Annotated in this window: 40 protein-coding genes and 1 pseudogene (1 of these 41 cut by a window edge); 29 read left to right on the top strand and 12 right to left on the bottom strand. The window is 71.4% G+C overall.

Going from position 1 to position 41,818, the window contains the following annotated elements; genetic code table 11:
- Positions 1-473: 473 nt before the first annotated feature.
- Together ACIRP7_RS31150 and ACIRP7_RS31145 are read right to left on the bottom strand one after the other, a co-directional pair.
- A complete protein-coding gene (locus tag ACIRP7_RS31150) occupies positions 474-737 on the bottom strand; it encodes a GlsB/YeaQ/YmgE family stress response membrane protein (RefSeq protein ID WP_403665958.1) in 264 nt (87 codons plus the stop codon).
- 589 nt (positions 738-1,326) lie between these two features.
- A complete protein-coding gene (locus tag ACIRP7_RS31145; RefSeq protein WP_403665956.1) occupies positions 1,327-1,593 on the bottom strand; it encodes a GlsB/YeaQ/YmgE family stress response membrane protein in 267 nt (88 codons plus the stop codon).
- Between the two features lie 267 nt (positions 1,594-1,860).
- On the opposite strand from ACIRP7_RS31145, the gene ACIRP7_RS31140 reads away from it, so the two are divergent.
- The 5 genes from ACIRP7_RS31140 (at position 1,861) to ACIRP7_RS31120 (ending at position 7,026) form a co-directional block, all read left to right on the top strand.
- The gene (locus ACIRP7_RS31140) at positions 1,861-2,217 is read left to right on the top strand and encodes an ArsR/SmtB family transcription factor (RefSeq protein ID WP_403665954.1); all 357 of its coding nucleotides are present in this window, start codon (positions 1,861-1,863) and stop codon (positions 2,215-2,217) included.
- A gap of 40 nt (positions 2,218-2,257) precedes the next feature.
- Positions 2,258-2,974 (top strand): transglycosylase SLT domain-containing protein, encoded by a 717-nt coding sequence (locus tag ACIRP7_RS31135; RefSeq protein ID WP_403665952.1) that lies wholly within the window; start codon positions 2,258-2,260, stop codon positions 2,972-2,974.
- Positions 2,975-3,185: 211 nt separating this feature from the next.
- Positions 3,186-4,892 (top strand): LCP family protein, encoded by a 1,707-nt coding sequence (locus ACIRP7_RS31130; protein WP_403665950.1) that lies wholly within the window; start codon positions 3,186-3,188, stop codon positions 4,890-4,892.
- 72 nt (positions 4,893-4,964) lie between these two features.
- Complete coding sequence (gene tatA, locus ACIRP7_RS31125) at positions 4,965-5,240, top strand: Sec-independent protein translocase subunit TatA (RefSeq protein ID WP_403665948.1); 276 nt, start codon at positions 4,965-4,967, stop codon at positions 5,238-5,240.
- Between the two features lie 154 nt (positions 5,241-5,394).
- Positions 5,395-7,026, top strand: coding sequence for a serine/threonine-protein kinase (locus ACIRP7_RS31120; protein ID WP_403665946.1), 1,632 nt, complete (start codon positions 5,395-5,397; stop codon positions 7,024-7,026).
- A gap of 36 nt (positions 7,027-7,062) precedes the next feature.
- On the opposite strand, the gene ACIRP7_RS31115 is transcribed toward ACIRP7_RS31120, so the two are convergent.
- Positions 7,063-8,292, bottom strand: a complete 1,230-nt coding sequence (locus ACIRP7_RS31115) for a PP2C family protein-serine/threonine phosphatase (RefSeq protein ID WP_403665944.1) — start codon at positions 8,290-8,292, stop codon at positions 7,063-7,065.
- Between the two features lie 172 nt (positions 8,293-8,464).
- On the opposite strand from ACIRP7_RS31115, the gene ACIRP7_RS31110 reads away from it, so the two are divergent.
- From ACIRP7_RS31110 to ACIRP7_RS31075, 8 genes are all read left to right on the top strand, one after another.
- A complete protein-coding gene (locus ACIRP7_RS31110) occupies positions 8,465-9,163 on the top strand; it encodes an NADPH-dependent F420 reductase (protein ID WP_403665942.1) in 699 nt (232 codons plus the stop codon).
- A gap of 36 nt (positions 9,164-9,199) precedes the next feature.
- Complete coding sequence (gene arsM, locus ACIRP7_RS31105; protein WP_403665940.1) at positions 9,200-9,985, top strand: arsenite methyltransferase; 786 nt, start codon at positions 9,200-9,202, stop codon at positions 9,983-9,985.
- Between the two features lie 195 nt (positions 9,986-10,180).
- Entirely contained in the window at positions 10,181-10,594 is a 414-nt protein-coding gene (locus tag ACIRP7_RS31100) for a cytidine deaminase family protein (RefSeq protein ID WP_403665938.1), read from the top strand.
- Between the two features lie 74 nt (positions 10,595-10,668).
- Positions 10,669-11,667 (top strand): aldo/keto reductase family protein, encoded by a 999-nt coding sequence (locus ACIRP7_RS31095; protein ID WP_403665936.1) that lies wholly within the window; start codon positions 10,669-10,671, stop codon positions 11,665-11,667.
- Between the two features lie 160 nt (positions 11,668-11,827).
- Entirely contained in the window at positions 11,828-13,342 is a 1,515-nt protein-coding gene (locus tag ACIRP7_RS31090) for a purine-cytosine permease family protein (protein ID WP_403665934.1), read from the top strand.
- On the top strand, positions 13,339-13,881 hold the full coding sequence (locus ACIRP7_RS31085) for a cysteine hydrolase family protein (RefSeq protein WP_403665932.1): 543 nt from the start codon (positions 13,339-13,341) through the stop codon (positions 13,879-13,881). Before ACIRP7_RS31090 ends, ACIRP7_RS31085 begins: the two co-directional genes overlap by 4 nt.
- Positions 13,882-13,981: 100 nt before the next feature.
- Complete coding sequence (locus tag ACIRP7_RS31080; protein ID WP_403665930.1) at positions 13,982-15,223, top strand: acyl-CoA dehydrogenase family protein; 1,242 nt, start codon at positions 13,982-13,984, stop codon at positions 15,221-15,223.
- 109 nt (positions 15,224-15,332) lie between these two features.
- Complete coding sequence (locus ACIRP7_RS31075; protein ID WP_403665928.1) at positions 15,333-15,728, top strand: SseB family protein; 396 nt, start codon at positions 15,333-15,335, stop codon at positions 15,726-15,728.
- 261 nt (positions 15,729-15,989) lie between these two features.
- On the opposite strand, the gene ACIRP7_RS31070 is transcribed toward ACIRP7_RS31075, so the two are convergent.
- From ACIRP7_RS31070 to ACIRP7_RS31060, 3 genes are all read right to left on the bottom strand, one after another.
- Entirely contained in the window at positions 15,990-16,976 is a 987-nt protein-coding gene (locus tag ACIRP7_RS31070) for an AraC family transcriptional regulator (protein ID WP_403665926.1), read from the bottom strand.
- Between the two features lie 68 nt (positions 16,977-17,044).
- Entirely contained in the window at positions 17,045-18,421 is a 1,377-nt protein-coding gene (locus tag ACIRP7_RS31065; protein ID WP_403665924.1) for an FAD-binding oxidoreductase, read from the bottom strand.
- Positions 18,418-18,774 carry an acyl-CoA dehydrogenase family protein gene (locus ACIRP7_RS31060; RefSeq protein WP_403665922.1) on the bottom strand — a complete coding sequence of 119 codons (357 nt, stop codon included), beginning with the start codon at positions 18,772-18,774 and terminating at the stop codon, positions 18,418-18,420. The genes ACIRP7_RS31065 and ACIRP7_RS31060 overlap by 4 nt, the downstream gene beginning before the upstream one ends.
- Before the next feature lie 320 nt (positions 18,775-19,094).
- On the opposite strand from ACIRP7_RS31060, the gene ACIRP7_RS31055 reads away from it, so the two are divergent.
- Positions 19,095-19,943: a LysR family transcriptional regulator gene (locus ACIRP7_RS31055; protein ID WP_403665920.1), complete on the top strand. Its 849-nt coding sequence runs from the start codon at positions 19,095-19,097 to the stop codon at positions 19,941-19,943.
- A 28-nt stretch (positions 19,944-19,971) separates the two neighbouring features.
- Here ACIRP7_RS31055 and ACIRP7_RS31050 read toward each other — a convergent pair whose 3' ends face one another.
- The 3 genes from ACIRP7_RS31050 to ACIRP7_RS31040 form a co-directional block, all read right to left on the bottom strand.
- Positions 19,972-20,361 carry a MarR family transcriptional regulator gene (locus ACIRP7_RS31050; RefSeq protein WP_352386224.1) on the bottom strand — a complete coding sequence of 130 codons (390 nt, stop codon included), beginning with the start codon at positions 20,359-20,361 and terminating at the stop codon, positions 19,972-19,974.
- A gap of 64 nt (positions 20,362-20,425) precedes the next feature.
- Positions 20,426-20,776: a VOC family protein gene (locus ACIRP7_RS31045; RefSeq protein ID WP_403665918.1), complete on the bottom strand. Its 351-nt coding sequence runs from the start codon at positions 20,774-20,776 to the stop codon at positions 20,426-20,428.
- Between the two features lie 615 nt (positions 20,777-21,391).
- Entirely contained in the window at positions 21,392-22,423 is a 1,032-nt protein-coding gene (locus ACIRP7_RS31040; protein ID WP_403665916.1) for a LacI family DNA-binding transcriptional regulator, read from the bottom strand.
- A 197-nt stretch (positions 22,424-22,620) separates the two neighbouring features.
- Between ACIRP7_RS31040 and ACIRP7_RS31035 the strand changes: the two genes are divergently transcribed.
- From ACIRP7_RS31035 to ACIRP7_RS30975, 13 genes are all read left to right on the top strand, one after another.
- Complete coding sequence (locus tag ACIRP7_RS31035; RefSeq protein ID WP_403665914.1) at positions 22,621-24,642, top strand: beta-galactosidase; 2,022 nt, start codon at positions 22,621-22,623, stop codon at positions 24,640-24,642.
- A gap of 217 nt (positions 24,643-24,859) precedes the next feature.
- Complete coding sequence (locus tag ACIRP7_RS31030) at positions 24,860-25,147, top strand: ArsR/SmtB family transcription factor (protein WP_403665912.1); 288 nt, start codon at positions 24,860-24,862, stop codon at positions 25,145-25,147.
- Between the two features lie 246 nt (positions 25,148-25,393).
- Positions 25,394-25,849 carry a fluoride efflux transporter CrcB gene (crcB, locus tag ACIRP7_RS31025; RefSeq protein ID WP_352386217.1) on the top strand — a complete coding sequence of 152 codons (456 nt, stop codon included), beginning with the start codon at positions 25,394-25,396 and terminating at the stop codon, positions 25,847-25,849.
- Entirely contained in the window at positions 25,846-26,262 is a 417-nt protein-coding gene (locus tag ACIRP7_RS31020; RefSeq protein WP_403665910.1) for a DUF190 domain-containing protein, read from the top strand. The genes crcB (ACIRP7_RS31025) and ACIRP7_RS31020 overlap by 4 nt, the downstream gene beginning before the upstream one ends.
- Positions 26,259-26,633, top strand: a complete 375-nt coding sequence (gene crcB, locus ACIRP7_RS31015; protein ID WP_403665908.1) for a fluoride efflux transporter CrcB — start codon at positions 26,259-26,261, stop codon at positions 26,631-26,633. Before ACIRP7_RS31020 ends, crcB (ACIRP7_RS31015) begins: the two co-directional genes overlap by 4 nt.
- Positions 26,634-26,707: 74 nt before the next feature.
- Positions 26,708-27,544 carry an undecaprenyl-diphosphate phosphatase gene (locus tag ACIRP7_RS31010; protein WP_403665906.1) on the top strand — a complete coding sequence of 279 codons (837 nt, stop codon included), beginning with the start codon at positions 26,708-26,710 and terminating at the stop codon, positions 27,542-27,544.
- Positions 27,545-28,811: 1,267 nt separating this feature from the next.
- On the top strand, positions 28,812-29,495 hold the full coding sequence (locus ACIRP7_RS31005) for a FadR/GntR family transcriptional regulator (RefSeq protein WP_403665904.1): 684 nt from the start codon (positions 28,812-28,814) through the stop codon (positions 29,493-29,495).
- A complete protein-coding gene (locus ACIRP7_RS31000) occupies positions 29,492-30,940 on the top strand; it encodes an amino acid permease (protein ID WP_403665902.1) in 1,449 nt (482 codons plus the stop codon). The genes ACIRP7_RS31005 and ACIRP7_RS31000 overlap by 4 nt, the downstream gene beginning before the upstream one ends.
- Before the next feature lie 77 nt (positions 30,941-31,017).
- Positions 31,018-32,034 carry an asparaginase gene (locus ACIRP7_RS30995; RefSeq protein ID WP_403665900.1) on the top strand — a complete coding sequence of 339 codons (1,017 nt, stop codon included), beginning with the start codon at positions 31,018-31,020 and terminating at the stop codon, positions 32,032-32,034.
- Positions 32,035-32,339: 305 nt separating this feature from the next.
- A complete protein-coding gene (aspA, locus tag ACIRP7_RS30990; protein WP_403665898.1) occupies positions 32,340-33,752 on the top strand; it encodes an aspartate ammonia-lyase in 1,413 nt (470 codons plus the stop codon).
- 55 nt (positions 33,753-33,807) lie between these two features.
- Complete coding sequence (locus ACIRP7_RS30985; protein ID WP_403665896.1) at positions 33,808-34,737, top strand: glutaminase; 930 nt, start codon at positions 33,808-33,810, stop codon at positions 34,735-34,737.
- Between the two features lie 97 nt (positions 34,738-34,834).
- A complete protein-coding gene (gene mptB, locus ACIRP7_RS30980; RefSeq protein WP_403665894.1) occupies positions 34,835-36,238 on the top strand; it encodes a polyprenol phosphomannose-dependent alpha 1,6 mannosyltransferase MptB in 1,404 nt (467 codons plus the stop codon).
- Entirely contained in the window at positions 36,235-37,596 is a 1,362-nt protein-coding gene (locus tag ACIRP7_RS30975) for a glycosyltransferase 87 family protein (RefSeq protein ID WP_403665892.1), read from the top strand. The genes mptB and ACIRP7_RS30975 overlap by 4 nt, the downstream gene beginning before the upstream one ends.
- 83 nt (positions 37,597-37,679) lie before the next feature.
- Here ACIRP7_RS30975 and ACIRP7_RS30970 read toward each other — a convergent pair.
- The 3 genes and pseudogenes from ACIRP7_RS30970 to ACIRP7_RS30960 all read right to left on the bottom strand — a co-directional run.
- Positions 37,680-38,492, bottom strand: a pseudogene (locus ACIRP7_RS30970) (D-alanyl-D-alanine carboxypeptidase family protein); the annotation flags it as partial.
- A gap of 109 nt (positions 38,493-38,601) precedes the next feature.
- On the bottom strand, positions 38,602-39,738 hold the full coding sequence (gene rho / locus ACIRP7_RS30965; RefSeq protein WP_403665890.1) for a transcription termination factor Rho: 1,137 nt from the start codon (positions 39,736-39,738) through the stop codon (positions 38,602-38,604).
- Positions 39,739-39,983: 245 nt separating this feature from the next.
- Positions 39,984-40,811, bottom strand: coding sequence for a class I SAM-dependent methyltransferase (locus tag ACIRP7_RS30960; protein ID WP_403665888.1), 828 nt, complete (start codon positions 40,809-40,811; stop codon positions 39,984-39,986).
- Between the two features lie 123 nt (positions 40,812-40,934).
- Here ACIRP7_RS30960 and ACIRP7_RS30955 point away from each other — a divergent pair, with 123 nt between their 5' ends.
- Both ACIRP7_RS30955 and ACIRP7_RS30950 read left to right on the top strand, forming a co-directional pair.
- Complete coding sequence (locus ACIRP7_RS30955; RefSeq protein ID WP_403665886.1) at positions 40,935-41,603, top strand: YciI family protein; 669 nt, start codon at positions 40,935-40,937, stop codon at positions 41,601-41,603.
- Positions 41,600-41,818: the 5' portion of a YciI family protein gene (locus tag ACIRP7_RS30950; protein ID WP_352386196.1), read on the top strand. 123 nt of this gene lie beyond the right edge of the window; only the first 219 of its 342 coding nucleotides appear in the window; its start codon is at positions 41,600-41,602; the stop codon falls past the right edge of the window. Before ACIRP7_RS30955 ends, ACIRP7_RS30950 begins: the two co-directional genes overlap by 4 nt.

The raw sequence follows: 41,818 nt of genomic DNA, 5'->3' as shown, positions 1-41,818 counted from the left end.
GCTACACACCTACAATCACCACCGCGGACACACCGCGCTGAAAGGCCAACCACCCGCCAGCCGCGTCCCCAACCTCACGGGTCAGTACAGCTAGTCCCTTGCCGGGGGGGGGCAAGGGACATATCGCCATGTAGTCGAGGAAGTGGCCGTGTGCCTTGACAGCCCGGGGTGACGGACATGGCTGAGAGGCTGGGGGAACGCGACTCCAGGATCACCCATCACTGCCGCGCCGGCCTCGAACAGGGCCGGGGCGCGGCGGTGGCGGAGTTGGTCGCCCTGACCTGCCTTAGGACGAGCACCAGTTGTTCCGCGTCGAGAGCACCGGCAGAGAGAGGGATCAACTCAAGGCCGGCGCCGTGCTCGACGGGTGAACGCGCCGCCGGGCCGCCGGGGCGAGCCTGCCGGGTCCGCACGGTCGGCGCGACCCGGCAGGCGACGCCGAGTTGACGGTCACGCCCTCCGGGGGCGGTTCGTCAGTGGCGCACCTTCACCTTGCTGAGGGCGGCCACCCCGAGTGCGGCCACGGCGATCTGGATCAGCCACTCGATCCAGTCGACGCCCTTGGTGTTGGCGACATCGAGCCCTGCCGCGATGCCCGTGCCGATGAAGGCGGCGATGATGCCGATCAGGATCGTCCACAGCGTGCCGATGTGCTGGCGCCCGGGGACCACGAGCCGGCCGAGGACACCGATCACGATGCCGATGACAATCGCGCTGATCACGCCTGAGATCTCCATGCGGTGTCACCCCATCTGTAGTTGGTGACGCACGAGTGCCCGCCGAACGGTGGCACACTCCACAGCCTTGGCCACGGCCTTGCCGGCAGAGGCGTCAACCCATTGCTGGGGTCCGGCTCACGAGTCCCAACCGCGGCGTCAGCATCTGATTGCCGTGCAAGAAGCCCGCGTCGGCGGCACGTTCGGACCGAACGCGAAGGACCGGGGGATTTCGAGGGGGCGTTGCGGTCTGCACTCGATCGCGGCGACATCCTCATGCCCCCGCCGCCGACGAGTGCCTAGTCCACTTGGCCGCGCGGGCCGCAGGGCAGCCAAGAGGGGCGCCGCGCGCGAGATGTCCCACCGCCGACGGCACCGCACGGCCCGTCGGCGCCGTACTCGCACCGGCCCGGTAGTGGACTGAGCGCGTCGGCGGCCACGGCCGGTGGACGCTCGCCCTCCTCGCCGTCCCACCGCGGGCTTCGGTCGCTGTGCGTCGGTGAGTCGGGCTCTGCGCCGGGCATCCGGGGCGCAGTGTGGAGCGGGCCCGTGAGCGGCGGCAGCACCCGGACCGGTAGGCCCTGCCGGAGCACCGAGTACAACTCGCGCTTCAGCTCCGCGAGTTGCCGAACAGCAGGCGGTAGCCGATCAGCAGTACCAGGGAGCCGCCGATAGCCGCGCCCCAGGTGTAGAGGTCGAAGAAGTGGCTTTCCACCGGGCGGTCGAGGAGACGCGCGGAGAGCCAGCCGCCGACGAACGCTCCCGCGACCCCGATGAGCGTGGTGCCGATCAGGCCGCCCGGGTCGCGGCCGGGCAGCAGGATCTTGGCGATGGCTCCGGCGAGCAGACCCAGAATGATCCAGCCGATGATGCCCACGAGGTAGTCCTCCAGTCGCGCCGGGCCGGGCGAGATCCACCGGGGCCATGACGCTTGAGTTGCCTGATTGCGCAAGCTTATGGATCAGCGCCAGGGAGGAAAGAGGCTCGTGGGGTGCTGGTGACAAGTCGTCGATGTTCTTTCACACGCTTATTACATTGCGCAAGCGATGAAGTGGAGGTGTTCGCGTGGGCCACGCCCAGGCCCCTTACACTGAGACAGCACTCGTGCGTCGACAGTGACCGGGGCGGGACAGGGGGAGGGACCGTGGCGACACTCGCCGGTGGCTTCGAGGATCCGTCCGGCGAGGTGCTGACCGAGGCGGCCGCGGTGTTCGGACTCCTCGCCTCCTCCGCCCGGCTGCACATCATGTGGGCGCTGTCCCAGGGCGAGAGTGACGTCACCCACCTCGCCGACCGGGTCGGCGGCGCGCTCCCCGCGGTCAGTCAGCACCTGGCCAAGCTGAAGCTCGCCGGTCTCGTACGCTCCCGCCGCGAGGGCCGACGGCAGGTCTACTACGTCGACGACCCCGACATCGTGACCGTGGTCCGCGTCATGGTCGGCCAACTCACCGCCCGTACCGGACCGCTCGGCGCGCACAGCACCGCCTCACGCGGCTCTTAGTCCGCCTCCTGTACGAAGGGTGCGGGAGAGGGGGCGAGGCATGGAAGATGCCCGGGCATCGAGGCGCCGGCGCTGGATCACGGTGGTGGTCCTCGCTCTCGCGCTGTACGTCATCGTGCGCGCGGCGAACACCTCGCAGGGTGATTCCTCGGCGCCGGCCCCGACGGACACCCCCGCACCGCCCCCGACGGCAGACGCGACCACGCGTTCGGCCCCGCCTTCGGCCGCGTCGGCGGCGGCGCCTTCGGCCTCCACGAAAACCTCTTCGCCGTACGACCCCGCCGACTACGCCTCCCCGGTCCGCAGCCGTGCCCGGCAGACCGGTGTCGACGCCCGGCTGCTGATGGCGATCCTCTACAACGAGGCGTACAAACCGCACGCCCCGTCCCTGGAGCGGGCCTGGCAGAAGCTCAAGCCGGACGCGGCCTTCGGTATCGCCAACATGCACCGCGCCACGTTCGACGAGGTCAAGAAGGGCCGGGACTTCGCGCACCGCAGCTGGGAGGAGCTGCCCGACGACCGGGACCTCGCCATCGAGGTCGAAGCCTGGTACCTGCACGACCTGGCGGCCGCACTGCCCGCCACCTGGTCCGCCCCGTACAGCGAGGACGAGCTGCTGGCCCTCGGTTACAACACCGGCACGGGCAACATGCTCGCCTTCGCGCGCGGCGTGACCCCGGGCAGCCAGGCCCGGTCCTACCTCGACAAACTGCGTGCCAACTGGGCGAAGGCGGCAAGAGCCGTGGGCGAAGGCTGAGGTGCCGGGGAGGTTGCCGCGTTCCTCCATGAGATCTCTCACCCGTGAAATGCGGCGGTGTCCGTGCTGGCCGGGCCAGGGGTTTGTTAGATTGCGCAACTACGCAACCTAGGCGAGTTTCCCGCTCCGCCTGCTTTACACCGCCGCGCACGCCCGGCCGCCCACTCCATGGCCCGGCCTGAGGGGCCCGACCGTTTCGTGGGAGTGGTAGATGAGCGACCGGTGGGACAGTCCGGGCGGTCAGGCCACGCGCAGCCGCACCGGCAGGGTGCCGGGGCAGCGGGAGGACGAGGCCGACGCGGCACCTCGGCCCGGCGGCCGTGCCGCGGCCCGGGAGGCGGCCCGCTCGCACGGCGGCAAGCGGTCGCGTCGCAGGGCCCCACAGGTACGGCGCGGCAGGCGGGTGCTGAAGATCGTCGGAATGTGTCTGGCGATCCTCGTCCTGGGCACGGCCGGGGCCGGCTGGTGGTTCTACCAGCACCTCAACGGCAACATCAACAGCGTCTCGCTCGACGGCAAGGGCGGTTCGGAGAAGGCCGACGCGTTCGGCCGCACCCCGATCAACATCCTGGTCATGGGCTCGGACGGCCGGACCAGCAAGGCGGACTGCAAGCTGGGCGGCGGCTGCTCCCAGACCGGCGTGCAGAGCGGAAACGGCAACGCGGACGTGCAGATGGTGGTGCACATATCCGCCGACCGTTCCAACGCCACCGTCATGAGCATCCCCCGCGACACCATGGTCGACGTCCCGGCCTGCAAGGACAGTGAGGGCGGCCAGTCCACGTCCGGCTACTACGGCCAGATCAACACCGCCCTCCGGTACGGTCCCGCCTGCCAGGTGGCCACCATCCACCAGCTCACCGGCATCCCCATCGACCACTTCGTCAAGCTCGACTTCTCCGGCGTGGTCAAGATGTCCGACGCGGTCGGCGGCGTCTCCGTGTGCGTCAACAACAACGTGTACGACACCTACTCGCACCTGAAACTGTCTCGGGGCGACCACACCCTCAAGGGCGAGGCGGCCCTGGAGTTCGTCCGCTCCCGGCACGGTTTCGGGGACGGCAGCGACCTCGGTCGTACGGTCTCCCAGCACATCTTCCTCAGCGCGATGATCCGGAAGTTCAAGAGCGCGGGCACGCTCACCGACCCCACCGCGGTCTACGCCCTCGCCGACGCCGCCACCAAGGCGCTCACCGTGGACGACGGTCTCGGCAGCGTCAAGAAGCTGATCGGGCTCGCGGCCGACGTGAACAAGGTCCCCACCAAGCGGATGACCTTCACCACGATGCAGACCGCCGCCGATCCGAACGACACCAACCGGGTGGTGGTGGGCGCGGGTGCCAAGGCCCTCTTCTCCAGCATCGCCGACGACCAGTCCCTGACCACCGGCTCCGGCAAGAAGTCCGTGGCGGCCTCCGCGACGGCCACGGCCACGGCGGTACCGGCCTCCGAGATCGCCGTCACCGTCGAGAACGGCACCGAGATCACCGGCCGCGCCTCCGACATCGCCAACGCGCTCACCGGCCAGGGCTTCAGCTCCGCCACGACCACCGCCAACGCGCCGAGCCCCGCGACCACCACCACCCTCACCTACGGCACCGGTCAGAAGGCCGAGGCCCGGACGGCGGCCAAGGCGCTCGGACTGCCCACCTCTCATGTCAAGGAGGGCACCGGAACCGGCCTGACGCTGGTGATCGGCGGCGACTGGACGAGCGGCAGCACGTTTCCGGGCGGTTCGTCCTCCCCGGCGCCCACCGACACCAAGGCCGCGGTCTCCAACGCCCACGCGCAGACCGCCGACGAGGCCAAGAAGTGCGCCGAGGTCAGCCCCTACAAGACGGTCTCCCTCAACGGGGTGCCGATGACACCGGCACAGGCGTACGCGGAGGCGACCGACAAGAAGGACTCCGACGAGTGAGGCCGGGACCGGGCCAGTGGTTGTACAGTTGCGCAAACTGGCAACAATGAGCGTCGAGAAGGGACGTGCGGCATGCTGCGCAACGGACTGGAGCCCTGGCACCTGCTGATCGTGGCGATCATGATCATCGTGCTGTTCGGCTCGAAGAAGCTGCCCGAGGCCGCCCGCGGGCTCGGCAAGTCGATGCGCATCCTCAAGAGCGAGGCCAAGGCCATGAAGGAGGACGGCACCGCACAGAGCACCGCCGCCCCGGCCGCCCCCGCCGAGCAGACCGCACAGGCCGTCCAGGCCGCGCCCGGAGAGCCGGCGGCAGCGCAGCGGACGGCCGAGGCCAACCCGGCCCACTGAGCTCCCGTACGCCGTCTCGCCCGCCCGTCGGCCGCGCCCGTGGGGGCGGATGCGCCCGAGCCCGGAACAGCCGATCGCCGACGCCTCCCGCGCTCCGCGCTCGTGATCGAGGAGGCGGCGAAAGGTGTCGGTGGGGGCCACTAAGCTCCCGCCCATGAGTGAGGCAGACGAGGGCCCCGGCAGACGAGTCGTCGACGGGCGCTTCGAGTTGGAGGCCCGTCTCGGCGGCGGCGGGATGGGCACGGTCTGGCGGGCCAGGGACCTGGTGCTGCACAGGATGGTCGCGGTGAAGGAGGTCCGCCCGCCCGACCGGGACCTCGCCGAGTACGACCCCGACAGCGCGCGGATGCTGCGGGAACGGGTGCTGCGCGAGGCACGAGCCCTGGCCCGGATCGACCATCCCAACGTCGTGACCATCCACCACATAGTCGACGGCGGCGAGGGCACCTACCCCTGGATCGTCATGGAGCTGGTCAGCGGCGGCTCGCTCGCCGACCGGCTCGCCCAGGGGCCGATGCCGCCGGCCGAGGCGGCACGGATCGGGCGGGGCGTGCTGGCCGCGCTGGCCGCCGCGCACGAGGCCGGCATCCAGCACCGGGACGTCAAGCCCGCCAACGTCCTGCTGAGATCCGACGGGCGCCCCGTCCTCACCGACTTCGGCATCGCCGCGATCCGTGAGACGACCAGCCTCACCGCCACCGGATCCATCATCGGCACCCCCGATTTCATGGCACCGGAGCGGATCTCGGGCCACGAGGGCGGAGCCGCCTCCGACCTGTGGTCGCTCGCGATGATGCTGTACACCGCCGTGGAGGGACACCACCCGCTGCGTCGCGGCAGCACCCTCGCCACCCTCGCCGCGGTCCTCAACGAGAGCGTGCCGCCACCGGTGCGCTCCGGTGCCCTGGGCGACGTACTCATGAGCGTGCTCGTACGGGATCCGGCGGCGCGGCCGTCGTCCGCCCTGCTGGACCGGTGGCTGGCCGAGATCGAGTCGGGGCGGGGCGATCCGGTGACCGCGTGGCATCAGCCCACGACTCCTTTCGTCGGTGCCCCCGCCGGAACGGGCCAGCCGGTGACCTCACCGGTCCGGGCTGGCCGCGGGAACCGGCCCCGACCGGGCTTCCTGCTCGGCGTCACGGGAACCTCCGTCGCGAGCGCCATGCTCCTGATGTGGTGGCTGCTGCCCTCCGGAGGAGACTCGGGCGGTTCGGGCGGCACCACGGGCACCGGCGCCTCGTCCTTCGCCTCCTCGGCCCCGGAGTCGACCGGGTCGCCGGCCGCGGCCCCGGCAGCCCGGCAGTCGAAGGACACGAAAGACACGACGGCCACGACCCTGCTCACCTCCGACGGCATCCGCACCGCCATCAAGGCGTTGCAGCAGGAGAGCGGCCGGGACAGGTTCGGCGACTTCACCGTCTACGACGACTTCGCGTCGGCCGAAATGATGGTCAACGGCAGCGACAGCAAGTACGACACCTACACCTACCGCCTGGGGACGGGCGTGGAGAAAGGCATCATCAAGGGCACCCTGGCCGGCGGCGACCAGCCCTTCGACCTCGACGGCTTCGACTGGAACAAGGTGCCCAAGCTCCTCGAAGAGGCCCGCAAGAAGCTCAACGTCGATCACCCGAACACCCGTTACGTGCTGGTGAGACAGCCCAACGACACCTTCGGCACCCCCCTCGGCATGGCCATCTACCTGAGCAACGAGTACAGCCAGTCCGGCTATCTGGACGCGACCCCCAAGGGCAAGGTGACCCGCGTGATGCCCGCGGAGAACTGAGGGTCCTACGACGTCGAGGCGCCGCGGCGGGTCCGTTCAGAGGCGGATGACGACGAGAGCGGTGTCGTCGGAGTTGCCGGTGGACGGGAGCAGGTCCGTCAGGAGTGCGTCGGCCAGGTCCTCGGGGTCGGCGTGGCGGTGGCGGGTGAGCGCGTCGGTGAGACGGGCCAGACCGGTGTCGATGTCCTCGGTGCGGCGCTCGATCAGGCCGTCGGTGTAGAGGACCAGCGTGGCGCCCTCGTCGAAGGGCGAGACCGTCTCCGGACGGGTGGCGTGTTCGGGGCTGGCGCCGAGCGGCGGGTCGGTGGCCCGGTCCAGGAAGGACACCGTGCCGTCCGGGTGCAGCAGGGCGGGCGGCAGGTGGCCCGCGCTGCTGTAGGTGATGGTGCGGTTGTCCCAGTCGATGAAGGCCGTGGCCGCCGTGGTCGACTCGGCGCCGTCCACGGAGCGGGCGTACAGCCCGAGCGCCTCCAGGGCCCGGGCGGGGCCGTCGGCGACGCGGGCGGCGGCGCTCAGTGCGCTGCGCAACTGGCCCATGACACAGGCGGCCGCCAGACCGTGCCCCACCACGTCACCGACGGCGACGGCGAGCCGGTCGCCCGGCAGGTCGACCAGGTCGTACCAGTCACCGCACACGTTGAGGGCGCCGACGGCGGGCCGGTAGCGGACGGCCGCCTGATGGCGGCCCACGGGTCTGGGGGCGGGCAGCATGGCCTCCTGAAGAGCCAGGGCGACCTCGCGTTCACGGGCGTGGGCCTTGCGCAGGCGTTCGTTCACCTCCTGGAGTTCCCTCGCCCGGGTGTACAGCTCGGCCTCCAGCACGCGGGCCCGGCCGCCGCCGCCCAGTCCGCCGTGGGCGCGGATGAGCTCGGTGACCTCCTCCACCCGGTGCACGATCAGGGTCACCTTCCCGTCGGTGCCGAGGACGGGGGCGTTGACCGGGCTCCAGAAGTGTTCCTGCCAGTGACCCACACGCTGGGGGTCCTCGATGTCGTAGCGGACCACCGCCATGGTGTCGCGCTCGCCGGTGGTCACCGCGCGCAGCATCGATTCCCGTGTCTCCCGCATCCCGGCCGCGGCCGAGTCATGGGGGTTCTCGGGGAAGACGTCGAAGATGTAGCGGCCCAGCAGCTGCTCACGGGCGCGACCGGTGAGGCGTACGAAGTCGTCGTTGACGTCGACGTACACCAGTTCGGGCGTCAGTAGCGCCACCATGCCGGGCAGGGCCCGGAATACCGCCGCGTAGTCGATCTGCGGATTCCTCATGTGCAGCCTGCCTCAGCACGAGCCATCATGATGTGATTTTCCACGATAGAGGGGATCGTGCCGACATCTGGACAGCTACCGTCATCACGCGGCAGCGAACGACCTGGCTCGGATTCGTCATGGGCGCGGCCCCTGCGGCCGATCGCGCCCGAGTCCCGGAAGGACCACTCGTATGCGTTACGCAGTCCTCGGTACCGGCATCGTCGGCCGGACGATGGCCGGCAAGCTCGCCTCCCTCGGTCACGACGTAGTCATCGGCACCCGCGATCCGGAGTCCACTCTCGCCCGTACCGAACCCGACGGCATGGGCAATCCGCCGTTCGCCCAGTGGCACGCCGATCACGGCCAGGTGCGTCTGGAGACCTTCGAGGCGGCCGCGGCGTTCGGCGAGACGGTCGTCAACACCACGGCAGGCGGGCAGAGCCTCACTGCACTGCTGTCGGCGGGCGCAGCCAACCTGAGCGGCAAGATCCTGATCGATGTCGCCAACCCGCTGGACTTCTCCGCCGGGATGCCGCCGACGCTGGACCCGGTCAACACCGACAGCCTCGGCGAACGCATCCAGCGCGCATTTCCCGAGGCCAAGGTCGTCAAGACGCTCAACACCATGAACTGTTTCGTCATGGTGGATCCGTCCCGGGTGCCGGGGGAGCACACCGTGTTCGTCAGCGGCGACGACACCGGCGCCAAGAAGTCCGTCACCGCGCTGCTCGGCTCCTTCGGGTGGCCCGAGGCGAGCGTCATCGACCTGGGCGACATCACCAGCGCCCGCGGCGTGGAGATGCTCCTGCCGATCTGGCTGCGCCTGTACGGCACGCTCGGCCACGGCGACTTCAACTTCCATGTCCAGGGCGCGCGGCACGGCGGCTGAATCCGGCGACCACGAGGCCAGCGGGGAGGAGAGGTCATGAGCGAGCAGTCCACCCACCTGCGCGAGACCGTCCGCCGACGGTATGCCGCGGCGGCCACCCAGGTCACCGAGGGCGGCAACGCCGGTTGCGGGCCCGAGCCGGTCGAGGCCGACGAGAACTTCGGCTCGACCCTGTACGGCGCGGACGAGCGCGACACGCTGCCCGCCGAGGCCGTCGCCGCCTCCCTCGGCTGCGGCAACCCGACCGCCGTGGCCGAACTGCGCGAGGGCGAACGGGTCCTCGATCTCGGGTCCGGCGGCGGCATCGACGTCCTGCTCTCCGCCCGCCGCGTCGGACCGACGGGCAGGGCGTACGGGCTGGACATGACCGAGGAGATGCTCGCCCTCGCCGTGGCCAACGCGGCGAAGGCGGGCGCCACCAACGTGGAGTTCCTCAAGGGCACCATCGAGGCGATCCCGCTGCCCGCGAACACGGTCGACGTCGTGATCTCGAACTGCGTGATCAACCTGTCCGTCGACAAGCCCGCCGTCTTCGCGGAGACCTTCCGCGTCCTCAGGCCCGGCGGGCGCATCGGAGTCTCCGACGTCGTCGCCGACGACGCCCTCACCGCCGCACAGCGGGCACGACGCGGGGACGACGTCGGCTGCATCGCGGGAGCCCTGTCCTTCGCCGAGTACCGCGCGGGCCTGGAAGCCGCGGGCTTCACCGGCGTCGAGATCGTCCCCACCCGCCCGGTCGCCGACGGCATGCACTCGGCCATGGTCCGCGCCACCAAGCCCACCGCGGACCGGGACGGTACGGTCGGCGAGGCCCTGACCTGACACGGAGGTCACCCTGCGCGGCCGCGCCGCCTCGCTGTTGGACGACGGACGGTGAGGCGGTCCGGAACCGGGCGCAGCGGGCCGGCGAGAGCCTTGGCCCCGGCGGGGAGGCGGCGCCGTTTTGCGGAGCAGGTACTCGATTCGGCTGCGTACCGTCCGCGGTGAGAGAAGCAGGACCTGCGCGAATAGGAGAAGTTGACCACGCAGACCGACCCCGTCGACCACGACCTCGTCCAGGCCGCGGCGCAGGTCGCCCGCACGCGGTGCCGGGGCGACAACCACACCATGGCGGCCGCGGCCCGAGTCCGGGACGGCCGGATCGTCACCGCCGTGAACGCCTACCACTTCACGGGAGGCCCCTGCGCCGAACTGGTCCTCATCGGCGCGGCGGCCGCTCAGGGCGCCTACGAGCTGGACACGATCGTCGCCGTGGGAGACCGCGACCTCGGGGTCGTACCCCCGTGCGGCCGCTGCCGGCAGGTCCTGCTCGACTACTTCCCCGACATCGAGGTCATCGTCGGCACGGATGCCGGCACCCGGGCCGTGCGCATTACCGACCTGCTGCCCGAGAGCTACGTCTGGTCCGATCACCAGCTCGACGCCGAGTGAAACAGGCCGGCCGGATCGATGAGAGCCTGGCATGGTCATCGACGGCGGCCGGCCCGGAACAAGGAGCGACAATCATGCGGTACCGCACACTCGGCAGTTCGGACCTGAGCGTCTCGGAGATCTCGCTCGGATCCTGGCTCACCTACTCCGGCGGCGTCGAGGCGGACGCGACCCGCGCCTGCACCGAGGCGGCGTTCGACGCGGGCATCAACTTCTTCGACACCGCCAACGCCTACGGCCGGGGGGCCGCGGAGACGGCCTGGGGCGAGATCCTCTCCGCCCACCCCCGGGACTCCTACGTCCTGGCCACCAAGGTCTACTTCCCGATGTCGGACGACCCGGCCGACCAGGGACTGTCCCCCGCCCACATCGCCCAGCAGATCGACGCCTCCCTCAGCCGCCTGAAGACCGACCACGTCGACCTCTACCAGGCGCACCGCTTCGACTCCACCGTGCCGATCGAGGACACCGTCGAAGCCTTCCAGAAGGTCGTCGAACAGGGCAAGGCCCGCTACATCGGCTTCAGCGAGTGGACCCCGGAGCAGATCCAGGCGGCGATCGACCTCGCCGGCCCCGAACTGTTCGTCTCCTCCCAGCCGCAGTACTCCATGCTGTGGCAGGCCCCGGAGGCCGAGGTGTTCGGTCTGTGCGCGGCCAACGGCATCTCGCAGATCGTGTGGTCGCCGCTGGCCCAGGGCGTGCTCACCGGCAAGTACAAGCCGGGGCAGCCGGTGCCGGAGGGCAGCCGGTTCGCCTCCGCCGACATGGCGGTCTCGAAGGACCTCGTCTACAACGACGCCATCCTCGAAGCGGTCCAGCGCCTCGTGCCCATCGCCGAGGAGGCGGGACTGAGCATGCCCACCCTGGCGCTCGCCTGGGTCCTGCGCCGCGGCGAGGTCGCCTCCGCGATCACCGGAGCCTCCCGGCCCGACCAGGTCCACGCCAACGCCGCCGCCTCCGGCGTGGAACTCTCCGACGACCTGCTCGCCGCCGTCGACCGGGCCCTCGGCGACGTCCCCGTCACCGAACCGACCCTCGCCCCCGGTGCCCAGGCCGGCGTCAAGCACCGCTGAACCGGCCCGGCGGCTGCCGCCGGTCGTGGCCGCTCCAATCCGCCGACCGGCCACCGCAGTTGGCGCGGGTGCGGGCGCGGCGAGCACGGACTCGCGTGATTGACGCCCCCGCGCCCCCTGCCTACCGTCGCCCCCACCCGTCCGAACAGGCAGGCCGACGATGACAGACTCCTCGGGATCCTCCGACAACAGATCCCCCGACAACAGATCCGCCGACAACAGATTCACCAGCAACAGATCCATCACCCGGCAGCTCCAGGTGGAGACGCACGGGCTGGACGTGATCGGTGACGCCGAACGCAAGGGCACCCCGCGGACGTTGTTCTGGCCGTGGTTCGGCGCCAACGTGTCCGTCCTCGGCCTGAGTTACGGCTCGTTCGTGCTCGGCTTCGGGATCTCCTTCTGGCAGGCGCTGGTCGCCGGCGTGATCGGGATCGTCTTCTCGTTCCTGCTGTGCGGGTTCGTCGCGGTCGCCGGCAAGCGGGGCTCCGCCCCGACGATGGTGCTCAGCCGCGCCGCCTACGGAGTGCGCGGCAACCGCCTCCCGTCGGTCGTCTCCTGGGTGCTGACCGTCGGCTGGGAGACCGTGCTGTGCGCCCTCGCCACCCTGGCCACGGCGACCGTCTTCGCAAGGCTCGGCTGGGGCGGGGGCACCGAGACCCAGGTGATCGCCCTGGTGGTGGTCGCGGGCCTCACGGTCGTCGGCGGGGTGATGGGCTTCGACCTGATCATGCGGCTGCAGACCGTGATCACCGTGGTGACGGGCGTACTGACCGTCGTCTACGTCGGGCTGGTCGCCGACCACATCCACTGGAGCACCGTCAGCGCCCTCCCGGCGGGCTCCGCCCAGGACTTCATCGGCGCACTGGTCTTCATGATGACCGGCTTCGGGCTCGGCTGGGTCAACGCCGCCGCCGACTACTCCCGCTATCTGCCCCGGACCTCGTCGAGCCGGGGCGTGGTCGGCTGGACCACCTTCGGCGCTTCCGTCGCCCCGCTGCTCCTGCTGGTCTTCGGACTGCTGCTGGCCGGATCGTCCACCGAGCTCCGCGACGCCGTCGCGGCCGACCCGATCGGCGCGCTCACCACCCTCCTGCCCACCTGGTTCCTGGTGCCCTTCGCCGTCGTCGCGGTCCTCGGCCTGGTCGGCGGCGCGGTCCTCGACATCTACTCCTCCGGCCTCGCCCTGCTCTCGGCGGGCCTGAAGATCCCGCGTCCGCTGGCGGCCCTCGTCGACGGCGTCCTGATGATCGCGGGCTCGATCTACATCGTGTTCTTCGCCGACGACTTCCTCGGCCAGTTCATGGGCTTCCTCACCACGCTCGGCGTCCCCATCGCCGCCTGGTGCGGCATCATGCTCGCCGACCTCTGCCTGCGCCGCCGTGACTACGACGACGCCGACCTCTACCGCCCGAGCGGCCGCTACGGCGACGTACCGCCCACCCCGCTGATCCTGACGCTCCTCGCCACCGCCCTCGGCTGGGGCCTGGTCACCAACTCGGCCGCCAGCTGGCTGGACTGGCAGGGCTATCTCCTCGACCCGTTCGGCCTGGGCGGCACGTCCGGCGCCTGGGCGTACGCCAACCTCGGCGTGCTGGCCGCGCTCGCGGTCGGCTTCCTCGGCACCCTGGCCCTCGGCCGCGGGCGGGTCCGCGCACAGGAGGGCGTCGTATGACGACGGGGCTGCTCGCCGTCATCGACATGCAGCGCGTCTTCGCCGAGCCCGACAGTCCCTGGGCCGCCCCTCGTTACGCCGAGGCGGCGGCAGGCGTACGACGACTGCTGCCGGCCTTCGCCGAACGGGTCACGTTCACCCGCTTCGTCGCCCCCGCCGAGCCCAGCGGCGCCTGGCGGGCCTACTACGCGCGGTGGCCCTTCGCCCTGCAGCCGCCGCACGCCCCGCTGTGGCGCCTCACCGACGACTTCGCCGACCGGGCGCCGCACATCATGGACGCAACCACCTTCGGCAAGTGGACCCCCGAACTCGCCGCCCGTGTCTGCCCCGAGGGCCGTGTGGTCCTGGCCGGTGTCAGTACCGACTGCTGCGTCCTGTCCACCGCGCTCGCCGCCGCCGACGCGGGCGTCGAGACCCTGGTGGTGTCCGACGCCTGCGCCGGGGCCGACGACGACTCGCACGCCAGGGCGCTGGACGTGATGGCGGCATACGGGCCGCTGATCCGGGTCGTCACCGTGGATCAACTGATCGGAACCTGAAGGCACTTGGCGATATCCGGTCGGTACCGGACGGCACTCGGCCGTGTTGAATCACCCGTAGCACAGCACGGAAGGACGGCCCCACCCGTCAGGAGGCACCGTGACAGCCGCTCCCCGACCCGGCCCCACCGAGCAGGAGATCATCGAACGGGCCGTGGCCCTCAGACCCGCGCTGCTCGGCCGCCAGGCGGAGACCGAGCGGCTCACGCACTACCCCGAGGCCACCCACGACGACTTCCTGCGGGCGGGGTTCTACCGGATCCTCCAGCCGCGCCGCTACGGCGGCCACGAGTTCGGCCTGCCCGTCTTCTACCGCGTGGTCGTCGAGATCGCCCGCGGCTGCCCCTCCACCGGCTGGGCGCTGTCCCTGACCGCCGCCCATGTGCTCCAGGCCTGCACGGTCTTCGACGAGAAGGCCCAGGACGAACTCTTCGGCACCGACGGCGACTTCCGGGCCGCCTCCACCGCCGCGCCGGTGGGCGTCGCCCAGCCCGACGGCCCCGACCACGTCATCCTCGACGGCACCTGGCCCTACTCCTCGGGCGCCCCCTACTCCACGCACTACCTCGGCCAGACCCTGCGCGCCCCCGAGAAGCCCGGCGACCCACCCGGCCCGCCCGTCCTGTTCGTCGCCCCGCGCTCGGTGTGGACGGTCCTCGACGACTGGCGCGGCTCCCTCGGCCTGCGCGGCACCGGATCCAACAGCATCCGCATGGCACAGGCCCGTGTCCCCGCACACTTCACGCGCGAGACGAGCCTGCTGGACCTGCCGGTGGAGGGCGGCAGCATCGGCTCCGAACTGCACGGCAACCCGATGTACGCGGGACGCGCGCCCAGCTTCTTCCACGGCGAGCTGGCCGCCGTCATGATCGGCACCGCGTTCGCCGCCGCCGACGAGTACGCCCGGATCGTCGCCGCCCGCCCCCTGCTCCTGGAACCCGAGCGCACCCGCGCGGACCTGCCCGACTACCAGCGTCACCTCGGCGAGGCCCTCGGCATGATCCACCTGGCCGAGGCGGCCCTCAGGCAGAGTGCCGAGGACTGGATGGAGGCCTGCCGCCGCAACGTGAGCGGCGAGGCACCCTTCACCGCGGCCGAGGACAACCGGCTCGCCCTGACGTTCCTCAACGCCGGCCGCATGGCCTGGGACGTCCTCCAGGGCATCCTGTTCCGCACGGCCGGCTCCCGCCACGCGCGCGACGGCGAACGGATGCAGCGCTACTTCCGGGACGCGGCCACGTACTGGACCCATGTCGGACCCGGCATGTACGAGCCCCTCGTACGGCGGGTCGGATGCGACACCCTCGGTCTGCCCTCGGAGCACATCGCGCTGATTCCCTGACGTCCCGCACGCATGCTCCCGGCACCCTCGGGTACGCGAGCAGCACCGCGCCTTGGGCGATCATGCCCGCGGGCGGGGCCGCACGACCGCCGCTACCAGGGGATCTGCCATGGACACACCCGCCAATGACCACAGCGCCACGCCGGCCCAGCGGGCACTGGACGCGCTGACGCAGAACACCGAGGACGCGACGGCGCTGGACACGCTCGCGACCAGTGACGTGCTCATCCCGGTGCCCGACGACGCCGCGGACGAGGACACGACCGTGGCGCTGCCCGTGCTGGAGCAGCAGGACGGCGCTCCCGTGGTGCCCGTGTTCACCTCGGAGACGGAGATGGCCGAACTGCTTCCGTTCGTCTCCCGCTACCGTCTGGTGCCGCTGGGCGCGCTCGCCGCGCAGTGGCCGGACGGCGACCTCTCGCTGTCGATCGACGCCAGCTCCACGCACCCGCTGACGCTCACGTCCGAGGGCGTGCGCACGCTGCTGGCGCGGCCCCAGGGCTGAGCCGCACGCGGGCCCCACACAGTGGGGCCCGGCCACCACATGCGACAAAGAGGGAGCGGCCGGGCCCGCAGAGGTGTGGCCTGCTCCCGCTGCCGCACCGTGGTTCTCGCATGCGAAACAGAGATGAGCGGCGCCGACTCTGCTCATCCCCGCGCGCCGTGCGATCGCCGTGACCCGACCATAGGACCGATCCGGCAGGCCGTCGCTCCGGAAAACGTGGCGCATGTCCGCAAAACGCGGCGGAGTGGCGGGCGTGCCGGCTCACGCGGCGCGCAGTGTCTGCGAGGGCGACTCCCCGAAGCGCTCCCGGTACCGCCGCGCGAACCGGCCCAGATGGACGAACCCCCACGCGTGGGCCACGTCCGTCACGGTCGTCGTCCCCGGCGCCGCCGCCCGCAGCTGCCGGTGGACGCGCTGGAGCCGCACCTCCTGGACGTACGCCATGGGCGACACGCCGACATGTCTACGGAAAGCTTCCTGCAGGGTGCGCAGGCTGACCTGGGCGATGGCCGCGAGCCGGTTCGCGTCGTAGGGCTCGGCGGGCAGCTCCTGCACGGCGTCCATGACCCGCTTCACCGACGCCGGGCGCATCGGTGGGGGAGGGGCTTCCAGCGCGGCGCGGAAGGTGTGGTCGGTGGCGAGCAGAATGCCCTCCAGCAGGGTCTGCTCCAGACGGCCACGGATCATCGGATGGTTCAGCAGCCCGAGCGGGACGTCCCGCTCCAGCAGGCTCCACAGCGCGAGGCGCACCCAGCTCAGGCCCGGCCCCCGCGAGACGTCCATGCAGGGCCCGAAGCGCGGCGGGCGCCGGACCGACCGGCCCAGCAGGACCTCCAGCTGCCGGAGCACGGCCGCCTTGTCGATCTTGACCGTGAGTGCCTGGCAGTCGGCGGACCAGGCGTCGATGTGGATGTCCCGCGCCGGATCGAACACCAGCGCCCGCCGCTCGTCGGCGAACCCCACGTCCCCGCGCCCCTCCTGGAGGCTGAAGCGGCCGCTGAAGGGGACGGCGACGTGGTACACGCCCGGCTCGCCGAAGCTCATCCGCATCTCGGTGCCGAACCGGATGTCGCCGACCGTGAGCGCACCGAGTTCCACGACACTGAGCCGGGTGGCGAACTCCGAGGCGTGACCGACGACTTCGAGCCGCAGGTCGTAGTAGTGGGCCGCGATGGCGTCGTGCGCCTGGTCCAGCGAGTTCGTCGAGTAACTGCTGAACTCGGCCGCCAGGTCTGCTCCCACGGCCACGGCGTCCCCAACTCCCTCCCCGCTCGGCGTCTTCGGCGTCTGCTGTCCAGCATGACCCCAAGCCGGGACTACAACGCCTTTCCGGGGTTGAGAATGCCCCGCGGGTCGAACACCTCCTTGATCCGCCGCTGCAACGCGTGCGCGGCGGGCCCGAGTTCCTCGGCCACCCACTGCCGCTTGAGCACCCCCACCCCGTGCTCCCCGGTCAGCGTCCCGCCGAGCCGCAGCGCCAGCGCGAAGATCTCGCCGGCCGCCTCCCACGCGGCGTCCGGCAGCCGGTCAAGGGACCGGTCGACGACGATGATCGGATGCAGGTTCCCGTCCGCCGCGTGCGCGATGGTGAACACGGGCACGTCGTGCCGGGACGAGATCGCCCGGATCTCCCGCACGGCCTCCGCGAGCCGGGAGCGCGGCACCGCGATGTCCTCGATCAGCGGGCGGCCCAGCCGCTCCAGAGCGGGCAGCGCGAGACGGCGGGCGGACAGCAGGGCCTCCGCCTCGACGGGGTCCTCGGTCATCTCCACCGTGGAGGCGAGGGGCGCCAGGAGCCGGGCGACCGCGGCCGCCTCGGCCGCCGCGCCCGCACCGTCGCACTGCACCACCAGCAGCGCGGCGCCCCGCTCCCGCAGCGCGGGGTCGACGGCGTGCAGCACGGGCCCGTCGACCAGCTCGGCCAGCGCGGGCTCGACCCCGGCCCGGGTGAGGGCGTACGAGGCCTCGGCCGCCGCCTCGAAGGAGGCGAAGTACGCGGCGAGCGTGGCCGTCGCCACCGGAATGGGCCTGAGCCGCAGGGTCGCCGAGGTGATCACCGCGAGCGTGCCCTCCGAGCCGGTCAGCAGCGCTGTGAGGTCGTAGCCGGTGACCCCCTTGACGGTACGGCGCCCGGTGCTGATCACCGTCCCGTCGGCCAGCACCCCCTGCAGGCCCAGCACACTGTCCCGGGTCACCCCGTACTTCGCGCACCTGAGGCCGCCGGCGTTGGTCGCGATGTTCCCGCCGATCGTGGACAGGGCCGCACTCGCCGGATCCGGCGCGTACCGCAGGCCGTGCGCGCCCGCCGCCCGGTCCAACTCGGCGGTGATGACGCCCGGTTCGACGACGGCGAGCTGGTCGTCGGCCGACAGGTCGAGGACGCGGTTCATCCGGGACAGGTCCAGGACGAGCACGCCGTCGCCCGCGGTCGCCCCGCCCGACAGGCCGGTGCCCGCCCCGCGCGGCACCACCGGCACCCCGAGGGCGTGCGCGTGCCGGAGCGTGACGGTGACGTCCTCGGTGCGCCGGGCGTGCACGACCGCGAGGGGTTCGCCGCCCGGTGCGGTTCCGGACCGGTCGGTGGCGTGGGCGGTGAGCACGTCCGGGTCGGTGGTCAGCCGGTCGGGCGGCAGATCGCGGGCGAGCAGGCCCAGGAACTGCGCGGACACGGTGGTCTCCGGTGCTGCCGTCACGGGTTCAGTGCCTTCGTTCCGATCGCGAGCAGGGAGATGTCCTCCTGGGGCGCGTGCACGGGCGCGCACTGGATGTCCCGGAAGTGCCGCTCCAACGGGTTGCCCCGGGACAGGCCCGGGTTCCCCAGCAGCCGTACCGCGAGCTCCACGGCCCGCACGCCGTGCCGGTCGGCCAGCACCCGGGCGCCCAGGGCCTGTTCGGGGGTGTACGCCGGGTCGTCGGCGTCCAGCTTCGCGCCACCGTCGAAGACCAACTGCTCGGCGGCGGCGAGCAGGACCTCGATCTCCCCGGCCGTGCGGCGGAAGCGTTCCGTACGGGCCACCGGATGACCGAGGTTGGCGGGCACCCGCATGGGCGAAGGTGTGGAAGAACGCCTGCGCGGCCCGCGCCACACCCAAGTAGACCGCGGCGAGCGGCAGATGGAGGGCGGCGCCCGCCCGGTTGTCCTGTTCGGCGGCCGGTCCGTGCGGCGCGAGCCCGATCACGTGCTCGTACGGCACCTCGGCGTCCCGGAAGGTCACGTCGTGGCTGCCGCTCGCCCGCAGCCCCAACTGGTCCCAGCGGCCGGTGATCTCGACACCGGGCGAATCACCGGGCACGAGGAAGGTGCCCTTCCGCATCGAAACCGATCAGCAATCGAGATCGATCGCGTGGAGCGGTTAGTGTCGCGACATGCCCCAGCCCGTCCTGGACCTCGTAGCCCTGCGCAGTCTGACCGCGATAGCCGACTGCGGCGGCTTCCACCGCGCCGCCCAGGTCCTCGCCCTGAGCCAGTCCGCGGTCAGTCAGCACGTCCGCAAGCTGGAGAAGACCCTGGGGCGTCCCGTCGTCGAGCGCGAGGGGCGCGGCACCCGCTTCACCCCCGAGGGACGCTTGCTGCTCGAACAGGCCCGCAGGATCCTCGCCGTTCACGACGAGGCCGTACGCACACTCCTCGGTGCCGAGGGCGACGTCGTGACCATCGGCTCCACCGAGCACGCCGCCGACCAGTTCCTGCCCCGGCTGACCGCCGCCGTCCAGGAGGTGCGCCCCGGCTGCCGGGTCCGCTTCCGCATCGACCGCTCCGCCCGGCTCGTGGAGGCCGTGGAGCGCGGCAGCGTCGATGTCGCGGTGTACGTCACCGAGGCCGCGGCAACCGAGGGTACCCGGGTGGGCGGGCTCCCGCTGACCTGGCACGCCGTGCCCGGCTGGGAGCCGCCGCAGGCCCCCGCGCCGGTGCCGCTGGTGGCCATCGAGGACCCGTGTGCGATCCGGCGGCGGGCGATCGCGACGCTGGCCGCGCGCGGGGTTCCCGCCGCGGTCGTCGGGGACGCGGGCTATCTCGCGGGGGTCCTGGACATCGCCCGCACCGGGCAGGGAGTGGCACTGCTGGCGGCCGTCGGACCCGCGCCCGACGGGCTGACCCCCTGCGAGGGCCTGCCCGAGGTCACCTCGATCCCCATGAGCGCGCTCGCCCGGCCGGGCGCGGACCCGGCGACCGTCGAGGCCGCGTTCGCCGCCGTACGGGAGTTGCTGGCGTAGACCGTGCCGCCCGGCGGGGGAAGGCCTGCTAGTCGTGGAGCATTTCCGCCAGCACGCCACGCTGCAGCGGCAGCACCTCGGCGTGCAGGTCGCGGCCCTTGCGGGTGAGGGACACCCACACGCCCCGCCGGTCCTCCGCGCACATGGACCGCTCCACCAGGCCGTCCTTCTCCAAGCGGCCGATCAGCCGGGACAGTGCGCTCTGGCTCAGATGCACCCGCCCGACGAGGTTCTGCACCCGGCACTGGTCGCCCTCCCGGGGCGACTCGGTGGCGAGGATGTCGAGCACCTCGAAATCGCTCGCGCCCAGCCCGTAGGGGTGCAGCGCGCGGTCGATCTCGCACATCGTGCGCGCGTGCACCGACAGGATGTCCCGCCACCGCTGCTCGAGGCCGGTCGAGACCGTGTTCACCGCCATACATGCACGGTAACACCGATCCGCTCATTGTTGCCTGTGCAACTACTGCGTATGCAAGTAAGTTTCAGGCCCGCGGGTCCTGGGTGATCCCCACGAGGTTGCCGTCCGCGTCCTTGACGAAGGCGATCAGCTTGCCGCCGCCGACGTCCTGGACGTCCTGCAGCGTCTCGGCCCCCGCCGCCACCAGCGCCGCGAGCGTCGCCCGGATGTCGTCGACGTGCCAGTACGGCACCGGGCCGGTCATGCCCCTGGCGTGCCCGTTCGGGTCGAGGCCGACATCCTGTCCCGCGTCCTTGAAACCGACGTAGTACGGCTCGTCCGCATACGGCTCCACCCCCAGCAGCGCGCTGAACAGGGCCTTCGCGGCGGCCAGGTCCTTGACGGGGTAGATGATCGTCTTGAGGCCGGCAGTCATGGTGTGCTCCTCGTGTGATGTCCCCGACGGGTCTGTGTCGGTGGTTTCACGCTAGGCCGGGGGAGGGTGGGTGCGCTTCTCCGATCCTGACCGGTCACGGCGACGGCGGCCTGCCGGAGCAGCGTGGAATGCCGTACGGCGACCCCCGTGCCCATCGTGCGGTCGGCGGCGACCTGGCCACCTCGCCACGCGTGCCCGCTCGACCTCATACGGACATGACCTCGCACCAGGCGCGCATGACAGGCGACAGGGGACGGCCGACACTTTCCTCGGCCGCCTGCGCACTGTCCCCGCGGACCGCAGCATGCAGGGCTACCGCGCCGGCGCCGGTGCTTCCCGAACTGGCCGAGCCCTACCGGGTTCTGGCGGAACCACGCCCCGTTGTCGCCCCCGTAGGACGTACCGCCCCCGCCCGGTCCGACCCGTGAGACCGTGCTCGCGCGTGCCGATCTGATCGCCGTGCCTCGGGCGTCCGCGCTGCCGTTGCCCGGCAGCCTTTCTGCCCGCGCCGCTGACCGAGTCGCCGAGCAGCATGAACGTGTCGGCTGGCGGGGTCGCCTGTCAGCGACCCCTGCCGAGGTTCCCGATGGGCCCCGGCCCCACCTCGCCCCCGGCTCACGTCGACTCGCGTCGCACCAGTTCCGTGGGCAGGATCACCGCCGCCGGATCCTCGCCGCCCAGCTGGGCCAGCAGCACCCGCACCATCTCGGCGCTGATGCGGTCGTAGGGCTGGCGGATCGTGGTGAGGGCAGGGGTGGCCTCCATGGCCGCGATGGAGTCGTCGAAGCCGCCCACGGCCACGTCCTCGGGGATCCGGCGGCCTGCTCGGCGCAGGGCCGTCAGGGCGCCGAGCGCCATGAGGTCGGAGGCGACGAACACGGCGTCCAGGTCCGGGGCCTGGGCCAGCAGCCGCTCGGCGCCCGCCTCTCCGGCGGCCCGGCTGTAGTCGCCGGAGACGACGAGCCGCTCGTCGATCTCGACACCCGCCTCCGTCAGCACCTCCTTGTAGCCGGCGAGACGGTCGACCCCGCCGGGTGAGTCCAGCGGCCCGGTCACGATGCCGATCCGGCGGCGGCCCAGCGACAGCAGATGGCGCACCATGTCACGGGCGCCGTCGCGGTCGTCCGCGGCCACGTAGCTCACCTTCGAGCCGGACCGCATGGGCTTGCCGCACTGCACGACGGGCACGCCCGCCTTGTGCAGTTCCTCGGCCACCGGGTCCGCGGAGTGGCTGGTGACCAGCAGTACGCCGTCGAGGTGGCCCGCCGTGATGAACCGCTTGATCCGGCGCCGCTCGTCCTCGGTCCCCGCCAGCATCAGCAGCAGCGGGATGTCGTGCGCGGCCAGCGCCTGGGTGCAGCCGCGCAGCAGCACGTTGAAGTTGGGGTCCTCGAAGAACCGCTCCTGGGGCTCCGTGAGCAGGAAGCCCACCGAGTCGGAGCGGCCGGTGATCAGTGAGCGGGCGTGCCGGTTGACGACGTACCCCGTCTTGCGGATGGCGGCGTTGACCGCCTCCAGCGCGGGAGGGCTCACGTAGTGTCCGCCGTTGAGCACACGCGAGACCGTGCCCCGCGAGACCCCGGCCTCGCGGGCCACGTCGTGGATCGTCGGTGGCTTGCGCCGGCCCCCCGCATTGTTCATGGTCAAGACTCTAAGGCTCTCTGGGGCGAGGAGGGGCGTTCGTACGGCGGAACGGTTCCCGAGGGCTGCGAACAGGCTGGGATCGTGCACAGGAATGACCCACGTAAGGCACTTGGCAAGCTTTGCCTCTATGCGGTTATCTTGGGGCGCACGCTGTAGGGGTCGTGTGTGCACGTTCCCACCTACTCAAACGGGAGAGAGTCATGCCGGAGACCACCCCCAGGGGCCTCACCAGGCTTGCCTTCGGCGGGGACTACAACCCGGAGCAGTGGCCCGAGAGTGTCTGGGACGAGGACGTCCGGCTGATGCGCGAGGCCGGGGTGACCATGGTCAGCGTGGGGATCTTCTCCTGGGCGCTCCTGGAGCCGGAACCGGGTGTGTACGACTTCGGCTGGCTGGACCGGATCCTCGGCCTGCTCCACGAGAACGGCGTCCGCGTCGACCTCGGCACGCCCACCGTCGTCCCGCCCGCCTGGTTCTACCGCGCCCACCCCGACGCGCTGCCCGTCACGGCCGACGGCACCCGCCTCGCGTTCGGCTCCCGCGGCGCCATCTGCCACAGCAACAGCGCCTACCGCGCGGCCGCCGCGAACATCACCACCCGGCTCGCCGAGCGCTACGCCGACCATCCTGCCCTCGCGATGTGGCACGTGCACAACGAGTATGGCGTCCCCGTCTCCGCCTGCTACTGCGAGTCCTGCGCCGCCCACTTCCGCCGCTGGCTGGAGACGACGTACGGCGGGGTCGACGGCGTCAACGAGGCATGGGGCACCGCCTTCTGGGGCCAGCACTACACGAGCGTCGAGCAGATCGACCCGCCGCGCACCGCGGCCACCGTCGGCAACCCCGGCCAGGCGCTGGACTACAAGCGCTTCGCCGACGCGACCATGCGCGAGAACTTCCGTATGGAGCGGGACATCCTGCACCGGCTCTCCCCGGGCGTCCCGGTCACCACCAACTTCATGACCGCGCTCAGCCAGTGCGACTCCGTCGACTACTGGGCCTGGGGCCGCGAGGTGGACATCGTCACCAACGACCACTACCTCATCACCGACGGCCGCCGCACCCACGTCAACCTCGCCATGGCCGCCGACCTCACCCGCTCGGTCGCGGGCGGCGCCCCCTGGATCCTGCTCGAGCACTCCACCTCGGGCGTCAACTGGCAGCCCCGCAACCCCGCCAAGGCCCCCGGCCAGATGGCCCGCAACTCCCTGGCGCACGTGGCCCGCGGCTCCGAGGGCGCCATGTTCTTCCAGTGGCGCCAGTCCCGGCGCGGCGCCGAGAAGTTCCACTCGTCGATGGTCCCGCACGGCGGCACCGACACACGCGTGTGGCGTGAGGTCGTCGAACTGGGCGCCTCGCTGGACTCGTTGAGCACGATCCGCGGCACTCGCACCCAGGCGGACGTGGCCGTCCTGTGGGACTGGCACTCCTGGTGGGCGCAGAACCTCGACTGGCGCCCCAGCGAGGACCACGACGCCCGCGAGCGCGCCGACGCCTTCTACGAGGCCCTCTACGACCGCCACCTCACGGTCGACTTCGCCCACCCGGAAGCCGACTTGTCGGCTTATCCCCTTGTCGTCGTCCCCGCCCTGTACCTGATGACGGAGACCGCGGGAAACAACCTCAAGGAGTACGTCGCGAACGGCGGCACCCTGGTCGTGTCGTACTTCTCCGGCATCGTCGACGAGTACGACGCCGTCCACGCGGGCGCGTACCCGGGGGCGCTCAGGGACGTCCTGGGCCTGACCGTGGAGGAGTTCTCGCCGCTGCTGCCGGACCGGTTGGTCCGCATCACCGGCCCCGACGGCTCCGAGCTCACCGGCGACGTGTGGACCGAGTTCGTGGTGCCGTGCGGTGCCGAGACCGTGTGGACGTACGCCGACGGCCTGGCCGCCGGCCACCCCGCCGTCACCCGGCACCGGCACGGCGAGGGCACCGCCTGGTACGTCTCCACGCGCCTGGCCGCCCAGGGCCTGGACGCGCTGCTCGGTTGGGCGGCCGAGGACGCCCAGCTCCCCTCCCGCGCCGACCTGCCCCACGACGTCGAGGTGGTCCGGCGGAACGGAGAGACCGGTTCCTACGTCTTCGTGATCAACCACACCGCGTCGGAGGCCAAGGTTTCCCTGAACGCGGCGGGCACCGAACTGCTGACCGGTGAACGTGCGGCGGGCCGACTCGCCGTCCCGGCGGGCGCCGTGCGGGTCGTACGACTCGACGGCTGAACCGACTCCCCTCCGCCCGCGAGACCACGAGCCGCGGGCGGAGGGGGCCTCACCTCCGGACCCCCTTCACGGCCTCCGGCCCGGCCCGGACACGCGCGAACGGCCTTTTGCCACAGGGGAGTTCGATCGATCTCGGACAAGCTCGGCGACTCCGGGACAGGGCGGCTTCTCCTGCGGGACAGTGGACACACGCAGAAGGAGGGGCGGAGGGGACGAGATGCTGAGGACTCCGGCCAACCACAGGCGCCTGGACATCCTTGAGTGGCTGAAGGATCCCGCCGCGCACTTCCCGCCGCAGCGGCACGGCGATCCCGCCCAGGACGGAGTCACCGCGCACGCGGTAGCGGCCAAGCTCGGCGTGCCCCGCTCGGTCGCGCAGACCCACCTCGGCCTCCTCGTGGACATCGGCCTGCTGCGCACCAGGAGAATCCGGTGGCGTACCTACTACCGGCGCGACGAGATGCGCATCGCCGAGGTGGCCCGCATGTTCGAGAAGGGCTGGTAGCGGCCGCACCGGTGGTGCCCGCTTCCGCATGGTCACCAGTGTCTGCGAGGCCCTGTGGGGGCCGACCGTCGTGAAGTGACCCCGGCGGCGCCCCGGCGTTACCCTGGTCCTCGGTCGCGATCACCCTCGCGACACCGGCGGTGGGGCCCGCCGTACCCGAACCGCGGCGAAGGCGCCGGCAACGGTCCCTACTTGCGAGGAAACGTGCCCGCACGCCCGGGCCCCGGCGAGTAGGAGAGCACGACGATGACAGCCCCGGAGAGCGTGCGCGCCCCCGCCAGAGCCCCACGCCGCTCCCTCCTGCAGGGCCAGGCACCCATTGTCGCGGTGGTCGCGCTCGGCGGCGCCCTGGGCGCCACGGCCCGGTACGCCCTCGCCCTGCACTGGCCCACCCCGCCCGGCGGATTCCCCTGGGCAACGTTCTGGACCAACGTCGTCGGCTGTGCCGTCATCGGCGTGTTCATGGTGGTCATCACCGACGTGTGGGCCGCCCACCGCCTGGTCCGCCCCTTCTTCGGCACCGGCGTCCTCGGAGGCTTCACCACCTTCTCGACCTACGCCGTCGACATCCAGAAACTCGTCGACCACGGCCGGCCCGGCACCGGCCTGGCCTACCTCGCCGCCACCCTGCTCGCGGCCCTCACAGCGGTGTGGCTCGCCTCCACGGCGGCCCGCCGCGTCCTGAAGTGGAGACAGCCATGACAAGGCTGACCGGCAACGCCCTGCGCCTGACCGTCCACATCGGCGAGAACGACACCTGGCACCACAAGCCCCTCTACGCCGAGATCGTGCACCGCGCCCACGCCGCCGGTCTCGCCGGGGCCAGCGTCTTCCGCGGCATCGAGGGCTTCGGCGCCTCCTCCCTCATCCACACCTCCCGACTGCTCTCCCTCAGCGAGGACCTGCCGGTGGCCGTCGTCATCGTCGACACCGAGCCACGCGTGCGTGAGTTTCTGCCGCAGCTCGACGAACTCGTCACCGAGGGCCTGGTGACCCTCGACGCCTGCGAGGTCATCCGGTACGTCGGCCGCGACGGGAAGCAGGACAAGAGCCAGGACAAGAGCCAGGACGGGATACAGGGCAAAGCGGGCACGAAGGGTAAGAAGTCGTTGTGAACTGGCTGCTGGTCGTCGCGGGCGCCATGGTCGGCGCCCCGCTGCGCTATCTCACCGACCGCGCGGTGCAGTCACGGCACGACTCGGTCTTCCCCTGGGGCACCTTCGCCGTCAACGTCACGGGCTGTCTGATCCTCGGCCTGCTCACCGGCGCGGTGACGGCGGGGGCTGCCGGACCCCACCTCCCGTTGTTGCTGGGCACCGGCCTGTGCGGGGCGCTGACGACGTACTCGACGTTCTCGTACGAGACGCTGCGGCTGACGGAGACCGGGGCACGCTTCTATGCCGCCGCCAACGTGGTGGCGAGCGTGGTGGCGGGGCTGGGGGCGGCGTTCGCGGGGGTGGCGCTGGCGCAGGTGGTGTGGGCGTAGGTAGTCCGTTCTCGCCCGCGTGTAGTAAGACTGTGGGCTCCGCACCTGCCTTCCCCTGAGAAGAACTGGATCCCATGAGCGTCATCAGCGTCGGTCAGGCCGTCGTCCTCGGAGCCGTCGAGGGGGTGACCGAGTTCCTGCCCGTATCGTCAACCGGTCATCTGAAGATCGTCGAGGGGTTGATGAACATCCCCGTCGACGACGACGCCGTCGTCGGGTTCTCGGCCGTCATCCAGGTCGGCGCGATCGCCGCCGTGCTCGTGTACTTCTTCAAGGACATCGTGCGGATCGTCTCCGCGTGGGGGAGAGGGCTGGTCAACAAGGAGGAGCGGTATCACCACGACTACAAGTTCGCCTGGTGGGTGATCGCCGCGACCGTCCCGATCGTCATCGTCGGCCTCGCCGCCAAGCCGCTCATCGAGGGGCCGCTCGCCTCCCTGTGGGTGGTCGCGGGCTCCCTGATCGTCGGCAGTGGTGTGATGTGGGCGGCGGACCAGATGGGCCGGCACAAGCGCGGTGAGGACGACACCTCGTTCAAGGACGCGATGCTGGTCGGCAGTTCGCAGATCCTCGCACTGCTCTTCCCCGGCTTCTCCCGCTCCGGCGCCACCATGTCCACGGCGCTCATCCTGGACCTCGACCGCGTGGCCGCCACCCGCCTCTCCTTCTTCCTCGGCATCCCCGCCCTCACCGGCGCCGGCATCTACGAGCTCAAGGACGCCCTGGGCGCGGGCGTGGGCGCGGCCCCGCTCGCCGTCGGCACGGCCGTCTCCTTCGTCGTCGCGTACGCCTCCATCGCCTGGCTGCTGAAGTTCGTGGCCAAGTACTCCTTCAACGCCTTCGTGATCTACCGCGTCATCGTGGGCCTGCTCCTCTTCGGCCTGCTGACCACGGGTGCCCTCGACAGCTGAGCGCTGGGGGGCGCCCGGGTGCCGACCGCTGCGAGGCGGGGCGCGGCCGTCACGGTGTGCGGGCGCGACCGTCGCGGGACCGAGGCAGTAGCCACCACGGGGCCAGAGCTGGTGACAGTCAAGGGGCGCGGGTGGTGACTGGGACGCGGCGCCACCGCTACGGGCCGGGGTAGTGGCCGTCGCGGGCCCCGCGGGGAGCGTCGCGGGGCCGGAGGTGGTGACCGGTATGGGTGAGGGGCGGGCCCACCAGGGCCGGGTGACGATCGTTGCGGGCATACGGCGGCGCCTGCCACGGAGTGAGGCGTGGCCCCTCACGGGGGTGCGGTGGCCGTCGCAGGGCCGGGCGGCAACCGTCAGGGGCCCGGTGGTGGCGACCGTCACGGGTCCGATCGCGGCCGTCAGGGGGCCGGCGGTGGTGACCGGTACGAGGTGCGGGGCGGGGACCGTCGCGAGGTCGGGCGCCGATCGTTGCGGTTTCGGGGGCGGCGCCCGTCACGGCTTCGGGCATGGCCCCTCGCCAGGTGCGGCAGCCGTCACGGCTGCCAGGCAGTGGCCGCCGTAGAGTCCAAAGGTGGCGCCCGTCGCGGAACCGAGGCAGTGGCCGCTACGGGGTCCAGGGGACGTGACCGTCGCGGAACCGAGGCAAAGGTCGCCACGGCGTCCAAGGGACGTGACCGTGACGGATCCGAGGCAGTGGCCGCCGTAGAGTCCAAGGGTGGCGCCCGTCGCGGAACCGAGGCAGTGGCCGCTACGGGGTGCAAGGGACGTGACCGTCGCGGACCGAGGAAAGGGTCGCCACGGCGTCCAAGGGACGTGACCGTGACGGAACCGAGGCAGTGGCCGCCGTAGAGCCCAAGGGCGGCGCCCGTCGCGGAACCGAGGCAGTGGCCGCTACGGGGTCCAGGACGTGACTGTCGCGGAACCGAGGCAGTGGCCGCTACGGGGTCCAGGACGTGACTGTCGCGGAACCGAGGCAGTGGCCGCTACGGGGTCCAAGGGACGTGACCGTCGCGGACCGAGGAAAGGGTCGCCACGGCGTCCAAGGGACGTGACCGTCACGGCTCCGAGTCATCGACCGCCACGCAATGCAAGGTCGGCGCCCGCCACAAGCCCGAACAGTGACCGCCACGGGGTGCGACGCGCCCCCGGGCTCCTCGCACCGCTTCAGCCGCCCCCTTGACAGCACCCTCCCGGCGCCCGGAGTATCACTCACGTGAACCTGTCAGACAGCCGGACAGCCAGTCAGCCTCCGCGGCGCATCAGTGCCATGGAGGCGGTGCTGGCGCATCTGCGTGGCGCCATCGAGCGCGGGGAGTACGCCATCGGCGACAGGCTCCCCTCCGAGGCGGAGCTCTGCCGAACCCTGGAGATCAGCCGGCCCGTCCTGCGCGAGGCCCTCAGGTCCCTGCAGACCATGGGCCTGACGGTCTCCAAGACCGGCAAGGGAACCTTCGTCGTGGCCAACGCGGTGGAGGACCCCACCTTCGGCGACTACGCGGCCAGCGACCTCCTGGAGGTGCGCCGCCACGTCGAGATCCCGGTCGCCGGGTACGCGGCCCTGCGCCGCACCCCGGAGAACCTCGACCACCTGGCCCACCTCCTGGACCGGATGGAACAGGAGACCGACACCACGGCCTGGGTCGCGATGGACACCCTCTTCCACCTCGCCGTGGCCGAGGCCGCCCAGAACCCGGTGTTCCGCCGGGTCATCGAGGAGATCCGGGACGCACTGGCGCGTCAGTCGGCCTTCCTCAACGAACTGGGCGGCCGCCGGGAACAGTCCAACCGCGAACACCGCGCGATCGTCGAGGCGCTGATCGACGGTTCCGAGCACGACGCGGTGGAGGCGATGTCCCACCATCTCGACCGCGTCGAGACCACCCTCACCGACATCGTGCGTTCCCCGACCACGGGCACGAACACCTCCACGGAAGGCGAGTCCCAGGCGTGAGCGAGCAGTCCCTGCACGACGGCGTGCAGAAACGTTCCGGCCATGTCGACGCCGGAGACCAGGGCTACAGCAAGTCCCTCAAGTCACGACACGTCAACATGATCGCCATCGGCGGCGCGATCGGCACCGGCCTCTTCCTCGGCGCCGGCGGCCGCCTCGCCGACGCCGGCCCCTCCCTGTTCATCGCCTACGCGGTCTGCGGAGTCTTCGCCTTCCTCGTCGTGCGCGCCCTCGGCGAACTCGTCCTGTACCGGCCCTCCTCCGGCGCCTTCGTGTCGTACGCCCGGGAGTTCCTCGGCGAGAAGGGCGCCTACGTCGCCGGCTGGATGTACTTCCTCAACTGGGCCACCACCGGCATCGCCGACATCACCGCCGTCGCCCTCTACACCCACTACTGGGGCATGTTCTCCGACATCCCGCAGTGGGTGATCGCCCTCGTCGCGCTCGCGGTCGTCCTCACCGTCAACCTCATCTCGGTGCGGATGTTCGGCGAGCTGGAGTTCTGGTTCGCCATCATCAAGGTGGGCGCGCTCGTGGCGTTCATGCTGATCGGCGTCTTCCTGCTGGCCACCCGGCACCCGATCGACGGCCACCACCCCGGCCCGTCACTGATCACCGACAACGGCGGCGTCTTCCCCAACGGCCTGCTGCCCATGCTGCTGATCATCCAGGGTGTCGTCTTCGCCTACGCCTCCGTCGAACTGGTCGGCGTCGCCGCGGGCGAGACCGAGAACCCCGAGAAGATCATGCCCAAGGCGATCAACTCGATCATGTGGCGCGTCGGCGTCTTCTACGTCGGCTCGGTCCTCCTGCTGTCGATGCTGCTGCCCTGGAACAAGTACACGGGCGGCGAGAGCCCCTTCGTGACCGTCCTGTCCAACATCGGCATCCCGGCGGCCGGCGGCGTGATGAACCTCGTCGTCCTCACCGCGGCCATGTCCTCGCTCAACTCCGGCCTGTACTCCACCGGCCGCATCCTGCGCTCCATGGCCATGTCCGGCTCGGCGCCCAGGTTCACGGGCGTGATGAGCCGCAGCCAGGTCCCCTACGGCGGCATCCTGCTCACCAGCGGTATGTGCGTCCTCGGTGTCGGCCTCAACTATGTGGTCCCCGCCGACGCGTTCGAGATCGTGCTGAACTTCGCCGCCATCGGCATCCTCGCCACCTGGGGCATGATCATGGTCTGTCACCTGCTCTTCTGGCAGAAGACCGAGAAGGGCGACCTGACCCGCCCCGGCTACCGACTGCCCGGATCCCCCTGGACCGAACTCGTGACGCTGGCCTTCCTCGCCTCCGTCCTGGTCCTCATGTACGCCGACGGCGGCGCCGGCCGCACCACCGTGCTGTGCCTCCCGCTGATCGTCGCCGCCCTGGTCGCGGGCTGGTTCGCCGTCCGCGGCAGGGTGTCCCGTACCTCCACCGAGAGCGAATCGACCGGCGCGTGACCGAACGCGCGCAATCCGAGCCCGAACCGACCGGCACGCACGCGTGACCCGCGTGACATCCGGAGAAGCAGGAAGTGATGCACAGCAGTCCCGTCGCGGCCGCACCCCTGGTCCGTGAACCCCTCCATGCTCCCGTCGCCCACCTCATCCGCGGTGGGCTGATCGAGGGCACCCACTACGGTTCCGTCGTCGTCCTCGACGGCGACGGGGACGTCCGCTTCCAACTCGGCGACATCGAGGCCGCGTTCTATCCGCGGTCCGCGCTCAAACCGGTCCAGGCCGTCGCCATGGTCCGGGCCGGGCTGCCGCTCGACGGCGAGCTCCTCTCGCTCACCGCGGCCAGCCACTCCGGCGAGGAACGCCACCTCGCGGGAGCCCGGCGGATCCTGGAGCTCGCGGGTGTGTCCGAGGACGACCTGCGCAACGTCCCGGACATGCCGTTCGGCCCGGCCGTCCGGGACAGCTGGATCCGGGAGGGCCGCGGGCCCTCCCGGCTCGCCCAGAACTGCTCCGGCAAGCATGCGGCGATGCTCTACACGTGCGTGCTCAACGACTGGCCTCTCGACGGCTACCTCGACCCCTCGCATCCGCTCCAGCAGGCGATCGCCGAGATCGTCGAGGACCTGACCGGGCAGCGGATCGCGCGCGTGACCGTCGACGGCTGCGGTGCCCCCTTGTTCTCCGTCTCGCTGCACGGTCTCGCCCGGGCCGCCGCACGGATCACCTCGGCGCCTCCCGGTACGCCCGAGGCCCGGGTCGCCGACGCGATGCGGGAGCACGCGGAGATGGCGTCCGGGGCGGGGCGGGACGTTGCCGCGCTGATGAAGGCCGTACCCGGGCTCCTCGCGAAGGACGGCTTCGAGGGCGTCCAGGTCGCCGCGCTGCCGGACGGGCGCGCTGTCGCCGTGAAGATCTCCGACGGGGCGAACCGGGCGCGGGTGCCGGTCGCTGCGGCGGCGTTGGCGTGGGCCGGGGTTTCGCCGGATCTGCTCACCGAGTTCCAGGGGGAGGCGCTGCTCGGCGGCGGTGTCGAGGTCGGGCGTGTGCGGCCCGTTCGATCGCTGGAGCCGGTTGCCGCGTCGGCTTGCGCCTAGGGCCCTTCTGATGGATCTCCGCGGCGTCGCGACGCCCGGCACGCACGCTCACCGCACGGCGTGGAGGGCCAGGTGACTCCGCCACATGACCCTCCACGCCGCACGCCGATCGCACGCACCGAACGCCGCTCCTTCTTCCACGGAGATCCATCGGAAGGGCCCTAGCGGCCCGGACGCACTTGTCGTTCGGCGGCTGCGGGTCGTCTGTGGCTGGTCGCGCCCACGCGACGGAGCCGCATACCGATGCAGCCCCGGGCCCCTGAAAGAACTCACCTGATCCCCTGCAGACAAGGACCCGTACCCTCATGACCGCCGCCGTCATCCGCCGTGAGCACGACCTCCTCGGCGACCGCGACGTCCCCGTCGATGCCTACTGGGGTGTCCACACCCTGCGTGCCACCGAGAACTTCCCCATCACCGGCACCCCGATCTGTGCCTACCCGCACCTCATCGACGCCCTGGCCGCCGTCAAGGAGGCCGCCGCGCTCGCCAACGAGGAGCTCGGGCTGCTGGAGCCGAAGAAGGCCGCCGCGATCGTCGAGGCCTGCCGGGAGATCCGGGACGGCAAGCTGCACGAGCAGTTCGTGGTCGACGTGATCCAGGGCGGGGCCGGCACCTCCACCAACATGAACGCCAACGAGGTCATCGCGAACCGGGCGTTGGAGCTGCTGGGCCACGAGAAGGGGCAGTACTCGTTCCTGCACCCCAACGAGGACGTCAACCTGGGCCAGTCGACCAATGATGTCTACCCGACCGCCGTCAAGGTGGCCACGGTCTTCGCCGTGCGTGGGTTGCTCAACGCGATGGCTGTACTGCAGGACGCGTTCGCCCGTAAGGCCGTCGAGTTCCGCGAGGTGCTCAAGATGGGCCGTACACAGTTGCAGGACGCGGTGCCCATGACGCTCGGTCAAGAGTTCTCGGCCTATGCCGTCATGATGGACGAGGACCGTCACCGTCTTGACGAAGCCGTCCAGTTGATCCATGAGATCAACCTGGGCGCCACGGCCATCGGGACGGGGCTCAATGCTCCCGCCGGATACGCCGAGTCCGCCCGCCGCCACCTCGCGGAGATCACCGGGCTGCCGCTGGTCACCGCCGCCAACCTGGTCGAGGCCACCCAGGACTGCGGTGCGTTCGTCCAGATGTCCGGCGTGCTCAAGCGGATCGCCGTGAAGCTGTCGAAGAGCTGCAACGACCTGCGGCTGCTGTCCTCCGGGCCCCGTGCCGGCCTCGGTGAGATCAACCTGCCGCCCGTACAGGCCGGTTCGTCGATCATGCCCGGCAAGGTCAACCCGGTGATCCCCGAGGTCGTCAACCAGGTCGCCTTCGAGGTGATCGGCAACGACGTCACCATCACCATGGCCGCCGAGGCCGGACAGCTCCAGCTCAACGCCTTCGAGCCGATCATCCTGCACTCCCTCTCGGAGTCCGTCACGCACCTCCGGGCGGCCTGCCTGACCCTCGCCGAGCGCTGCGTGGACGGGATCACCGCCAACACCGAGGCGCTGCGGGCGAGCGTGGAGAACTCCATCGGCCTGGTCACCGCCCTCAACCCGCACATCGGCTACACGGCCGCCACGGACATCGCCAAGGAGGCCCTCGCCACCGGTCGCGGCGTGGCCGAACTCGTCCTGGAGAAGGGTCTGTTGCCCGCCGAGACCCTCACCGAGCTGCTGCGCCCGGAGGTCCTTGCGGGCAGCGGCTCCCCCCTGGCCTGACGGCCCCACCTGTGGAGACACGCGCCAGGACCGGCCCGGAGGCACAATAGTGATCATGACAACGACCTCGTCGCTCACCTTCCAGCCGGTCCTGGAGCGCATCGCCGAGGAGATCGGACGCAGCCCGGGCCGTGGCCGTGCCGCCGACTACATCCCGGCGCTCGCCGCCTGCGACCCGCGCAGCTTCGGCATGGCCGTCGCGGAGCTGGACGGCACGGTGTACGGCGTCGGGGACTGGCGCGAGCCGTTCTCGACGCAGTCCATCACCAAGGTCTTCACCCTCGCGCTCGTCCTGGCCCGCGAGGGCGACGCACTCTGGGAGCACGTGGGCCGCGAACCCTCCGGCAACCCCTTCAACTCCCTGGTGCAGCTGGAGTACGAGAACGGCATCCCGCGCAACCCGTTCATCAACGCGGGCGCCCTCGTCGTCACCGACCGCCTCCACAGCCGTACCGGAGATGCGGCGGGCGAGTTGTTGTCCTTCCTGCGCGAGGAGAGCGGCAACCCGGCGTTGGACTTCGACGAGGAGGTGGCCGCCTCCGAGTCCGCCCACGGTGACCGCAACGCCGCACTGGCCCACTTCATGGCCGCGTACGGCAACATCGACAACGAGATCCCGGTCCTGCTCGACCAGTACTTCCGTCAGTGCTCGATCAGGGCGTCCTGTGCCGACCTGGCCCTGGCCACCACCTTCCTCGCCCGCCACGGCATCCGTGCCGACGACAGCCGCCTGCTCACCCTCAGCCAGGCCAAACAGATCAACGCGATCATGCTGACCTGCGGCACGTACGACGCGGCGGGCGACTTCGCCTACCGGGTGGGCCTGCCCGGCAAGAGCGGAGTGGGCGGCGGAATCATCGCGGTGGTACCGGGCCGCTGCACGCTGTGTGTCTGGAGTCCGGGCCTGGACGAGCGCGGCAACTCCGTGGCGGGGGTGGCGGCCCTGGACAGGTTCACGACGCTGACGGGTCTGTCCGTGTTCTGAGACGGGGTGAGCGCATCCCGCGCCCGACCACGCACCGGTCACACCCCGGTCGCCACGTCGTCGCCTTCCAGCCACCCGCCACTGCCACGCTGCCGATGTGCCGGTCAACGTTCCCGTCGATCTCCGCCGCTGCCGGATCCTCGGTCTGGCCGGCACCGCCTTCCTCGCCGCAGGTGGTGAGACCGCCGGAGCCCTCCCTGTCCGCGAACTCCTCGGCCCGGCCTCACCCCGGGCGGCACTGGGCCTGGTCGCCGCCTACTTCGGTGTCGTCCTGCTGATCGCGGCCTGGCTCCTCCTGGGCCGCCTGGTGCGCAGCCCGGACCAGCGGCCGGCCACCTGCGAGCTCATGGCTGTCCTCGTGGTCTGGTCGCTGCCGCTGCTGCTCGCCCCGCCCCTGTTCAGCCGGGACGTCTACAGCTACCTCGCCCAAGGCGCCATGGCCGACGCCCACATGGACGTCTACGCCCACGGCCCCGCCCTGCTCGGCGGTCCCCTCGCGGCCGAGGTCGCCCCCGTCTGGCGTGACACGGCCGCCCCGTACGGCCCGGTCTTCCTCGGCGTGGCCTCCGCGCTGGCCAGGGCGTCCCAGGGTGAACTCCCGGCCGGTCTGCTCGGGATGCGGCTCGTCGCCCTGCTCGGCGTGGCCCTGATGGCGGCCGTCCTGCCCCGTCTGGCCCGCCACAGCGGCGCCGACCCGGCCGCGGCACTCTGGCTCGGCGCCCTCAACCCGCTCGTACTGCTCCACCTGATCGCGGGCGCCCACAACGACGCCGTCATGCTCGGTCTGCTCGGCCTCGGCCTGGTCGCCGCCCTCGGCCGGTGGCCGATCCTGGGCGCCGTACTTGTGACGCTGGCCGCGCTGGTGAAGGCGCCCGCCGTCCTGGGGCTGGCGGCGATCGTCGTACTGCGGACCCGGGCCGGTGACCACCCGGCGAGGGCCGTCCTGACAGCCGCCGTCCCGGCCGCCGCCACCACGGTCGCCGCGACGGCCGTCGCGGGCACCGGCTACGGCTGGATCGGCGCCCTCAACACCCCTGTGTCGTCCGGGAACTGGGCCCTCACCAGCCTCCTCGGCCGTGCCACCGGAGCCCTGCTGGAACACCTCGGCAGCGATCTGGCCCCGCTGGCCGTCCCGGTCTGGCACGCCCTCGGCGTCGTGGCCGCCGTCGCGGTCATCGGGCACATATGGCTGCGCCTGCGCCCGCGACCCGTCTACGCCCTGGGCCTGAGCCTGGCCACCGTCGCCGCCCTCGGCCCGGCCATCCGGCCCTGGTACGCCCTGTGGGGACTGTTCCTCATAGCGGCCGCCGCGCCCAGCGCCTCGGTACGGCACCGGGTGGCCGCCGTGACGGGTGTGCTCGCACTGGCCACCCTCCCGAGCGGCGGCCCGGCCGACACCGGCCAACTCGTCCTCGCCGTCTGCGGGGGCGTGCTCGCCCTGGTCGTGCTGGTCCAGGCCCACCGGACGGCCCGCGCCCCGGCACCGGGACGTACGGCATGAGGGCGCCGGCCACGGAGCGCGGCCGGCTGCTGACGGCTCTCGCCGCCCTCGCCGCCGTCACCGTGTTCACGGCGACCGTGCCGCTGCTGCGCGACTGGTTCGACCTGCGCGTCTACCAGGGCGCCGTCGACACCTGGGTCCACCACGGCGGACGGCTCTACGACTACCGGGTGCCAGGAACGACGTACGGATTCACCTATCCGCCGTTCGCGGCCGTCGCCATGCTTCCGATGGCCGCGCTCGGCCTGCGCGCCGCGATCGTGGTGGGCCTGCTGCTCAACCTGGTGGCGCTGGCCGCTGTTGTGCGCCTGCTCACCGGCCGGGCCTGGCGGCGCCACGGCTGGTACGACTGTGTCCTGGGCGCCTGCGCGCTCGCGCTGTTCGAACCGCTGCGCGACACCTTCAGCTTCGGCCAGGTCAACCTCCTGTTGCTGGCCCTCGTCCTCGTCGACGCGTGGCTGCTCGCCACCGGCCGGGAGCGCTGGGCCGGTGCGGGCATCGGGCTGGCTGCCGCCGTGAAGCTCACCCCCGCCCTCTTCATCGGCCTCCTCCTGCTCGCCCGGCGCGGTCGCGCGGCAGCGGTTGCCACGTCCGTGGCCCTGGCGGCGACGGGGTTCGCGGCCGTCGTGGCCCCGGACGCCTCGCGTTTCTACTGGACCGACGCGATGTGGGACACGACCAGGGTGGGCCGGCTGGACTACGTCTCCAACCAGTCGTTGCAGGGCATCCTGGCCCGGCTCGGCGAACCGGACCGTACGGTCTGGGCGGTGGCCGTGCTGCTGACCCTGGGCGTGTGGGCGGTACGGGCCCGGCGGGCCGTTGCGGCGGGGGACTGGGCGGCCGCGTTCGCGCTGACCGGGCTGACCGCCTGTCTGGTGAGCCCGATCACCTGGGTGCACCACCTGGTGTGGCTGCTGCCGTCCTTCGCCGTCCTCGTGCGCACGGGGCATCCGCGGATCGCGGGCGCTCTGTACGCCGTGCTGTGCACCAGCGTCGTGTGGCTGTGGTTCGACGATGCGTCGGGCGTCGACGGCTTCCTCGGCGGCAATGCCTACACCTGGATCACCCTCGGCCTGCTGCTGTGGCTCCCGGCGGGTCAGCGCCGCGCCGAACGCCCGAGCCGCGACCGCAGCGCCACGGCCATCGATCCCGCACCGAGCCCGGCGGCGCCCAGGATGGCCCAGGTCTCCAGCCAGCCGGGGCCGGTCCCGTCGTCCTGCGACGAGACCGCCGCCGCGACCGGCACGGCCTCGGGCCCCGGCCGGGGCCGTGCCCGCAGCGCGTCCAGCGAGCCCACCGGGTCCACCCTCCCGGCCGCGCCGAACCCCCAGTCGAGCAGCGCGCGCGCCTCCTCGTAGACGGCGAAGCCACCGCCCGACTGAGGATTCATCACCGTCACGACGAGCGTCCTCTCGCCCCGGCGGGCGGCGGCGACGAGCGTGTTGCCGGCATGGCTCGTGTAGCCGTTCTTGATGCCGATCAGCCCGTCGTAGGGCTCCACCCCGTCGGCACCGGTCAGCAGCCGGTTGGTGTTCCGGATCCCGTACGACCATCCGCCCCGGCCGGGGAACTGCGCCTCGGCCGTGCCGCAGTACCGCGCGAAGTCCGCGTTGCGCAGCCCCGCCCGGCCGAACACCGCGAGGTCGTACGCCGAGGAGACCTGGCCCGGGGTGTCGTAGCCGTCGGGGGAACGGACGTGGGTGTCGCGGGCGCCCAGGGCGAGCGCCTTGGCCTGCATCCGGGCGGCCGTCGTGCTCCAGCCGCCGCTGAGCCCGGCCAGGACGTGCACGGCGTCGTTGCCGGAGTTGAGGAAGACCCCGCGCCACAGGTCGGCCACCTGGTAGGTCTCTCCTTCGGCGACCCCGACGAGACTGCTGCCGGGCCCGATGCCGGCGAGTTCCTCCTCGCCGACCGTGTGCCGGAGGCCGCCGGGCAGCACCGGCAGGACGGTCAGGGCGAACAGGGTCTTAAGCGTGCTGGCCGGCGGCAGCCGGCGGTGCGCGTCGTGCGCCGCGAGGATCTCCCCGGTGTGGGCGTCGGCCACCACCCACGAGAGCGCGGACACCGCTGGGACCGGGGGCACGCCCAGGTGCGGCCGGACCTGGACGCCGGGTCGGTACAGCAGGGCGGGCGGCGCGGCCGCAGCCGGTGGGGCGCCGGGCGCTCCGGGGTCGGAGCCCGGGTCGGCGGCCGCCGCCGCGGAAGCGAACACCAGCAGGCCCGTCGTGCACAGGGCGCAGGCCGAGACGGCCATCCGAGAAGGAAAACCGATAGTCATACCGCAAAGCTAGGAACGGACCCGCCGTACATCGCGCTGCCCGGGCCGTGCGGGGCCCGTGAGCACCCGGACGGGGGATGGTCCGTCAGCCGGCGGGCAGGGTCGGCTGGATGCGGCGCAGGAAGGTGGCGTTGTCCGGGGTCTCACGCATCCGCTGAAGGAGCGTCTCCAGGTTGCCCTGGCCGTCTCCGTTCTGGAGAACCCGCCGCAGCCCTCGTACGGCGGTCAACTCCGCCGGGGCCAGCAGGAGTTCCTCGCGGCGGGTGCCCGAAGGGTTGATCGAGACGGCCGGGAAGACGCGGCGGGAGGCGAGTTCGCGGTCCAGGCGGAGCTCCATGTTGCCGGTGCTCTTGAGCTCCTCGAAGTAGAAGTCGTCGGCGCGCGAGCCGGTCTCCACCAGGGCGGTGGCGAGGATCGTGAGCGAGCCACCCTCCTCGGCGAGCCGGGCGGCACCGAAGAACTTCTTCGGCCCGATCAGCGCGGTCGCGTCCACGCCGCCGCTGAGGGTGCGGCCGTTGCCGGGGGCGGCGTTGTTGTGCGCCCGGCACAGCCGGGTCAGGGAGTCGAGCAGGATCACGACGTCCTCGCCGGCCTCGACGAGCCGCTTGGCCCGCTCGATGACCAGCTCAGCCAGCGCGATGTGCTGTTTGGGTGTGCGGTCGAACGTCGAGGCGTACACCTCACCGCGCACAGAGCGCCGCATGTCGGTGACTTCCTCGGGGCGTTCGTCGAGCAGCACCACCATCAGGCGGCACTCGGGGTGGTTGCCGGCGACGGCCGCCGCGATCTGCTGGAGCAGGACCGTCTTGCCGGTCTTGGGCGGGGCCACGATCAGCCCGCGCTGCCCCTTGCCGACGGGCGCGATCAGATCGGCGACCCGTCCGGTCAGGGCGGACGCCGGGTGTTCGAGCCGGATCCGCTCCCGAGGGTGCAGTGGTGTGAGGTCGTGGAAGTTCCGCCGGTTGCGGTCGGGGTCGTGGCCGTTGACGCGGGCGACCTCGGTGAGGGCGCGCTGGGTGCCGCGCACCCCGTCGACGACATCCCCCTTGCGCAGGTTGAACCTGCGGATCAGTGCGGGGGAGACCTGGAGGTCGGAGGGCGAGGGCAGCAGGCTCGCGGTGCGCAGGTGCCCCTTCCCGCCGGAGTCGATGTCGAGGACGCCGGTGACGGCGCGGACCGGGGGCTGCTGCTGTACCGGGGGGCTTTCGAGAGTGGTGGTCATGATGGTCTGTCCTTTCGAGGACGGAAGGCATGGGACATGCGGAAGGAAGGGGGGAAGCCGCGAGAAGGAAGGCGGACGACGCCTTCGGCGGCGGGAGACAGCGCCTCGGGTACGGCTGTGGGAGCCCTGATCACGAGGTGGTGCTGAAGAAGAGCTGACCTAACCGTCAGCGGGAAGTGGTAACCGGCACCGGCGCCCAAGATGGGGCGTACACAAGTGCTAGCCGGAGAATAGCACAGGTTGACTCAGTGGTGGGCCACAAGGCCGTACAGAAGCGGGATCCGCGGGGCGGGAAGGCGCCACCAGCCGGACGGTGTACGCACCATCTGCGGCCAACGCGGCCAGGGCAACTCGTCGCTCTCGCGGAGGCGCCGGATCCGCAGGCCCGCCCCCGTCAACGCGTTGATGACGTCTCCTATTCCGTGCATCCACTCGTAGCTCGCCGTGGCGCCCTCGACAGCCGGGCCGTCGGTGTAGGAGCGGGTCGCGTCCCGGTGCACGGGGCCGTCGCCGCCCAGGCAGTCGTGGCGCAGCAGCAACTCCGGCCCCTCGTCCGGCGCGGGCTTCGGCCCCAGCGAGTTGAGCAGCGGATGGAACTCGACGACGTACAACAGGCCACCCGGGCGCAGCAGTCGGGCGATCACGCCCGCCCACCGGTCCAGATCGGGGAGGTAGCACAGGGCGCCCTTCCCGGTGTACACGACGTCGAACTGCCGCTCTCCGAGCGCTTCGACGGCGTCGTACACGTTCGCCCGCACGTACTCGACGTCCACGCCCGCCCGCTCCGCGATCCCGTGAGCGGCCGCGACGGAAGCCTCCGAGAAGTCGAGGCCCACCGCCCGGGCCCCGCGGCGGGCGAGGGCGAGGGTCTCCGTGCCGAGATGGCACTGGAGGTGGAGCACATCACGGCTGGTGAGCTCGCCGAGGTCCTCCCACTCGAAGGCGGCGAACCAGCGCTCGGGATCGAGGTCCTGGTCGAGGCCGTAGAACCGGCTGGCGAGGTGGACGGGGGTGCGGGCGTCCCAATTGGCCTGGTTGACCCGCATCAGCCGCGCGTGCTCGTCGGACGTCATGACGCCATCCAACCGCGCACCCGGCAGATCCGGCTCCTCTTTTTTTTCTGCGCACAGGTGTCGATTCGGTCCGGTCCCGTTCGTCGGCCGGGTGTAGGAAGCTCATGAGGACCGGGAGGAACCATGAAGTACATGCTGCTCGTCTGCGGCGACGACACCAACGACGCCTCGGGCATGGCCCCCGTCGAACCCTGGGTCGAGGAACTCGGCGACCGCCGCGTACGGCTGCACGGGCACCGGCTCGCCCAGCCCGCCGACGCGGTCACCGTGCGGGTGCGCGGCGGCGAGGTGCTGCGCACCGACGGCCCCTTCGCGGAGACCAAGGAGTACGTCGCCGGCTTCGACATCCTGGAGTGCGACAGCCTTCAGGAGGCCATCGAGGCGGCCGCGAAGCACCCCGTGGCGACCATCGGTGCCATGGAGGTACGGCCGTTCTGGGAGGACGAGGACACCGAGGGGCAGATCCGCCGCCTCGACGCCGAACTGACGGAGGCGGCGCGCACGGGGGACACCGAGCGGAGGGTCGCCTGCTACGCGCAGGACGCGGAGGTCGTGACGGAGGGCCGGCACCACAAAGGTGTCGAGGCGCTCCGCAAGGCCCTCGCCGAAACGCCCAGCGGGCCGGCCATCCGCGAGGTCCTGGATTTCCGGGTCCACGTCGACGAGAGCATCGCCTTCGGCCACGCCCTCATCCGCAGCGACGGCACATTGCTGCGCGTCACCACCGGCTACCGCGACATCGGCCCCCGCTGGCTGATCGTCCACGAGCACGTCACGGAGGCCACGTCATGAAGTACGCCCTGCTGATCTGCACCCCCGTCGCCGGCGAGGAACTCAGCCCCGCCGAGATCGCCGAGGACCCCCGCTTCACCTCCTACATCGAGGAGGTCCGCGGCCGCGACCTCGTCAAGGGCGGAGCCCGCCTGCGCCCCGCCTCCGACGCCACCACCGTGCGCGTCCGGGGCGACGAGGTCCTGCTGACCGACGGCCCGTTCATCGAGTCCAAG

Source organism: Streptomyces sp. NPDC102270 (genome assembly GCF_044766405.1).
GTDB lineage: Bacteria > Actinomycetota > Actinomycetes > Streptomycetales > Streptomycetaceae > Streptomyces.
This window is presented reverse-complemented; position numbering and strand designations above follow the sequence as displayed.

Excerpts from the sequence above, each read along its gene's own strand:
- ACIRP7_RS31130 (WP_403665950.1), top strand. The coding sequence starts at position 3,186 with ATGAGCGACCGGTGGGACAGTCCGGGCGGTCAGGCCACGCGCAGCCGC.
- crcB (WP_352386217.1), top strand. The coding sequence starts at position 25,394 with ATGACAGCCCCGGAGAGCGTGCGCGCCCCCGCCAGAGCCCCACGCCGC.
- ACIRP7_RS31035 (WP_403665914.1), top strand. The coding sequence starts at position 22,621 with ATGCCGGAGACCACCCCCAGGGGCCTCACCAGGCTTGCCTTCGGCGGG.
- ACIRP7_RS31045 (WP_403665918.1), bottom strand. The coding sequence starts at position 20,776 with ATGACTGCCGGCCTCAAGACGATCATCTACCCCGTCAAGGACCTGGCC.
- ACIRP7_RS31110 (WP_403665942.1), top strand. The coding sequence starts at position 8,465 with ATGCGTTACGCAGTCCTCGGTACCGGCATCGTCGGCCGGACGATGGCC.
- ACIRP7_RS31060 (WP_403665922.1), bottom strand. The coding sequence starts at position 18,774 with ATGCGGGTGCCCGCCAACCTCGGTCATCCGGTGGCCCGTACGGAACGC.
- ACIRP7_RS30960 (WP_403665888.1), bottom strand. The coding sequence starts at position 40,811 with ATGACGTCCGACGAGCACGCGCGGCTGATGCGGGTCAACCAGGCCAAT.
- ACIRP7_RS31150 (WP_403665958.1), bottom strand. The coding sequence starts at position 737 with ATGGAGATCTCAGGCGTGATCAGCGCGATTGTCATCGGCATCGTGATC.
- ACIRP7_RS31135 (WP_403665952.1), top strand. The coding sequence starts at position 2,258 with ATGGAAGATGCCCGGGCATCGAGGCGCCGGCGCTGGATCACGGTGGTG.
- ACIRP7_RS30995 (WP_403665900.1), top strand. The coding sequence starts at position 31,018 with ATGCACAGCAGTCCCGTCGCGGCCGCACCCCTGGTCCGTGAACCCCTC.
- ACIRP7_RS31120 (WP_403665946.1), top strand. The coding sequence starts at position 5,395 with ATGAGTGAGGCAGACGAGGGCCCCGGCAGACGAGTCGTCGACGGGCGC.
- ACIRP7_RS31085 (WP_403665932.1), top strand. The coding sequence starts at position 13,339 with ATGACGACGGGGCTGCTCGCCGTCATCGACATGCAGCGCGTCTTCGCC.
- ACIRP7_RS31095 (WP_403665936.1), top strand. The coding sequence starts at position 10,669 with ATGCGGTACCGCACACTCGGCAGTTCGGACCTGAGCGTCTCGGAGATC.
- ACIRP7_RS31020 (WP_403665910.1), top strand. The coding sequence starts at position 25,846 with ATGACAAGGCTGACCGGCAACGCCCTGCGCCTGACCGTCCACATCGGC.
- ACIRP7_RS31115 (WP_403665944.1), bottom strand. The coding sequence starts at position 8,292 with ATGAGGAATCCGCAGATCGACTACGCGGCGGTATTCCGGGCCCTGCCC.
- ACIRP7_RS31055 (WP_403665920.1), top strand. The coding sequence starts at position 19,095 with ATGCCCCAGCCCGTCCTGGACCTCGTAGCCCTGCGCAGTCTGACCGCG.
- ACIRP7_RS30985 (WP_403665896.1), top strand. The coding sequence starts at position 33,808 with ATGACAACGACCTCGTCGCTCACCTTCCAGCCGGTCCTGGAGCGCATC.
- ACIRP7_RS31075 (WP_403665928.1), top strand. The coding sequence starts at position 15,333 with ATGGACACACCCGCCAATGACCACAGCGCCACGCCGGCCCAGCGGGCA.
- ACIRP7_RS31005 (WP_403665904.1), top strand. The coding sequence starts at position 28,812 with ATGGAGGCGGTGCTGGCGCATCTGCGTGGCGCCATCGAGCGCGGGGAG.
- tatA (WP_403665948.1), top strand. The coding sequence starts at position 4,965 with ATGCTGCGCAACGGACTGGAGCCCTGGCACCTGCTGATCGTGGCGATC.
- ACIRP7_RS31050 (WP_352386224.1), bottom strand. The coding sequence starts at position 20,361 with ATGGCGGTGAACACGGTCTCGACCGGCCTCGAGCAGCGGTGGCGGGAC.
- arsM (WP_403665940.1), top strand. The coding sequence starts at position 9,200 with ATGAGCGAGCAGTCCACCCACCTGCGCGAGACCGTCCGCCGACGGTAT.
- rho (WP_403665890.1), bottom strand. The coding sequence starts at position 39,738 with ATGACCACCACTCTCGAAAGCCCCCCGGTACAGCAGCAGCCCCCGGTC.
- ACIRP7_RS31010 (WP_403665906.1), top strand. The coding sequence starts at position 26,708 with ATGAGCGTCATCAGCGTCGGTCAGGCCGTCGTCCTCGGAGCCGTCGAG.
- ACIRP7_RS31090 (WP_403665934.1), top strand. The coding sequence starts at position 11,828 with ATGACAGACTCCTCGGGATCCTCCGACAACAGATCCCCCGACAACAGA.
- ACIRP7_RS30975 (WP_403665892.1), top strand. The coding sequence starts at position 36,235 with ATGAGGGCGCCGGCCACGGAGCGCGGCCGGCTGCTGACGGCTCTCGCC.
- aspA (WP_403665898.1), top strand. The coding sequence starts at position 32,340 with ATGACCGCCGCCGTCATCCGCCGTGAGCACGACCTCCTCGGCGACCGC.
- ACIRP7_RS31030 (WP_403665912.1), top strand. The coding sequence starts at position 24,860 with ATGCTGAGGACTCCGGCCAACCACAGGCGCCTGGACATCCTTGAGTGG.
- ACIRP7_RS30955 (WP_403665886.1), top strand. The coding sequence starts at position 40,935 with ATGAAGTACATGCTGCTCGTCTGCGGCGACGACACCAACGACGCCTCG.